Consider the following 57,671-nt stretch of genomic DNA (forward strand, 5'->3'; position numbering starts at 1 on the left):
CGACGCGCTTTAGCGCTCTGTCGCGAGGTGGCGTATATTACGCTTTCCTCTTTCAGAGTCAACCCTGAATTTCAGGATTTCTCTCTTTAATCAACCGGCTGTTTGTGTGAAGTGATTCACATCCGCCGTGTCGATGGAGGCGCATTATAGGGGGTCGTCTCAGGAAGACAAGCGGAAAAATGCATTTTTATCTCAACCGCTCATCTTTTAATCATAACGCTTATTTTTGCTGCTTTCTTATCGCCGATGGCAGGTCAGCAAGGCTATTTAACACCCAATCTGCCGCATTTTCTGCTTCAGGCGTAACGGGCTTGCCGGTGCGTACCAATACTTTCGTACCAACATTTGCCGCTGCCGCCGCCTGCATATCTTCTATTTTGTCACCCACCATATAAGACGCGGCCATATCAATGTGCAGAAAATCACGCGCAGAGATAAGCATCCCCGAATGCGGTTTACGACAATCACACGCCTGACGGAACTCTTCTACGCTGCCCTGCGGATGATGCGGACAATAATAGATGCCATCCAGATCGACATCGCGGTCTGCCAGCGACCAGTCCATCCATTCGGTCAGCGTCTCGAACTGCGCTTCCGTAAATTTACCGCGCGCAATACCAGACTGGTTGGTAACAACGACAAGCGCAAAGCCCATCTTTTTCAGTTCACGCATCGCGTCAATGACGCCTTCAATAAACTCGAACTCATCGATTTCATGTACGTAACCATGATCCACATTAATAGTGCCATCACGGTCGAGGAAAATTGCGGGTACGGACTTTGCCACCTTTTATAGCTCCTGAATAAGGCATGTGCCGTTAGTATCGCATGTTTCAGCGAGCAAGAAAGTGCTCATCATCGAAAGCCTGATTGATTTAGACGTCTGGATGCCTTAACATCCATTTTGTTGACGGCTTCGACCGTATCAGGCAGAAGAAAATGCCACGGCTAACTTAATTACGATAATAAATAATCAATGATTAAACTTTCGAATATCACCAAAGTGTTCCAACAGGGGACTCGCACCATTCAGGCGCTGAACAACGTCAGCCTGCATGTCCCTGCCGGACAAATTTATGGCGTTATTGGCGCCTCCGGCGCCGGTAAAAGCACACTCATTCGCTGTGTGAATCTGCTGGAACGTCCCACGGAAGGGAGCGTATTGGTTGGCGGCCAGGAGCTGACCACCCTTTCTGAATCTGAGTTGACGAAAGCCCGTCGCCAGATTGGCATGATTTTCCAGCATTTTAACCTGTTAGCTTCACGTACCGTTTTTGGCAACGTGGCGTTGCCGCTGGAACTGGACAATACGCCGAAAGACGAGATTAAACGCCGCGTCACAGAGCTGTTGGATCTGGTAGGGCTCGGCGATAAGCACGACAGCTACCCGGCCAACCTTTCCGGCGGCCAGAAACAGCGTGTAGCGATTGCTCGCGCATTAGCCAGCAATCCCAAAGTCCTGCTGTGCGACGAGGCCACCAGCGCCCTCGATCCGGCTACGACCCGTTCGATTCTGGAACTGCTGAAAGATATTAACCGTCGCCTTGGCCTGACCATTCTTCTTATTACTCATGAGATGGATGTGGTTAAGCGCATTTGCGATTGTGTCGCAGTTATCAGTAACGGAGAGCTGATTGAGCAGGATACGGTCAGCGAAGTGTTCTCCCATCCAAAGACGCCGCTGGCGCAGAAGTTTATCCAGTCCACGTTGCATCTGGATATCCCGGAAGATTATCTGGAACGTTTAAAAGCAGAGCCGTATGCGGACAGCGTCCCCATGCTGCGTATGGAATTTACCGGACAATCCGTAGACGCCCCGCTGCTGTCTGAGACGGCCCGCCGCTTCAATGTGAACAACAACATTATTAGCGCGCAGATGGATTACGCAGGCGGCGTGAAGTTCGGCATCATGCTGACGGAAATGCACGGCACGCAAGAAGAGACGCAAGCCGCAATTGCCTGGTTGCAGGAACACCATGTGAAAGTAGAGGTACTGGGTTATGTCTGAGGCGATGATGTGGTTACTGGCGCGCGGCGTCTGGGAAACGCTGGCAATGACTTTTGTATCCGGCTTTTTTGGTTTTGTTATTGGTCTGCCGGTTGGCGTACTGCTGTACGTTACGCGTCCAGGGCAAATTATTGAAAACGCGAAGCTCTACCGCACACTCTCTGCGGTCGTCAATATCTTCCGTTCAATCCCGTTCATTATCTTACTGGTATGGATGATTCCGTTTACCCGTGTGATTGTCGGCACCTCCATCGGTTTGCAGGCGGCGATTGTGCCGTTAACCGTCGGCGCCGCGCCGTTTATCGCCCGCATGGTGGAAAACGCATTGCTGGAAATCCCAACCGGATTGATCGAAGCCTCCCGTGCGATGGGGGCCACGCCGCTGCAAATCGTGCGTAAGGTGCTGCTGCCGGAAGCATTACCGGGTCTGGTCAATGCCGCAACCATTACCCTGATCACTCTGGTGGGCTACTCTGCTATGGGCGGCGCCGTTGGCGCTGGCGGACTCGGTCAGATTGGCTATCAGTATGGTTACATTGGCTACAATGCTACCGTGATGAATACGGTGCTGGTATTACTGGTCGTTCTGGTTTATTTAATTCAGTTATCCGGCGATCGCATCGTTCGGGCAGTGACGCACAAGTAACATTAAACACAACACAAATGACTCATTAAGGAAATAAGCATGGCGTTCAAATTTAAAACCTTTGCGGCAGTGGGAGCCCTGATTGGTTCTCTGGCACTTGTGGGTTGCGGCCAGGATGAAAAAGATCCGAACCACATCAAAGTGGGCGTGATTGTCGGCGCTGAACAGCAGGTTGCGGAAGTCGCGCAAAAAGTAGCGAAAGAAAAATACGGTCTGGATGTTGAGCTGGTGACGTTCAACGACTACGTATTACCGAACGAAGCGTTAAGCAAAGGCGATATCGACGCGAACGCTTTCCAGCACAAGCCGTACCTGGATCAGCAGATCAAAGATCGCGGTTATAAGCTGGTTGCCGTTGGCAATACCTTTGTTTATCCGATTGCCGGTTATTCCAAAAAAATCAAATCACTTGATGAGCTACAGGATGGTTCTCAGGTAGCCGTACCAAACGATCCGACTAACCTTGGTCGTTCACTGCTGCTGTTGCAGAAAGTAGGATTAATCAAACTGAAAGATGGCGTTGGCCTGCTGCCGACCGTTCTGGACGTGACCGAAAACCCGAAGAACCTGAAAATTGTTGAGCTGGAAGCACCGCAACTGCCGCGCTCTCTGGACGATGCGCAAATTGCTCTGGCCGTGATTAACACCACTTACGCCAGCCAGATTGACCTGACGCCGGCAAAAGACGGTATCTTCGTGGAAGATAAAGATTCCCCGTACGTTAACCTGATCGTAACGCGTGAAGACAATAAAGACGCAGAGAACGTGAAGAAATTCGTTCAGGCTTATCAGTCTGACGAAGTCTACGAAGCCGCGAATAAAGTCTTCAACGGCGGTGCTGTTAAAGGCTGGTAATTTTTAGGCGGTTTCCACAATCTGTAATATCATTCAGGACGGGCGCTTGCCCGTCTTGTCATTTATGCAAGCTCCTGATTCAATATCTGACGATTAGATCATTCATTGAGGAAATATTATGCGTGCTTTACCGATCTGTTTATTGGCACTCATGCTGGGCGGTTGTTCCATGCTAAGCAGATCCCCTGTTGAACCCGTTCAAAGCACCGCAACCCCGCCAAAAGCGGAGTCGGAAAAACCGAAAGCGCCGCGTGCCGCACCGGTCCGAATTTACACCAACGCCGAAGAGTTAGTGGGTAAACCGTTCCGCGATCTTGGCGAAGTCAGCGGTGACTCCTGCCAGGCATCTAATCAGGATTCCCCGCCGAGCATCCCGACGGCACGTAAACGCATGCAGATTAACGCCTCTAAAATGAAGGCGAATGCTGTACTGCTGCACAGCTGCGAAGTCACCAGTGGAACGCCAGGCTGCTACCGTCAGGCTGTTTGCATCGGTTCCGCCCTTAACATCTCGGCTAAATGAGCAGTTTTCAGTTCGAGCAAATAGGCGTTATTCGCTCCCCCTATAAAGAAAAGTTCGCCGTCCCGCGCCAGCCAGGTCTGGTAAAAAGCGCCGACGGCGAACTGCATCTTGTTGCGCCCTATAATCAGGCCGATGCCGTTCGCGGTCTGGAAGCATTCAGCCATTTGTGGGTGATCTTCGTCTTTCATCAGACGATGGCTGGCGGATGGCGCCCGACGGTTCGCCCTCCCCGTCTCGGCGGCAATGCCCGGATGGGCGTCTTCGCGACCCGTTCCACCTTTCGCCCTAACCCTGTCGGCATGTCGCTGGTTGAATTGAAAGAGATTGTCTGTCAGAAAGAGAAAGTCATCCTGAAGCTGGGCAGTCTGGATCTGGTTGATGGCACGCCGGTTATTGATATCAAACCCTACCTGCCGTTTGCCGAGTCATTACCGGACGCAACGGCCAGCTACGCGCAACAGGCGCCTGTGGCAGAGATGCACGTCAGCTTCACGGCCGACATTGACCAACAGCTTTCACGGCTTGAACAACGTTACCCGCAACTGAAAACATTTATCGGCGAAGTGCTGGCGCAAGATCCGCGTCCCGCCTATCGTAAAGGTGAAGAGACAGGTAAAACGTACGCCGTCTGGCTGCACGATTTCAACGTGCGCTGGCGCGTCACCGAAGAGGGTTTTGAAGTCTTTGCGCTGGAACCCCGCTAATTTCACGCCCTTCTCTTTTGACATCCCTTTCTCGCTGGTAAACTAAATCACTTTTTTTGTGTCAGGCTCGCGTTGAGCCTGTTCGATCGTCCAACTGGAACCGTAACAACATGCGTACTAGCCAATATCTGCTCTCCACTCTGAAGGAGACACCTGCCGACGCCGAGGTTATCAGCCATCAGCTGATGCTGCGCGCCGGGATGATCCGCAAGCTCGCCTCCGGGTTATATACCTGGCTGCCGACTGGCCTGCGCGTCCTGAAAAAAGTCGAAAACATCGTGCGTGAAGAGATGAATAACGCCGGTGCCATCGAGGTGTCAATGCCAGTGGTTCAGCCTGCCGACCTGTGGCAAGAGAGTGGTCGTTGGGAACAGTACGGCCCGGAACTGCTGCGTTTTGTTGACCGTGGCGAGCGTCCGTTCGTACTCGGCCCGACTCACGAAGAAGTTATCACCGACCTGATTCGTAACGAACTCAGCTCTTACAAACAGCTGCCGCTGAACTTCTTCCAGATCCAGACCAAATTCCGTGACGAAGTACGTCCGCGTTTCGGCGTAATGCGTTCCCGCGAGTTCCTGATGAAAGACGCCTACTCTTTCCATACCTCTCAGGAATCGCTACAGGAAACTTACGACGCGATGTATGCCGCTTACAGCAAAATCTTCAGCCGTATGGGCCTGGATTTCCGCGCGGTACAGGCAGACACGGGGTCTATCGGCGGTAACGCATCCCACGAGTTCCAGGTACTGGCGCAAAGCGGTGAAGATGATGTGATCTTCTCTGATTCTTCTGACTACGCGGCTAACATTGAGTTCGCCGAAGCCGTTGCGCCGAAAGCGCCGCGCGCGGCAGCCAGCCAGGAGATGACGCTGGTTGATACGCCAAACGCGAAAACCATCGCGGAGCTGGTTGAGCAGTTCAATCTGCCGATTGAGAAAACCGTCAAAACGCTGCTGGTGAAAGCGGTCGAAGGAAGCAGCTACCCGCTGGTTGCTCTGCTGGTACGTGGCGATCACGAACTGAACGAAGTGAAAGCGGAAAAACTGCCGCAGGTTGCCAGCCCGCTGACCTTCGCCACAGAAGAAGAGATTCGTGCGCTGGTGAAAGCCGGCCCGGGTTCTCTCGGCCCGGTAAATATGCCGGTTCCGGTGGTGATCGACCGTACCGTTGCAGTAATGAGCGATTTCGCGGCAGGCGCCAACATCGACGGTAAGCACTACTTCGGCATCAACTGGGATCGCGATGTCGCGACGCCAGAAGTCGCTGATATCCGTAACGTCGTGGCAGGCGATCCAAGCCCGGACGGCCAGGGCACGCTGCTGATTAAACGCGGCATCGAAGTGGGTCATATCTTCCAGCTGGGCACCAAGTATTCCGAAGCGCTGAAAGCCTCCGTACAGGGTGAAGATGGTCGTAACCAGATCCTGACGATGGGTTGCTACGGTATCGGGGTAACGCGCGTGGTGGCGGCGGCGATTGAGCAGAACTACGACGAACGCGGTATTGTATGGCCTGACGCCATCGCGCCATTCCAGGTTGCCATTCTGCCGATGAATATGCACAAGTCCTTCCGGGTGCAGGAACTGGCAGAAAAACTGTACGGTGAACTGCGCACACAAGGCATCGAAGTGCTGATGGATGACCGTAAAGAGCGTCCGGGCGTCATGTTCGCGGATATGGAACTGATCGGCATCCCGCACACTATCGTGCTGGGCGACCGTAACCTGGACAACGACGATATTGAATACAAATACCGTCGTAACGGCGAGAAGCAGTTGATTAAAACTGGCGAGATCGTCGATTTCCTGGTGAAAGCCATCAAAGGCTAAACACAAAAAACCCCGCTGATGCGGGGTTTTTTAATGTCCAGACGGGGTCGATCCCGCAATTACTTGCTGGAACAATCCTGTCCAGGAACGAATTTAATCTCTTTATCGGCCACCAGCGTTTTTACCTGCGCGCCCGTATCCGGGTTGGCTTCCTGCGTAAAGTGACCTTCCACCGTTAATAATACCGGTTTTTCCGCAGCGCCTCGTGCCGCCAGATAATCACGTTCCAGCTGAGCATTGTTCGCCACCGGCATGCGTTTCCCGGTAGCGCAATCGGTAAAGGTCGCCGCATCCGCCATATAGAAATACATGCCGCGCACCGGCATTGGCGTTACGGGCAAACTGGCAGACACCGACTCAAGCGTGTAATTAAACTGCGATTCAATCGGATTACCTTCACGATCAAGCATTTCCAGAGCGTCGCCTTTCGCACGATAGTAAGACTTCTCGCCTTTGCTGTCGGTCAATACCAGTTTATCGGCTGTACGCGCCCAGGTGCCATACGAGGCAAACGAAGAGGGTTCTTCACGAACGCCCTGATAACGTTCATTCATCACCCATGTTCCATCTTTTTCCAGGAACAAAGAGGTTTCGATCCCTTCACAGTCTGCGCAAGGCAATACGCCACGCCAGCTTTGCTGCATCGGTTTTAATTCTGCCGTCTGCGTCGGCTGTAATGCCTCCACTTCAGTACGATTATTACATCCGATCAAGGCAAAGAGCGTGCATGCTGCCGCTACTGACAATATCGCTGTTTTCACCATAAATTCCTTATGAAATGTTATCCCCGCTCGTCACTCCTGAGGACGACGAACTCTACCGCGAAGCGCCTTCACTGTGGATTTTTGTGCCTTCGATGACAACCTGCGTTCTTTCGACGCGCGCGTAGGGCGGGTTGCCCGTCGGCTTTTTTGCACTGCGGTTAATTCTTTGATGACTGCCACCAGCCGGGCGATAGCCGCCTCCCGGTTGAGCTCCTGGCTGCGATACTCCTGCGCCTTAATAATAATGACGCCATCGCTGCTAATAAGGTGATGGCTGGCAGCCAACAAACGTTCCTTATAATACTCTGGCAGGCCAGAGGCCCGAATGTCAAAGCGCAAATGGATAGCCGTTGAGGTCTTATTAACGTGCTGTCCACCCGCTCCCTGCGCACGAATGGCTGTGATTTCCAGCTCATTGTCGGGAATCGAGACATTTCGGGAGATGACAATCATGAAGGCTGTTGCCATGCAGTCAGATGAATTTCCAGATTATTCTGAGAATCCGACAGCCAGATGGCGCCATCCTGAATCGTTGCCTGCAACGTCATGGTTCGGCCGGCAAAATCACTCAGTTTCGCCAGTTGCTCATCATCCAGATACCACACGGACAGGTTAGCGTACTGCGCGCATTTACTCTGGTTCTGCTGCCACCAGATTTGCGCGGCACGACTATTATAGGCAAACAGCGCAACCTCCGCAGCCTGGGTACAGGCTTTCTTAATGCGGCGCTCATCCGGCAGCCCCAGCTCAACCCATAAATCAATCCCCAGATGGTCGTTACGCAGCCATGCCTCAGGCTCATCTTCTGCGCTCAGACCACGCGTGAACTGTAGGCGCTCATCGGCATATTTAATCCAGGCCAGCAGGCGCAGCATCATGCGCTCCTGCGTTTCAGAAGGGTGACGCGCCAGCGTCAATGCCGCGTCAAGAAACTGGTTGCGGTCAAGATCCGCCACATTGACTACGGCTTTATAAATCGTCGCTTTAAGCGCCATGAGAGAACTCCTTTCGAATCAGGGACACATTGTAGCGAAATCTGCGTCAAAAGGCTGTTAACGGATGTCGTATACCTGCGCCGTCAACCTGCTGATATTGCCTGGATGGGTATGTTATAGTCACCTTGCTAAACAGAGTTTATCTTCGTAGGCTTAGACTTGCATCCACGGTTAAGTCAGAGTGCTGACAGGAGGGCATGTGGAAAAATATTGTGAGTTAATACGCAAGCGGTATGCGGAAATCGCCAGCGGAGACTTAGGGTATGTCCCGGATGCGCTGGGTTGTGTATTGAAAGTGCTTAATGAAGTGGCAACAGACGATGCCCTTTCAGAGTCGGTCAGGGAAAAGGCGGCATATGCTGCCGCGAACTTACTGGTGAGCGATTATGTCAATGAATGAAACGTATCAACCCATCAACTGCGATGATTACGACAATCTTGAGCTCGCCTGCCAGCATCATCTGTTACTGACGCTGGAACTTAAGGATGGAGAAGTTTTACAGGCGAAAGCCAACGATCTGGTGTCGCGCAAAAACGTGGAATATCTGATCGCGGATGTCGCCGGTGAAACACGCGAGCTGCGTCTGGACAAAATTACCAGCTTCAGTCATCCAAAAATCGGTACTGTAATCGTCAGCGAATCCTGATTCTTTTGTTGCCGGATGGCGGTGCAAGCACCTTATCCGGCCTACTTTCCATACTATACGTAGGCCTGATAAGCGCAGCGCCATCAGGCATTACGTGATGACGACGTCTCTTCCTTCCATTCCAGCCTGACGCCTGCTCCCTCCTCCGCCAGACCATCACAGGTAACAAAAATACCTGCGGCAGCAATCAACGTCTCGCCATAAAACAGCAGCGGCGTGGTATCCCGCCGCCAGGGCGGTACGCCCAGCTCCTGCCAGATTTTCTTTAGCTTACGCCCGCCATTGCGCCCGATAATATGCAGTAACCCAGATGCCTTAAAGCGTATGCTAACTGGCTCGTCGGCACGCGGCATGCGCAGGTCGCCTCCTGGAACGAGCCGCACCGTCCCAAGTCCAACGGGCAGCGATAACGGTGTTTGCCACGATGACCACGGGATCACCGTCGCGCTTTGGCCGGTAACGGATTTTATCCACCATAGCTGTGACTGATAACGGCGAATGTCGTACTCGCCAAAGCGCAAACAGGGAGCGGCGTCCTCACGCGCCAGCGCCACCTCCTGCCAGATACGTTCCAGCCCGTCGCGGGAAGGCATCGGCGCATGCTTCGCGGCCAGCCAGCGGCGCAATAGCGCAGCACGTCGCGGGGCGCTCATCGCCATTAACGGCGCTAACTGCAATGCTCCATCAGCGGTGATACAGCCCGCTAAATCCTCTGCCAGAAGCTCATCCAGCAGGCGCTCCTGTTCTGCGCAAAGCGCGGCGCTACGGGCAGTCGCTTCAGCAAAATGTGGCCAGCGTTGTTGCAGCAGCGGCAGCACCCTAAGGCGCAGGAAATTACGATCGTAGGCATCATCCTGATTGCTTTCATCCTCAATCCAGCGCAGCGCATAGCGTTTTGCCCACTGCTCCAGCGCCGCACGGGTTTCCCCAAGTAGCGGGCGGATCAGCTGCGTTCCGGCAAACGACGAGCGTTCCCCCATAGCGGACAATCCCGCCGGGCCGCTGCCGCGCTTCAACGCCAGCAGAAACGTTTCACATTGATCGTCAAGATGCTGGGCCGTGACCAGGACTTCACCGGGATGCAGCACCTGCGCAAAGGCCGCGTATCGCGCCTGGCGCGCCTGAGCCTCAATACCCAGCCCCTCATCCTGAAGCTGCACTCGTCGGACAACCAGCGGCACCTGCCACTGCTGGCACACTGTCTCGCAATGCGTCACCCAGCTATCGGCATGGGAGCTTAACCCATGATGAATATGGATGGCGCGCAGCGTGACATCAGGCTGCTGTTCTCGCCATTGCACCAGTTGATGCAGCAGTACGGTAGAATCCAGCCCACCGCTAAAGGCCACCAGAATCTGGCGGTATGGCAGGAGTGAGGCGTTCAGGGTGAGTGTTGTCATGATCATTGCTTAACTGTGGCACTGCCCGGCACGTTACCGGGCAGAAACCGTGATGACAAGCTTTACTGCTCATACAGTTCGAGCGGCAGTCCGTCTGGATCGTTGAAAAAGGTAAAACGTTTATTCGTAAACGGGTCAACGCGAACCGGCTCGCATTTAACGTTGTTCGCCTCCAGATGCGCTACCGCTTTGTCTACGTCTTCCACGCTGAACGCCAGATGCCGCAGACCGCAGGCCTCCGGTCGGCTCGGTCGCGTAGGCGGGAAGGGAAAAGAAAAAAGCTCAATCACATATTGCCCGTTTAACGCCAGGTCGCCTTTCCAGGAATCACGTTCTTCCCGGTACGCTTCACTCAACAGCGTGAAGCCCAGTACGTCACAATAAAACGTTTTGCTCGCCGCATAATCCGTCGCGATAATCGCAATATGGTGAACCTGTTTTAATCCCAGCATAGCGTCTCCTTAATGTGTTATCAGCACGTTACCCGCCTTGCCGTCGCGAGGGCAAGCCATCATGCCGTTTTTAAGACTCTCACTCGGTAAACACCATCCTCATCCTGTTTTGCGCCATGAATATCGGTCTCAAAGCCAGGGTAATGGTGGCCGATGGAACACAGCATCAGCAGAAAATCGAGTACCGCACGGCTCGCTTCGGTGATCATCTCCCCCGGCATCAGCAACGGCACGCCAGGCGGATACGGCAGCACCATACTGGCGGAAATACGCCCCACCAGTTGATCAATCGCGATGGTCTCCACTTCGCCTTTTATCTGCCTCTGCCAGGCCTGATGCGGCGTCATTTTCATTTCGGGCAATGTGTCGAACGCCCGTAACATCAACCCGGAAAGATCGTGCTGGCGGATCAGTTTATGGATACCCTGTGCCAGATCCTGAATCCGCATATTACGATAAAAATCGGGATCTTCGGCGTACAGATCCGGCAGCATATTTTTAACGCGCAGATTAAGATCGTAAGCGCGTTTAAACTCCGTCAGGCCGCGCAGCAATCCCATCGCCCGGGTTTTATCAATACCAATACTGAACAGGAACAGCAGGTTATAAGGCCCGGTTTTTTCTACCACCACGCCGCGCTCATCAAGGAACTTCGCCACCAGCGCGGCGGGGATCCCCTCCTCGCTCATGTTGCCCTGCTCATCCATACCGGGCGTCAAAATGGTGACTTTCACCGGATCGAGAAACATATGGTCGGCATCCGCATCGGTAAAACCGTGCCACTCCTCGCCGGGCGCAACGGGCCAGCATTCCGCTTCATCCACCTCTTCCGGTTGCCAGATATCAAAGAACCAGCCTTCTGACTCTTCGCGCAGCCGCTGTACCTCTTTGCGAAAATGAAGCGCCCGCTCCACGGAGCGATTGATCAATCGTTTACCCGGATTGCCACGCAGCATTGCCGCAGCCGTCTCAATCGACGCCACAATGGGATAGCTTGGCGATGTTGAGGTGTGCATCATAAACGCTTCATTAAAGGTATCTTCATCGTAATCCCCTTTAATGTGAATAAGCGATGCCTGAGACAGCGCCGCCAGCATTTTATGCGTCGACTGCGTTTCGAAGATGACTTTTCCCGGCACCCGCTCGCCGCTCATCCCGCTTTTCCCCTGATAAATCGGGTGAAAATGGGTATAGGGCACCCAGGCCGAGTCGAAATGGATCGAAGGGACATCCAGCGTTTGTTTAATCCAGTTGGTGTTGTACAGCAGGCCGTCATAGGTCGAGTTGGTGATAACCGCATGTACCGGCCACTGCGCCTGCGCCGTCTCCGAAACCTTATGTTCAATACTCTCACGCGTAAATTCACGCTTAGGAATGCCCCCCAGAATACCGAGTGCGTTGCGCGTGGGTTTCAGCCAGAGGGGCACCACATCGCTCATCATCAACAGGTGCGCGAGAGATTTATGGCAGTTGCGGTCAATCAGCAGCGTGCTGCCCGACGGCGCCGCGTACATGCCGACAATTTTGTTCGATGTGGAGGTGCCGTTGGTCACCATATAACTCTGCTCGGCGCCGAAGGTGCGGGCAATATACTCTTCCGCCTCCAGGTGCGGCCCGGTATGGTCCAGCAGCGACCCCAGTTCGGTCACGGAAATAGACACATCCGCTTTTAGCGTATTCCCCCCGAAGAAGTCATAAAACAGGCAGCCAATCGGGCTTTTCTGGTAAGCCGTTCCCGCCATATGCCCCGGCGTACAGAAGGTATACTTCCCTTCCTTCACATAGGTAAACAGCGCCCGGGTGAACGGCGGCGTGATGTTATCAAGGTATTCATTCGTATACTGGCGGATGCGGGTTGCAATATCTTCTGACTGGCCGAGCGCGTATTCAAAAAACCACAGTGCCATACGCATATCATGCACGCTGACATCCATCGTCGAATGCGTATTGATAAACGCATACAACGGCAGGTATTCATTTAGCTGGTTGATATCGCTACACAAATCGAGGCTGTACTCATCCCAGTCAAAAATGACGCCACAGATTCGCGGATTGTGTTCAATGAATTTCAGCAGATCGACGCTATTTTGCGGCCAGATAATCTGAAACCCCTGCGACTGTAGGGCAAGCTCAAGTTCCTTGATGGGTTCGTCTTTATAAAAAACGCCATGCGGCCCCATGATGGCAATGATATTCATGCGTTCCTCCTGGAAAAACCTTAGCTAATCATAGCCTGGTCAAACCGCAGGTAAAAAAAAGGGCCACAAAATGTGACCCTTTTTACTCCATGTCCGATAAGCGCAAGCGCCATCGGGCATTGATGATGTTTACGCGTAGCCGTAGCTCATCAGGCGCTGATAACGACGGTTTTTCAAATCGTCTTTGCTCAACACATCGAGATCGGCCAGGTCGGCCAGCAGTTGCGCTTTCAGAGAAGCCGCCATCGCTTCCGGGTTACGGTGCGCGCCACCCAGCGGTTCCTGAATGATGGAATCAATCAGCTTCAGCTCTTTCAGGCGCGGCGCGATAATACCCATCGCTTCTGCGGCCAGCGGCGCTTTGTCCGCGCTTTTCCACAGAATGGACGCACAGCCTTCCGGGGAGATAACGGAATAGGTGCTGTACTGCAACATATTCACTTTATCGCCCACGCCAATCGCCAGCGCGCCGCCGGAACCCCCTTCGCCGATAACGGTACAAATCACCGGTACGCTCAGGCGTGACATTTCACGCAGGTTACGTGCGATCGCTTCAGACTGACCGCGTTCTTCCGCGCCCACGCCAGGGTAAGCGCCAGGGGTGTCGATAAAGGTAATGATCGGCATGTTGAAACGCTCAGCCATTTCCATCAGACGCAGCGCTTTGCGGTACCCTTCAGGTGCCGGCATGCCGAAGTTACGACGGATTTTCTCTTTCGTTTCACGGCCTTTCTGATGACCAATAATCATCACTGGACGACCATCCAGACGCGCGATGCCGCCGACGATAGCTTTATCATCCGCATAGGCGCGATCGCCCGCCAGTTCGTCAAATTCATCAAACGCCAGGCGAACATAATCCAGGGTGTATGGACGTTGCGGATGGCGCGCCAGTTGAGCAACCTGCCATGCGCCAAGATCGGCAAAGATTTTGCGCGTCAGTTCTACGCTTTTTTCACGCAGACGATGCACTTCTTCATCGATATTAATATCCAGTTTCTCGTCCTGGCGGCTTACCGCTGTCAGAGAATCGATTTTCGCTTCCAGCTCTGCAATCGGCTGTTCAAAATCAAGGAAATTCAGACTCATAGTATTCCTGTATTAGTCAAACTCCAGTTCCACCTGCTCCGAACCAATGAGGCCACGGAGATCGTTTAGCAAACGATCGCTCGGAGAGACACGCCACGTCGCGCCAAAACGCAACCGCGCGCGTGCATCCGCCCTCTGATAGTAGAGATGTACTGGAATTGTCCCCGAGCGGTGGGGTTCCAGAGACTGACGGAGTCGGTTTAAAAGCTGGTCATCAATTTGCCTGTCCGTCAGCGAGATAGCAAGCCCGCGAGCATATTTTTCCCGGGCTTCGTCAATATCCATGACTTCACGGGCCATCATTTTAAGCCCGCCGCTGAAGTCATCAAAGCTGACCTGTCCGCTGACGATAAGTATGCGGTCTTTTTCCAGCAATTGCTGATATTTATCCAGAGCGTCGGTAAACAGCATAACTTCCAGACGTCCAGAGCGGTCATCCAGCGTACAGATGCCGATACGATTGCCGCGCTTGGTGACCATAACCCTTGCAGCAATCACGAGCCCCGCAGCCGTGGTGACTTTACCACGTTCTGTCGGATGCATGTCTTTCAGCCGGTAGCCTCCGACATAGCGCTCAATTTCTTTTAAATACTGATTGATAGGGTGTCCCGTCAGGTAAAGCCCCAACGTTTCACGTTCCCCGTCCAGCACCACCTGTTCCGGCCACGGCTGGCAGCTGGCATAGGATTGTTCAATTTGTTCCGGCTCTTCCGCCAGTACGCCAAACATATCCGCCTGCCCGATCGCTTCCGCTTTGGCATGCTGATCGGCGGCTTTCAGCGCGTCGCCCAGCGAGTTCATCAGCGCGGCACGGTGCGGCCCAAGGCGGTCAAACGCCCCGGACATAATCAGTTTTTCCAGTACCCGGCGGTTGAGCTTTTTCGTGTCCGTGCGGGCGCATAAATCAAACAGCTCGCGGAAGTAACCGTCTTTATTGCGCGCCTCGATGATAGCTTCAATCGGGCCTTCACCCACGCCTTTGATCGCGCCGATGCCGTAAACAATTTCGCCGTCGTCGTTAACGTGGAAGTGATACAGTCCTGAGTTGATATCCGGCGGCAGGATTTTAAGCCCCATGCGCCAGCATTCATCCACCAGACCGACCACTTTTTCGGTGTTGTCCATATCGGCGGTCATTACCGCCGCCATAAACTCTGCCGGGTAGTGCGCTTTCAGCCACAGCGTCTGGTAAGACACCAGCGCATAGGCGGCAGAGTGCGATTTGTTAAACCCGTACCCGGCGAACTTTTCCACCAGGTCGAAGATTTTTATCGCCAGCTCGCCGTCGATGCCGTTCTTTCTGGCGCCCTCTTCAAAGACGGAACGCTGTTTCGCCATCTCTTCCGGCTTTTTCTTACCCATCGCACGACGCAGCATATCCGCGCCGCCAAGGGTGTAACCGGAAAGCACCTGGGCAATCTGCATAACCTGTTCCTGGTACAGGATGATGCCGTAGGTCGGCTCCAGTACGGGTTTCAGGCTTTCATGCTGCCATTGCACGTCTGGATAGGAAATCTCTTCACGGCCATGCTTACGGTCGATGAAGTTATCCACCATACCCGACTGCAACGGGCCGGGGCGGAACAACGCCACCAGCGCGATCATATCTTCGAAGCAGTCAGGTTGCAGACGCTTAATCAGATCTTTCATGCCGCGGGATTCAAGCTGGAAGACCGCCGTGGTTTCCGAGCGTTGCAGCATGTCGAAACTTTTCTTGTCATCCAGCGGGATCGCCGCGATATCCAACGGCGGTTCGCCATTCTTCTCGCGGCGGGCGTTGATCATCTCCAGCGCCCAGTTAATGATGGTGAGCGTGCGCAGCCCCAGGAAGTCGAATTTGACCAGCCCGGCGTATTCCACGTCGTTTTTATCAAACTGCGTTACCGGGTGCTGACCGGCCTCATCACAGTACAGCGGCGCAAAATCGGTGATTTTGGTCGGCGCGATAACCACGCCACCGGCGTGCTTACCGGCGTTACGCGTGACGCCTTCCAGCTTGCGCGCCATATCGATCAGCGCTTTAACTTCCTCATCCGCCTCGTAAATTTCCGGCAGTTGCGGTTCCGCCTCAAACGCTTTCGCCAGCGTCATGCCTGGGTCAGGCGGCACCAGCTTCGAGATACGATCCACGAAACCATATGGGTGCCCCAGCACGCGCCCCACATCGCGGATAACCGCTTTCGCCGCCATCGTACCGAAGGTAATAATCTGAGATACCGCATCACGGCCGTACATATCCGCTACGTGTTCGATAACCTGGTCGCGTTTCTCCATACAGAAGTCAACGTCGAAGTCAGGCATGGAGACACGTTCCGGGTTAAGGAAACGTTCGAACAGCAGGTCGAATTCCAGCGGATCAAGGTCGGTAATTTTCAGCGCATAGGCCACCAGCGACCCCGCACCGGAACCGCGCCCCGGCCCTACCGGTACGCCGTTATCTTTCGACCACTGGATAAACTCCATCACGATGAGGAAGTAGCCTGGGAACCCCATCTGGTTAATAACCTGAAGTTCAATGTCCAGACGTTCGTCATAGGGGGGACGCTTCTCTTTACGCACCGCTTCGTCAGGGAACAGGAATTCGAGACGTTCTTCCAGACCCTCTTTCGATTTCTTGACCAGGAAGTCTTCGGTGGTCATGTCGCCCGTCGGAAACTGCGGCAGGAAGTATTCGCCCAGACGGACGGTCACGTTACAGCGTTTGGCTATCTCAACGCTGTTTTCCAGCGCTTCCGGGATGTCGGAGAACAGCTCGCACATCTCGTCTTCGCTACGCATATATTGCTGCGGCGAGTAGTTACGCGGGCGTTTAGGATCGTCGAGCGTAAAACCATCGTGAATAGCCACGCGGATTTCGTGCGCGTCAAAGTCCTCGCTGTTAATAAAGCGGACATCATTCGTTGCGACAACCGGCAAGCCACGCGTTTCCGCCAGTTCAACCGCCGCATGCAGATACGTTTCCTCATCCTGCCGACCCGTGCGGATCAGCTCCAGATAGTAGCGGTCGGAGAAATGTTCTTCATAGAAGGCGACGCATTCGTCCACCAGCGCACTGTTGCCGCGCAACAAACTGCGGCCCACATCGCCCATCCGGCCACCGGAAAGCAAAATCAGACCGTCTTTTAATTCAGTCAGCCATTCCCTGTCGATCACCGGCCCTTCTGCGCCGTAGCCACGCTGATAGGCTTTTGAGATCAACAGAGTAAGATTCTGATAGCCCGTATTATTTGCCGCCAGCACGGTCAACTGGCAAAGTTCATCTCCCAGCGGAGTGCCGCGAACATGGAAATCAGCGCCGACAATGGGCTTAATCCCTGCGCCGTGGCCCGTTCCGTAGAACTTCACCAGACCGCAAAGGTTGGTAAAATCGGTGATCGCCAGCGCAGGCATGCCTAACGCGGCCGCCTTTTTTACCAGCGGCCCGGTTTTCGCCAGCCCATCGATCATGGAGTAGTCGCTGTGCACCCGCAGGTGGACGAAACGTGGTTCAGACATCTTCAGATTCCCGTTTACTTAATCTCGACACAAGAATCAGGACGCAAGTCCCAGGGCGCGTTTGACAGGAGCAAAACTACGTCGATGATGCTCCGTCGCACCATGTTCAGCAAGCGCCGCCAGATGAAAAGCGGTCGGATACCCTTTGTGCTGGGCAAAACCATACTGTGGGAAAATACCGTCCAGCGCCGCCATTTCGGCATCGCGCGTCACTTTCGCAATAATAGATGCCGCGCTGATCTCCGCCACACGGCTGTCGCCTTTCACCACCGCCATAGAGGGCACGGGCAGTGCCGGACAGCGGTTGCCGTCAATCAGCACATATTCCGGCGCAATATGCAAACCGGCAACGGCGCGCTGCATCGCCAGCATCGTGGCGTGCAAAATATTCAGCTCATCAATTTCATGAGGTTCCGCGCGTCCCAGACTCCAGCTTAACGCTTTTTCTTTGATTTCATCATACAGCGCCAGACGGCGCTTTTCTGAGAGCTTCTTGGAATCATTGAGACCCACGATTGGGCGAGCCGGATCGAGGATCACAGCGGCCGTCACCACCGCGCCGACCAGCGGGCCGCGTCCAACCTCATCCACACCCGCGACCAACTGCGTATGCGGATAAACAAATTCGATCATTGTGCTAACTCCAGGACAGCGTCCGCCGCTTGCTCATCGGCATTGCAACGGATTTGCTGGTGCAACTCGCGGAAGGTGTCATGCATCGCATGGCTGGTTTTGCCATTCGCCAGCAGCGGCAGCAAGGCCTCTGCAAGCGCATGCGGCTCACACTCTTCCTGCAACAGCTCTTTGACTAATTCTCTTCCCGCCAGCAGATTAGGCAGCGAAACATAATCGGTCTTTACCAGGCGCTTCGCCAGCCAGAAGGTAAAGGGTTTCATCCGATACCCCACCACCATCGGGCATTTCGCCAGCATACACTCCAGCGCCGCCGTACCAGACGCCAGCAATGCGGCGTCGCTGGCCACCATCGCTTCACGTCCCATTCCGTCGAGCAGATGCACGGAAAGCTCCGGCGCAACCTCAGCTTTAATGCGCTCGAACTGCTCGCGGCGTTTGGCGTTCACCAGCGGTACGACAACTTCAAGGTCAGGATAGGTCTGACGCAGCAGCTGCGCGGTTTTCAGGAAATCCGCGCTGAGCATCTCCACTTCCGCGCCACGGCTACCGGGCAGTAGCGCCAGGCAGTGTGCATCATGCGAGATTCCCAGCACATCACGCGCGGCGTTTTTATCCGGGTCCAGCGGCATAGCGTCCGCCATCGTATGCCCGATAAAACGGCATGGCACGTTAAACTTGTCGTAAAACGCTTTTTCGAAAGGCAGAAAAGCCAGCACCATATTGGTGGATCTGCCTATTTTGAAAACACGTTTCTGTCGCCACGCCCAGACGGACGGACTGACATAATGGATGGTTTTTATGCCCTGCTTTTTCAGGTTGCCTTCAAGGGTGATATTGAAGTCCGGCGCATCAATGCCGACAAAAACATCCGGCTGAAGCTCGGTAAAGCGGCGGGTCAAATCGGCACGAATATGCAATAAGCGACGCAGGCGACCAAGCACTTCAACAATGCCCATTACCGCCAGCTCTTCCATCTCATACCAGGCTTCGCAGCCCTCAGCCTGCATACGCGGCCCCGCCACGCCGACGAAACGCGCGTTGGGCACGCGCGCCTTCAGCGCGCGAATTAAGCCTGCACCAAGAATATCGCCGGAGGTTTCTCCGGCGACCAGGGCTATCGTTAAGGGACGCTGTTCCGCCATTAACGAATCAGACCGCGCGTTGAGCGGGCAAAGAAATCGCTAAAGAGTTGCACTTCCGGGTACTGCTTCGCCAGCTCGGCAATTTCCGGTTTAGCTTCATCCAGCGTTTTGCCGCTGCGGTACAACGCTTTATAGGCGTTGCGGATCGCGGTGATCGCTTCGCGGGTGAAACCGCGACGCTTCAGCCCTTCGATGTTGACGCCAAACGGCGTCGCGTGATTGCCCTGAGCAATAACGTACGGCGGAACGTCCTGAGCAACGCCAGAACAGCCGCCAACCATCACATGCGCGCCAATGGTGCAGAACTGGTGCACTGCGGTCATGCCGCCGATGATGACAAAATCATCCAGCGAAACGTGGCCCGCAAGCGTAGCGTTATTGGCCAGAATACAGCGGTTGCCTACTGTACAATCGTGCGCCACATGGGCATTGATCATCAGTAAGTTATCGCTGCCCACCTTCGTCAACCCACCACCCTGCACTGTGCCACGATGAATGGTGACGCTTTCGCGAATGCGGTTACGATCGCCAATTTCCACACGGGTCGGTTCGCCAGCATATTTCAGATCCTGGTTTACTTCACCGATGGAGGCGAACTGATAAATCTCGTTATCGCGACCAATTTTTGTATGGCCATTCACGACAACGTGAGACTTCAGTACGGTACCCTCACCAATTTCGACATGGGGTCCAACAATACAAAAAGGACCAATATGAACATTAGCGCCAATACAGGCGCCGTCTTCCACAATGGCGGTTGGATGAATAAAGGCGGATTTATCAATCACGTATCAGGCCTCCCGGCTACGAGCACACATCATGGTTGCTTCGCACACGACTTTGCCATCGACCAGAGCAACCCCTTTAAAGCGGGTCAGGCCACGGCGCGTTTTCTCGAAAGTCACTTCCATGATCATCTGATCGCCAGGCACGACAGGACGCTTAAAGCGCGCTTCGTCAATACCCGCGAAGTAATACAGTTCACCCGGCTCCAGTTTTCCAACGCTTTTAAACGCCAGAATCCCTGTTGCCTGCGCCATCGCTTCCAGAATCAGCACACCCGGAAAAATCGGTTTACCCGGGAAATGGCCCTGGAAGAAAGGCTCATTTACGGAGACATTCTTCACTGCGCGCAGAAAACGACCTTCTTCAAAGTCCAGCACACGGTCAACCAGCAAAAACGGAAAACGGTGCGGCAGAAGTTCTAAAATCTCTTCAATATGCAGAGTATGAGTGTTAGTAGTCAAAATACTCTTCCTGTCCAAATATACTAAAAGGCAATAATAACACGGCCTGCCGCAATCATATGAATGTGACAGGCCGTAAAAGGATGGCACTACAGGTGGAACGCTAGTCTTGTTGATTAACCTTGCGCTCAATCGCTTTGAGACGCTTGCTCATATCATCAATGTTCATCACCAGTGCAGCGGTTTTACGCCATACTTTGTTAGGCTGCAACGGAATGCCTGAAGAATAGACGCCAGGCTCAGTGATAGGACGCATGACCATCCCCATACCCGTCACCGTGACTTTATCGCATATTTCCATATGCCCGTTAATCACGCTGGCCCCGCCAATCATGCAGTAACGGCCAATCTTCAGGCTGCCCGCCATAATGACGCCACCGGCAACCGCCGTATTGTCGCCAATCACAACGTTATGTGCAATCTGGCACTGGTTATCAATGATAACGCCGTTGCCGATCACTGTGTCATCCAGCGCGCCACGGTCAATCGTCGTACAGGCGCCGATCTCAACACGATCGCCAATAATGACGCGGCCAAGCTGCGGGATCTTCACCCAGTTACCCCGATCGTTAGCGTAACCAAAACCGTCTGCGCCGACGACAGTGCTCGACTGGATCAGACAATTCTCACCGATCTGAATGTCGTGGTAAATCGTTACATTCGCCCACAGACGCGAACCTGCACCGATTTTTGTGTTTTTCCCGACGAAGCAACCTGCGCCGATAATCACGTTATCGCCCAGTTCTACGCCAGACTCAATGACCGCATTCGCGCCAACTGAAACATTGTTACCCAGCGTCGCTGTCGCATCGATCGCTGCACTCGGTGCAATATTCTGCGCAGGCTGCGGCGTGGTATCTAAAATTTGCGCCATTCGCGCATACGTCAGGTAGGGGTTCTTCACTACCAGCGCAGCACTCTTAGCAAAAGGAAGATCGTCCTGCGTCATGACAACGGCAGAAGCCTGGCATACGCCTAAGTGTTCACGGTATTTAGGATTCACCATGAACGTGATGTGGCCTGTTTGCGCAGATTGCATGGACGCAACGCCGGTGATGACGATATCGCCATCACCGTGTAATTCTGCATCCAACTGCTCTGCTAAATCAGCCAGTCGAATTGAAGGCATTACTTATTTAACCTGTTTCAGTACGTCAGCAGTGATGTCTTTCACGTCGCTGCTGTTATAAGCAACGGTGTTGGCATCAACGACCAGATCGATGCTCTGGCTGTTAGCAACGGATTTCACAGCAGTCTGGATACGGGTAACCAGTTTGCCACGTTCTTCGTTGGAACGACGCGCGCGATCCTGTTCAAAAGCCTGGGCTTTCTGAGAGAAAGTCTGGCGTTGAGCCATCACGTCTTTTTCCAGCTTAGTACGTTCGCTACCTGCTTTCATGGACTGCAAACGCTGCATTTTAGATTGCAGATCGGTTTCCATACGCTGCAATTCGCTGGCACGGCCTTTGAACTCGTTTTCCAGCGTGTTAGAAACACCCGTCTTCTGTGCGACCTGTTGGAACAGGCTACCCATATTAACGATCGCAATTTTGTCAGCAGCCTGTGCGGACGTTACCATCGCTAAACCGAGACCTGCAGCTAATAACCACTTTTTCACAATAAACTCCTTACCATCCCATTTGTGCCCGCAGGCACAGTTCTTTGCGTGGCCAGGCGATCTCAGACGAGATCGCCAAAAGTCATCGCTACACTACCATTACATTCCTTTGCACAGAACAATTACCAGGTCTTACCAATGTTAAACTGGAACTGTTCCGATTTGTCTCCATCGTACTTTTTGAACGGCTGGGCGTAGGAGAAGACCAACGGCCCCAATGGGGACATCCATTGTAATGCGATACCAGCAGACATACGGATATTACTCGGATCGCTGTAGTCCGGGTAACCGGCATACGCGTTCGAATCCCAGTTCGTATCCCAGACAGTACCTACGTCCCAGAAGAAGGAGGTACGAACCGAGTTAGCGTACTTGTCGCTAATAAACGGCGTCGGGGTGATGAATTCGAGGCTGGCGACAGCCATAGCGTTACCGCCTACTGCGTCATCAGACTTACATGGCGCAGTTTCAGTGCTCTTACAATCGTTATCGTAGTCGTCATCACCGTCATGACGGCTGCTCGCCGGGTAGTACACCGCTTTTGGACCGATAGTATTGGACTGGAAGCCACGCACGGTGCTTGAGCCACCGGCATAGAAGTTCTCATAGAACGGCATCTCTTTGCCGCCAATACCGTCACCATAACCCCAACGAGTACGACCCAGAACCACCCATTTGTGATCGTCATCGATCGGCACATAGGTCGCGGTATCCAGCGTCGCTTTGTAGTATTCGTTATCAGAGCCCGGGATGGTCACTTTACCATTCAGGTTGACACGCGTACCTTCCGTCGGGAAGAAGCCACGGTCCAGCTTGTTATAAGTCCAACCGTAGTTGAAGGTGAAGTCGTTAGCACTGAATGAGTTGCGGTCATTCGTATTGGACGGATATTCACCCATCGAGTTCAGGTAACGCCACATGGCAACCTGCGGCTGCATGTTGGACAGGGAGTTATGTACATAACCTAAACCTGCACGCAGCGTGTTGTACTCGTTAATCGGGAAGCCCAGCGTAACGTCCGTACCATAACTTTTGTTGGTATAGTCGGACAGGTCCGCATCATCTGCCTGGAAGTCATTATAGAAGATACGGCCGCCGAGGCTGACGCCATCAACGGTGAAGTATGGGTTAGTGACAGACAGTTCAGTATAGGTCTGGTAGTCGTTTTTGGTCCCGTTAATACCCACGGAATAACCCGTACCTAACCAGTTGTCCTGCTGAACGCCCGCCTGGAAGCTCACGCCGCTTTCTGTGCCGTAACCAATACCGAAGTTAAAGCTACCGGTGTTACGCTCTTTCACTTTATAGACGACGTCAACCTGGTCCGGGCTGCCCGGAACGCGCTGCGTGTCGGTATCGACGGTTTCAAAGTAACCCAGACGGTTCAGACGCTCTTTACCCTGATCGACCAGATCGCTGCCTAACCATGCCCCTTCCATCTGGCGCATTTCGCGGCGCAGGACGGAATCTTTCGAGGTGTCGTTGCCTTCAAAACGGATCTTACGCACGTAGAAACGGTTACCCGCATCAACGTTCACACGTAATTTAACGGTTTTGTCGGCATCGTTGATTTCAGGCTGCGACTGCACGCGCGGGTAGGCATAGCCATAACGACCAAGAAGTTTCTTGATGTCGTCTTCCATTTTGGTCACTTTGGTGCCGTTATAGAGTTCACCTGGTTCGATCTTCGTCAGGTTCTCAATCTCGGCGGAGTGTCCAGCCAGGTTACCGCTCACCTGCACACCGGAAAGCTTGTACTGATCGCCTTCGGTGATATTAACGGTGATGTAGATGCCTTTCTTATCCGGCGTCAGGCTGACCTGCGTCGAATCGATGTTGAAACGGGCATAACCGCGATCCAGATAGTAGCTGCGCAGCGTCTCAAGGTCGCCAGCCAGTTTCTGTTTCTGGTATTTACGATCGCCCACGACGTTCCACCACGGCACTTCGTCGCGCAGTTGGAAGTGAGAAATGAGTTCGTCAGTGCTGAAGGCATGGTTGCCGACGATATTGATCTGTTGGATCTTCGCCGATACACCCTCCTGGAACACCAGTTTGAGGTCCACACGGTTACGCGGCAACGGCGTGACGACCGCTTTTACGCTGGCGCTGTATTTACCAACGCTGTAGTAGAAGTCTTCCAGTCCTTTTTCGATATCAGAGAGCGTGGTGCGATCCAGTGATTCGCCAACACGCACGCCAGACGCCTCAAGGTTCTGCTTCAGCATGTCATCTTTCACCGATTTGTTACCGGAGAAAGTGATGCTGGCAATCGTCGGACGTTCTTTTACCTGAACCAGAAGCGTATCACCATCGCGCAGGACGCGGACATCCTCGAAGTTGCCAGTGGCGAACAGAGCACGAATGGTATTACTGATATCTTCATCATTAACCGTGTCGCCTGTGCGCACCGGCATACTGAGGAGGGCCGCACCAACGGCGACTCGCTGTAGGCCTTCGAAATGAATGTCCTTCACCACGAACCCTTCAGCACCGTATACGGTGGCGCTGCTAAACAGCAGCGACGCTATGAGCAACTTTTTCATCGCCATCGTTATTATGCGTTCTTCCTAACTAACTCTCTTACAACCGAGAGAAATCATTGAAAAGTGCAAGCCCCATTAACAACACCAGCAAAATCGCGCCAATGCGGTAACTAAAGTCTTGAACCCGCTCGGATACCGGCCCGCCCTTCAGCTTTTCAATCGCCAGGAACAGCAGATGCCCCCCGTCAAGAACGGGCAGCGGAAACAGGTTGATTATCCCTAAGTTCACGCTGATAAGCGCAAGAAACATCAGGTAATAAATGCCCCCAAATTCCGCTGACATCCCAGCCCCCTGAGCGATAGAAATCGGCCCACTGAGGTTGTTCAGTTTCACATCACCGGTTATCAATTTTCCCAGCATACTGACCGTCAGCTTCATCAACTGCCACGTCTTGTCCGTGGCTTCGAGGATGGCGCTGAATGGCCCATACTGGCGTACAGTCTTGTACTCATCCGGCAGAGGAATAATTTTAGGCACAACACCCGCAAAACCTTCTGCCTTTCCGTTAACCGGCTTTGTATCCGGGATTAACGTCAAAGACAAGGAACTCCCCTGCCTTTCAATTTCCAGCGCTAACGGCTTATCTGGATTGTTGCGCACAAGCGTCACAAACGTCATCCATTGCGTTAACGACTGACCATCGACTTTAACGATCCTGTCGCCTGCTTGCAAACCCGCCTTACTTGCAGCGGAGTTCGCCTGCACTTCTGACAGCACCGGTTCGATCTGTGGACCACGCGGCCGAATCCCTAAAGAAGATACAGGATCTTCTTTGTCTGGCTCAAATGCCCAGTGGCGCAAATCTAACGTTTTATCCTGGCGCTGATTACTGCCGAACGGCGCCACGCTGATTGTCGTACGCTCATCGCCGATTTTGGACACCAGCTGTAAGCGCACCGCATCCCAATCAGGGGTTTCGATGCCATCAATGGCTTTAAGTTCCGTACCAGGAAGAATTTGCGCCTGGGCGGCAATCGAGTTGGGTGTTATTTCACCAACCACCGGACGAACGCCAGGGACGCCGATGATAAAAACCAGCCAGTAGGCAAAAATAGCGAAAAGAAAATTTGCAATCGGACCTGCGGCGATAATCGCCGCCCGCTGTCCCACGGTTTTATTGTTGAAAGCGTGGTGGCGCAGTTCCGGCACAACCGGCTCAGCGCGCTCATCCAGCATTTTGACGTAACCGCCGAGGGGAATCATGGCGATCACATATTCCGTACCGTATCGATCGGTACGCCGCCAAAGCGCTTTCCCAAAACCGATAGAAAAGCGCTCGACACGAACACCGCAGCGCCGGGCAACCCAGAAATGACCAAATTCATGCACGGTGATAAGCACACCCAGTGCGACGATGAATGCAGCCAGATTCCAGAGAATACTCAGCATAAAACCTTCCGTTAGAGTGTCCTGAATACCAGTAACAACAGGCAAGCAAAGACCGGTACTGCCGCCGTCAGGCTATCAATACGATCCAGAATACCACCATGCCCTGGGATCAAGTGACCACTATCCTTAATTCCTGCTTCACGCTTAAACATGCTCTCAGTCAGATCGCCCAGCACTGACGCCAGGGCCGCGATGACAGAACAAATCAGTAAGGTTGAAGGCGCAACATCCAGATTCGCCCACATGCCGTAACCCCATGAAATCACGGCGGCAGTCGCGAGTCCGCCAATAAAGCCCTGCCAGGTTTTACCAGGAGAAACCTTTGGCGCAAGTTTATGTTTGCCGAACAGTTTGCCAAACATATATGCCCCGGAGTCTGCCCCCCAGACGAGGATCATGACATAGAGCAGCCATATGGCGCCACTGTAATGATTCTCATCATAGTGCCAGGCGCGCAGCGCCAGCATTCCCCAAAAAAAAGGAATGATGGTTAACACCCCGAAAATTACGCGTAATGTCTTTGAATTACGCCAGATCGCCGCCGAACCGGGATAAAATAACACCAGTAATAATGCAACGACCCACCAGCCCAACGACGCCCAAAGCGAAACCTCAACAAGCGGTTGATGAATGTTGCGGTGATATTCAGGCAGCAAAAACAGCATCAGCGCCAGCAATAACCCGCACAGCACCGCCAGCCAGACCCGCTGAGTACGCGTGGTAAAACCGCTTAACTGTCCCCATTCCCAGGCGGCCAGCATACAAACGACCAGCGTGACAATGGCGAACCCCACCGGCGGGAGTAAAAAAAGCGCCGCGATGACAACGGGTATTAAAACAAAAGCAGAAATCAGGCGATACTTCAGCAAAAGCGACCCCCATCAGGCTTTTTCATCACCGGGCTCGGTGCCGCCGAAACGACGCTCTCGATTAGCAAAGGCATGCAGCGCCCCTTCAAAGTCTTGTTCATCGAAATCGGGCCAAAGAACATCAGTAAAGTAAAGTTCGGCATAGGCAATTTGCCAAAGCAAAAAGTTACTAATGCGATGCTCTCCCCCAGTCCTAATTACTAAATCTACAGGAGCCAGTTCATGCATACAGATTTTCTGGTTTAGCATCTCTTCGTCAATCTGATCAGGGCGCAGCAGTCCTTCCTGCACCTGTTCTGCCAGTTGCCTGACTCCCTGGACAATATCCCAACGTCCGCCATAATTCGCCGCGATATTCAGCGTCAGCCCGGTATTCTGGGCGGTAAGCGCTTCAGACTTGCGAATACGGTCTTGCAAACGCGAGTTAAATCGACTGGTGTCGCCAATAATGCGCAGGCGAACGTTATGGCGATGCAGGCTTTTTACTTCGCTATCCAGCGCCCACACGAACAGCTCCATTAACGCACTCACTTCCTGCGCTGGTCGGTTCCAGTTCTCACTGCTAAAGGCATACAGCGTTAACGCATCAATACCGTTGTTGGCAGCGAAAGATACGGCCCGACGGACGGATTTTGCTCCGGCCTTATGCCCAAAGGCGCGAATCTTCCCTTGCTTTTTCGCCCAGCGGCCATTGCCATCCATAATGATTGCTACATGGCGACAGCCATGCGCTGGCAAATTTTCGCTTAATGGTTGAGTTGCAGACAACATAACGCGTTTTTAGTCCCTGAAAGGATTTAACGGTACTCAGGAATACTGAAGCCTTTTGCGCTTCATCCTTCAGGCTGCCTCTTCGTTGGCTATGAATGATGCAACCTGAATGATTTTGTGCATCCACAAAAAAGCCGTGTCAAACCACGGCTTACCTGACCGCATAAAGCCAAATATCTGCGATCGGGTGGCGCAGACTATATCACTGAAGCCCAACGCTAACAAATAGCACGATCCTGTGTAGAAGGATTCTCATCAGCTTGCGAGCCGCATCACCTGTTTTCTGGCGACGTCACGCGCGACGGCATCAACCCTGAGAACGTCGTCAACGCTTCCCGGTTCCTGCAAATCCATTTTCTCCAGCACAGATAAATTGAGCTCAGCAATATCTGTAAAGCGAATCTCTTCAGCCAGAAATGCGGCGACGGTGATTTCATTCGCCGCATTCAGCGCGGTTGTCGCGGCCTGACCTTGCTCAAACGCGTCCATCGCCAGTTTCAGGCACGGATAGCGCTGATAATCCGGCGCAGAAAACGTCAACGCACTGAGCGTGCAAAAATCGAGCGGCTTCACGCCAGAGTTCACGCGATTCGGCCACGCCATCGTATGCGCGATTGGCGTACGCATATCCGGCTCCCCCAGTTGCGCCAGAACGCTGCCGTCCTGATAACGCACCATTGAGTGAATAACCGACTGCGGGTGAATCAACACGTCCATCTGGCTTGCGCTGGCGTTAAACAACCAACGCGCTTCAATGTATTCCAGACCTTTATTCATCATGGTGGCGGAATCGACGGAAATTTTTCGTCCCATAGACCAGTTCGGATGACGACATGCCTGATCGGGCGTCATGGCCGCCAGATCGCACAATGGCGTTTCACGAAAAGGGCCACCAGACCCGGTAAGCAAAATCGACATCACGCCATTTTGCTCCAGCTCAGCGTATCCCAGATCGTTTTGAATAGGTTGGGGCATACTCTGAAAAATCGCGTTATGTTCGCTATCTACCGGTAAAAGCCGGGCTTTACTGCGTTTCACCTCGTCCATAAACAGACGCCCGCAGGTAATCAGCGACTCTTTATTGGCAAGCAGGATGGTTTTACCGGCGCGAATCGCCGCAAGCGTAGGCAGCAGACCTGCCGCGCCCACGATAGCCGCCATCACCTGATCGACCTCATCCAGCGCAGCCATATCGCAGGCGGCCTGTTGTCCGCTCAGGACGTCAGTGCGGCTTCCATGTTCCAGAAGCGCAGTTTTCAGCCGTTGAGCGCTCTGTTCATCGTCCATCACCGCATAACGCGGCGAAAACTCCAGGCACTGCTCTACCATACGGGTGACATTTTTACCCGCAACCAGCGCGACAACACGGAAGCTTTCAGGATTATGGCGCACCACATCCAGCGTGCTGCAACCAATAGAGCCGGTCGAGCCCAGAATGGTTAGTTGCTTCATGAAACGTCCAGAAGAATTGAGACAGGATAGAAAGCAAAACGCCGCCCGGAAGACCCGTCAGGGTCAACCAGCGGCGTTTTAGTCGTACAGGAAAATCAGAACTGCATCAGTTCCGCTTCTTTTTCCGTCAGCGCCGCATCAACTTTCTTGATGGCAGCGTCAGTCAGTTTCTGTACTTCGTCCTGAGAACGGCGATCGTCATCTTCGCTGATCTCTTTATCTTTCAGCAGCGCTTTTACTTTGTCGTTCGCATCACGGCGTACGTTACGCACGGCAACACGCGCCTGCTCTGCTTCGCCACGAACGATTTTGGTCAGGTCTTTACGACGTTCTTCAGTCAGCGGCGGCAGCGGAACACGGATATCGCTACCCGCAGAACTCGGGTTCAGGCCGAGGTCAGAAGCCATAATCGCTTTCTCAACCGCCGGGCTCATGGAGCGATCGAACACGTTGATTTTCAGCGTGCGGGAGTCTTCTACCGTTACGCTCGCCAGCTGACGCAGCGGAGTCGGCGTGCCGTAATATTCCACGACAATGCCATCCAGCAGGCTGGGAGAAGCACGACCCGTGCGAATTTTGCTGATTTGGTTTTTAAACGCTTCAACGCATTTTTCCATGCGTACTTCAGCATCTTTTCTGATATCGCTAATCACGTTACGAATCCTTGAAAACTAGTCTCAGTCGACCAGACAATCACACAATACACTTCATCCTTCAGGCTGCCTCTGCGTTGGCTGCGAACGTTCTTCCCTGCCACGTACCAGTGTACGCGCCTCGGGATTCACGCTCTTGCCGCCGTGATGCAGCATGAATGATTTCGTGTATACAGAGTATGCTCAGTATAGTCTCGTTTAATTCATGCCACAGGATATATAAATCCTGCCGGGTAAAGGCGAATCTTACCCGGAATTGGCCATCACGGGAATTATTCCGTGATTAAAGTCCCTTCTTTTTCGCCCATCACGACGCGACGCAGCGCGCCCGGCTTGTTCATATTGAAGACACGAATTGGCAATTTGTGGTCACGAGCCAGCGTGAACGCGGCCAGATCCATCACTTTCAGCTCTTTATCCAGCACTTCGCCGTAGGTGAGTTGCTCATACATCGTGGCGGACGGATCTTTGGCCGGGTCCGCAGTAAATACGCCATCGACTTTCGTAGCTTTCAGCACCACATCCGCTTCAATTTCGATACCGCGCAGGCAAGCCGCAGAGTCGGTGGTGAAGAAGGGGTTGCCGGTGCCCGCAGACAGGATAACCACACGGTTATTACGCAGCAGACTAATGGCTTCTGCCCAGCTGTAGTTGTCACACACGCCATTCAGCGGAATAGCGGACATCAGGCGGGCGTTCACATAGGCGCGGTGGAGCGCATCGCGCATCGCCAGACCGTTCATCACGGTGGCCAGCATGCCCATGTGGTCGCCCACAACGCGGTTCATACCCGCTTTCGCCAGACCAGCACCACGGAACAGGTTACCGCCACCAATCACCACACCAACCTGAATGCCCAGTTCCACCAGTTCTTTGATTTCCTGAGCCATACGATCCAGTATGCTTGCATCAATACCGAAGCCTTCCGAACCCTGCAGAGCTTCGCCACTCAATTTAAGCAGAATACGTTTATAGACGGGTTTTGCATTGGTAGCCATGTTTCTTTCCTGAGACTGTCAACGATTGAGATGGGTTAATTCCGGCGACATTGTATGTCGCTTTTCAGCGCAGCCACTATAGGGGTTGGCTGAATTTACAAGATGGACGCAAAAAGAAGCCGCCCTCAGGCGGCTCCTTTTCGACAATTAAGACTGCTTGGACATCGCAGCAACTTCTGCTGCAAAGTCAGTCTCAACTTTCTCGATGCCTTCGCCCACTTCAAAGCGGATGAAGCCAGTTACGTCGGCGTTGTGCTCTTTCAGCAGCTGACCAACAGATTTGCTCGGTTCCATAACGAAAGGCTGACCGGTCAGAGAAACTTCGCCGGTGAATTTCTTCATGCGGCCTTCAACCATTTTCTCTGCGATTTCTTTCGGCTTACCAGACTGCATCGCGATATCCAGCTGTACCTGGTATTCTTTCTCTACCACTTCAGCAGACACGTCTTCCGGCTTAACGAACTCAGGCTTGCTTGCAGCAACGTGCATTGCCAGCTGTTTAACCAGCTCTTCGTCAGCGCCTTTAGCCGCAACCAGAACACCGATGCGCGCACCGTGCTGGTAAGAACCCAGAACGTCGCCTTCCAGGGAAGCAACACGGCGAATGTTGATGTTTTCACCGATTTTTGCCACCAGAGCAACGCGCTCTTCTTCGAACTGTGCTTTCAGCACGTCAACGTCAGTGATTTTGCCAGCAACAGCGGCGTCCAGCACTTTGTCAGCAAATGCCTGGAAACCAGCATCTTTAGCAACGAAGTCAGTCTGGCAGTTAACTTCCAGAATGATGCCGTAGTTGCCGTCGATTTTGGTTTTGATCACGCCGTCAGCAGCAACGTTGCCTGCTTTTTTCGCTGCTTTGATCGCACCGGATTTACGCATGTTTTCGATTGCCAGCTCGATGTCGCCATTCGCTTCAGTCAGTGCTTTTTTGCAATCCATCATGCCTGCGCCAGTACGCTCACGCAGCTCTTTTACCAGGGATGCGGTAATTTCAGCCATTCTAAAATCCTCGGAAGATTTGATCTGCCCGGCATCAAACCGCACAGATTTAAAAGTGAAAAAGGGGCCTAAAGGGCCCCTAACCAAACGTGATACTACCTGGTTTATAAGGGGGCTCGAACGAGCGTGCCTTATTATTCAGCTTCTACGAAGCTTTCTTCCGCCTGAGAAGCCAGATCCTGAGAACGGCCTTCACGAACGGTTGCAGCTACAGCGCCCAGGTACAGGCTAACAGCACGGATTGCGTCGTCGTTACCCGGGATAACGAAGTCAACACCGTCCGGATCAGAGTTGGTATCAACGATAGCAAATACCGGGATACCCAGGTTGTTTGCTTCTTTGATAGCAATGTGCTCGTGGTCAGCATCGATAACGAACAGTGCGTCCGGCAGGCCGCCCATGTCTTTGATACCGCCCAGGCTGTTTTCCAGTTTCTCAAGCTCACGAGTGCGCATCAGCGCTTCTTTTTTGGTCAGCTTTTCGAAAGTACCGTCCTGAGACTGAGTTTCCAGGTCTTTCAGACGTTTGATGGACTGACGAACGGTTTTCCAGTTAGTCAGCATACCGCCCAGCCAGCGATGGTTCACGAAGAACTGGTCGCAGCTGTTAGCAGCGTCTTTCACCGCTTCGCTTGCAGCACGTTTAGTACCAACGAAAAGGATTTTACCTTTGCGAGAAGCAATCTTGTTCAGTTCAGCCAGCGCTTCGTTGAACATCGGTACCGTTTTCTCAAGGTTGATGATGTGAACTTTGTTACGCGCACCGAAGATGAACGGCTTCATTTTCGGGTTCCAGTAACGGGTCTGGTGACCGAAGTGAACACCAGCCTTGAGCATGTCGCGCATGGAAACAGTTGCCATGATTAAAACCTCTATATATAAAAGTTGGGGTTATGCCTCCACGTATCCCATATTACCGACCCCAAAGGGCACCCCGGAATATGTGCCGATACGTGTGTGTTGTTACACAAAGTGAGATTTGTCGCTTCAGTCCATCTTGTGTAGTCTTCGAATGGAACGGAAGTCCGGCGCGCTTTATACCACAAATACGCCGCAGACACCAATAATTGTTGGCTCGATGTGCTGTTAATGATTCTCAATTTGGCAGGCTACGCTTTGGACTGATACCATTGACAGCACTTACACAATTATTGTCGAAATAATCGACACCGATGGACAGAATTCATGGCTATCTCAATCAAGACCCCTGAAGAAATCGAAAAAATGCGCGTCGCTGGCCGCCTGGCCGCAGAAGTGCTGGAGATGATCGAACCGTATATCAAACCGGGCGTCAGCACCGGGGAACTGGATCGCATCTGCAACGACTACATCGTCAATGAACAACACGCGATCTCCGCTTGCCTCGGCTACCACGGTTATCCGAAATCCGTTTGTATCTCCATTAATGAAGTGGTGTGCCACGGTATCCCGGACGACGGCAAATTGCTGAAAGACGGCGATATCGTCAATATCGACGTAACCGTAATTAAAGATGAATACCACGGCGATACGTCGAAAATGTTTATCGTCGGCAAACCGACGATTCTGGGCGAGCGCCTGTGCCGTGTAACCCAGGAAAGCCTGTATCTGGCGCTGCGAATGGTCAAGCCGGGCATCCGTCTGCGCACGCTGGGCGCGGCCATTCAGAAATACGCGGAAGGCGAAGGTTTCTCTGTCGTTCGCGAATATTGCGGTCACGGGATTGGTCGCGGCTTCCATGAAGAACCGCAGGTTCTGCACTACGATGCGGACGACGGCGGCGTGGTTCTGCAACCGGGAATGACGTTCACCGTTGAACCGATGCTGAACGCCGGTGATTACCGCATCCGCACCATGAAAGACGGCTGGACGGTAAAAACCAAAGACAGAAGCTTGTCTGCGCAGTACGAGCATACTATTGTGGTAACCGAAAACGGCTGTGAAATTCTGACGTTACGCAAGGATGACACCATCCCGGCGATTATCACGCACGACGCATAAACTTTTGCCTGATGGCGCTACCGCTTATCAGGCCTACAATCAGCGTTTACCCGTAGGCCGGATAAGGCGTTAACGCCGCATCCGGCTTTTTAATGGGTGGCGCATAATGAATACTCTTCCTGAACAGCACGCGAATACGGCTCTCCCCACCCTACCCGGCCAACCGCAAAATCCGGGAGCCTGGTCGCGTGACGAGCTTACCGTCAGCGGAATTAAAGCCCACATTGATATTTTCCAGCAGTGGCTGGGAGACGCTTTTGACAGCGGGATTTCCGCAGAGCAATTGATTGAAGCCCGCACCGAATTTATCGACCAGTTGCTGCAACGACTGTGGATCGACGCCGGATTCGGGCAAATTGCCGATCTGGCCCTGGTGGCCGTCGGCGGCTATGGCCGGGGCGAGCTGCATCCGCTTTCCGACATTGACCTGCTCATCCTGAGCCGTAAAAAGCTGCCCGACGCTCAGGCGCAAAAAGTCGGGGAACTGCTGACCTTGCTGTGGGATGTGAAGCTGGAAGTCGGGCATAGCGTGCGCACACTGGAAGAGTGTCTGCTGGAAGGGCTGTCGGACTTAACCGTCGCCACCAATCTGATTGAAACACGTCTGCTGATCGGCGATGTGGCGCTTTTTCTGGAGCTGCAAAAGCATATTTTCAGTGAAGGTTTCTGGCCGTCGGAGAAATTTTTCGCCGCCAAAGTCGAAGAGCAAAACCAGCGCCACCAGCGCTATCACGGCACCAGCTATAACCTTGAACCCGATATTAAAAGCAGCCCCGGCGGCCTGCGTGATATCCACACCCTGCAATGGGTGGCCCGCCGTCACTTCGGCGCAACGTCTCTCAATGAGATGGTCGGCTTCGGCTTCTTAACCCAGGCAGAACGCGCCGAGCTAAACGAGTGTCTGCATATTTTGTGGCGCATTCGCTTCGCGCTGCACCTGGTGGTCAGCCGTTACGACAACCGCCTGCTGTTCGACAGGCAGCTCAGCGTTGCCCAGCGGCTCAACTACACTGGCGAAGGCAACGAGCCGGTTGAACACATGATGAAAGACTATTTCCGGGTCACACGTCGGGTGAGCGAACTGAACCAGATGCTATTGCAACTGTTTGATGAAGCAATCCTCGCCCTGCCCGCCGATGAAAAACCGCGCCCGATAGATGACGATTTTCAACTGCGCGGCACGCTGATCGACCTGCGCGATGACGATCTGTTTATCCGTTCGCCGGAAGCGATCCTGCGGATGTTTTATACGATGGTGCGCAATAGCACCATCACTGGCATCTATTCCACCACGCTGCGCCATCTGCGCCATGCCCGCCGCCACCTGACCCAGCCGCTGTGCTACATCCCGGAAGCGCGCTCTCTGTTTCTCAGTATGCTGCGTCATCCGGGCGCCGTCAGCCGCGGTTTGCTGCCAATGCATCGCCACAGCGTGCTTTGGGCTTACATGCCGCAATGGTCGCATATCGTCGGCCAAATGCAGTTCGACCTGTTCCATGCCTACACGGTGGATGAGCACACCATTCGCGTGATGCTGAAGCTGGAAAGTTTCGCCAAAGAAGAGACCCGCCAGCGCCATCCGCTGTGCGTCGATCTCTGGCCGCGCCTGCGGCAACCGGAACTGATCCTGATCGCGGCGCTGTTCCATGATATCGCCAAAGGGCGCGGCGGCGACCACTCGGTACTGGGCGCGCAGGACGTGCTCAAATTTGCCGAACTGCACGGTCTGAACTCACGCGAAACGCAACTGGTCGCCTGGCTGGTACGCCAGCACCTGCTGATGTCGGTTACCGCCCAGCGGCGCGATATCCAGGACCCTGAGGTCATCAAACAGTTCGCCGAAGAGGTGCAAACGGAACACCGTCTGCGCTTCCTGGTATGCCTGACGGTCGCTGACATTTGCGCCACTAACGAAACGCTGTGGAACAGCTGGAAGCAAAGCCTGTTGCGCGAACTGTACTTCGCCACCGAAAAACAGCTACGTCGCGGCATGCAAAACACGCCGGATATGCGCGAACGCGTGCGCCATCATCAGCTTCAGGCGCTGGCGCTGCTGCGAATGGACAATATAAACGAAGAGGCGCTGCATCAAATCTGGACACGCTGCCGCGCTAACTATTTCGTGCGCCATAGTCCGAATCAGCTGGCCTGGCATGCGCGTCATCTGTTACAGCACGATCTGACCCGGCCGCTGATTCTGGTCAGCCCACAGGCCACGCGCGGCGGAACGGAGATCTTCATCTGGAGTCCTGACCGCCCTTATCTGTTTGCCGCCGTTTGCGCAGAGCTGGACAGGCGCAATCTGAGCGTTCATGACGCGCAAATCTTCACCACCCGCGACGGCATGGCGATGGATACCTTTATTGTGCTGGAGCCGGACGGCAGCCCTCTCTCCGCCGACCGTCACGAAGCCATCCGTTTTGGACTGGAGCAGGCGATTACCCAGAGCAGCTGGCAGCCTCCGCAGCCGCGTCGCCAGCCGGCCAAACTGCGCCACTTTACCGTCGATACCGAGGTCACTTTTCTGCCTACTCACACCGACAGAAAATCGTTCCTTGAACTTATCGCTCTCGATCAGCCGGGCCTGCTGGCGCGGGTCGGGCAAATTTTTGCCGATCTGGGAATTTCGCTTCATGGCGCCCGAATTACAACCATTGGCGAGCGAGTAGAAGATTTATTCATAATCGCGACAGCCGACCGGCGTGCCCTTAATAATGAGCTACAGCAGGAAGTGCATCAACGGTTGACAGCGGCCCTCAATCCAAACGATAAAGGGTAGTGTGTTTATTCATATGGAAAGAGTTTAACAATGCAGCAGTTACAGAACGTTATTGAGTCCGCTTTCGAGCGCCGTGCCGACATCACTCCGGCGAATGTAGATACCGTGACCCGCGAAGCGGTTAACCAGGTCATTTCTCTGCTGGATTCCGGTGTGCTGCGTGTAGCAGAAAAGATTGATGGTCAGTGGGTGACTCACCAGTGGCTGAAGAAAGCGGTTCTGCTCTCTTTCCGTATTAACGATAACCAGGTTATCGACGGTGCGGAAAGCCGCTACTTCGATAAAGTACCGATGAAATTCGCCGACTATGACGAAGCGCGCTTCCAGAAAGAAGGCTTCCGCGTAGTGCCGCCTGCCGCTGTGCGTCAGGGCGCATTTATCGCACGCAACACCGTGCTGATGCCATCCTACGTAAACATCGGCGCATTCGTTGATGAAGGCACGATGGTAGATACCTGGGCGACCGTAGGTTCCTGCGCGCAGATTGGTAAAAACGTACACCTGTCCGGCGGCGTCGGCATCGGCGGCGTACTGGAACCGCTACAGGCGAACCCGACAATCATCGAAGATAACTGCTTCATCGGCGCGCGTTCTGAAGTGGTTGAAGGGGTGATCGTTGAGGAAGGTTCCGTCATCTCTATGGGCGTGTACATCGGTCAAAGCACCCGTATTTACGATCGCGAAACGGGCGAAATCCATTATGGCCGCGTACCGGCAGGCTCCGTTGTGGTTTCCGGCAACCTGCCGTCGAAAGACGGCAAATACAGCCTGTACTGTGCGGTCATCGTGAAAAAAGTTGACGCGAAGACGCGCGGAAAAGTCGGGATCAACGAGCTGTTACGTACCATCGACTAACAATGATTTGAAAAAGCGGGCTGAGCCCGCTTTTTTTACATCTGTGGCTGGCGGAAAGAGAACTTTTCGTTAATTATTCATAGGTTATGTTGAGATGAAGGGTACCGCTATGTATGACAATCTGAAAAGTCTGGGCATTACCAATCCTGAAGAAATCGATCGTTACAGCCTGCGGCAAGAAGCTAACAACGATATCCTGAAAATCTATTTCCAGAAGGATAGAGGCGAGTTCTTTGCCAAAAGCGTAAAGTTCAAATATCCCCGCCAGCGTAAAACCGTCGTCGCCGATGGTATCGGACAAGGTTACAAAGAGGTGCAGGAGATCAGCCCTAACCTGCGCTATGTGATCGATGAGCTGGATCAGATCTGCCAGCGCGATCGCACGGAAGTCGATCTCAAACGTAAGATCCTGGATGATTTACGTCATCTGGAAAGCGTGGTCGCCAACAAGATCAACGAAATCGAAGCGGATCTGGAAAAACTAACGCGTAAGTAAGCTGTGTGTTGCCGGATGGCGGCGTGTTACGCCTTATCCGGCCTACAGGTAACTCCCGGTAGGCCTGATAAGCGTCGCGCCATCAGGCAATCAATGCTGCTCGTCCAGTTGCAACGCGACATACAGCAACAGCCGATCGTCAAAATTGCCCAAATCCAGCCCCGTCAACTCAGAGATGCGGTTCAGACGGTATTCCAGCGTATTACGGTGAATAAAGAGCGCCTTCGACGTTGCCAGCGGCTGCACGTTATGGCGAAACCACGCGGCCAGCGTCCGGCGTAACAGCCCGTTATTATCCATCGCCTTCAGCTTTGAGAGCGGGCGCGCCAGCTCATTGGCCTGCCAGCCACCACGCAGGCTGTCCAGCAGCACTGGCAGCATCAAATCCTGGTAAAAGTAGCTGCGTTGCTCCGGCATACGCTGCTTGCCCACCATCATGGTGGTACGCGCAGTGCGCCAGGAGCGGGCGATACTGCCCGGGCCGGTAAAATAGTTCCCCAGTGCGACCCGAAAGCGCAATTGCCCGTTCTCTTTCATCCGGGCAATCAACTGCTCAATACGCTTGCGATGATCGTCCGCATCCCAGCGCCCAAACTGATTCAGCGCCGGTTTCAGCACAACCATTTCCGTCAAAGAAACGATAGCAATCAAATTGTTGCGTTCAGGCGTCGTTAACGCATTTTGCAGCTGCTGCAACTCCTCCATCGCGCTGTCAACGCCAAGCTGCCCGCTGTCCACTTCGACCACGGCAGCCACACGCGGTTGGTTCAGGTCGATACCCAGCCGCTGCGCCCACTCCGTCAACGCTGGCGTATTTTCCTCGGCCTGAATCAGGTTCATCACCAGTTCTTCACGCAGACGGCTGTCCTGGGCCAGCAGATGCATCAGCCGCGACTGCTCCAGCATCATTTCGGCCGTCATACAGACCAGCTCACCGTATTTTCGCAGGTGTTGCGGCTCACCGGTTAAACCAATAACGCCGACGATCTCCCCTTCCAGGCGCAACGGCAGGTTGATCCCCTGGCGCACGCCGTGGAGATGCCGCGCCACCGCATCATCAATATCGACCACGCGCCCCTGCGACAGCACCAACAGCGCGCCTTCGTGCAATTCACCAATGCGCTCCCGATCGCCGCTACCGATAATACGCCCACGGGCATCCATTACGTTGATATTGGTATCGATGATGCGCATTGTGCGCGCCACAATATCCTGTGCCATTTTGGTATCAAGATGCCAGCCAGCCATAATCCCCTCCTGTGAGCAGAGCTCAAGCATAGGGAAGATGCTAACCTGCATCATTGTGCATCTGCACAAACTAAAGCAGAGAAGTATGGAGTTGTGGGGGGCCTCACAGAATGTGAGAAATGCCCTTTTCCCGGACAGGAAAAGGGCAAGAGAGGAAATTACTGCATCAGCAGATAGATGGTGCTATCGCCACGCTGAATATTCAGCGCCAGAACAGAAGGTTTGCTGTCGAGGATTTTACGCAGCTCAGCGATGTTCTTAATCGCCTGCTGGTTGGCTCCCACAATCACATCCCCTTTCTTCAGGCCAATCTGCGCAGCCGGCGTATTCGGCTTCACGTTGCTGACAACAACGCCTTTATCCTGGCCTTTGTTGCTCATTTCCGCGCCTTCAATACCATTGAAGATGGAGCTGGAATCAACCTGATTCTGGCTGCTCTGTTGCAGTTCCAGGTTGACAGTCACCGGCTTGCCATCACGCAGCAGACCAAGGCTGATTTTGCTGCCTACCGGCATCGTACCCACCTGGGCGCGCAGCGCGGCAAAGCTGCTGATCGGCTTACCGTTCAGGGACGTGATCACATCCCCGGCTTTAATACCGGCTTTCGCCGCAGAAGAGTTCGCCATCACCTGGCTGACAAACGCGCCGCGCTGGGCATCAACTTTCATCGCCTTCGCCAGTTCAGAGTTTAGCTCCGTCCCCATGATACCCAACTCACCGCGTTTAACCTGGCCATACTCCACCATCTGGGAGGTCAGGTTTTTCACCATGTTGCTGGGGATAGCAAAACCAATACCGATGTTGCCGCCGTCCGGCGCAAGAATCGCGGTGTTAATCCCGATCAGTTCACCGTTCAGGTTCACCAGCGCGCCACCGGAGTTACCACGGTTGATGGCGGCATCCGTCTGGATAAAGTTTTCGTAGTTTTCCGCGTTCAGACCGCTACGGCCCAGTGCGGAGACGATACCGGAAGTCACCGTTTCGCCCAGACCAAACGGGTTGCCGATAGCGACGGTATAATCCCCCACGCGCAGCGCGTCGGAATCCGCCAGCTTAATGGCCGTCAGATTTTTCGGGTCCTGAATTTGAACCAGCGCGATATCAGAGCGCGGATCTTTACCGACGACCTTGGCGTCAAATTTACGGCCATCGCTCAGTTGAACTTTGATGACCGTCGCGTTATCCACCACATGGTTGTTGGTGACGACATAACCTTTTGCGGCATCAATAATGACGCCGGAGCCCAGCGCCATAAATTTCTGTTGCTGACCGCCGCCCTGACCCCCGCCCTGGCAGAACGGAGAACTCTGGAACGGCGAACCGTCCTGGCAGAATGGCGAATCATCGCCAAAGAACTGCTGGAAATTACGCGGCATACGCGGCGTGTTAACGGTTGTGCTACCTTCCACGTTGATACTCACCACCGATGGCATCACTTTTTCGAGCATCGGTGCCAGACTTGGCATCTGCTGGGCAGTCGTTGCCGAAGACGCCGTCTCAGCCGCCGTTGCAGACAGGGGGGACAGCGCCAAACCTAAACTCAGAGCCAGTGCACTCATTGCTAATGTGGTTTTTTTCATGTGTTTCAATCTCGATTAACAGATAACGCAAAATTGCTGTGTACGTCAGATTCGTTTTATAGCGCGAAGTTCCAGAATAAAGTTTCTGGAAAAAGTAAAAATTTATTGTTCATCTTTACAAAAGCGTATTTATTATTCAACCGCCATCAGACGCCGGTATTCATCCCAGGCGTACAGATCCGTCATCCCGCTGATATAATCCTGGATCAAACGGCAGCGATAATAATATTCCAGCATGGGGTACTCCGGCGCCTCCGACGATAATTTACTGACGGCCTCCACGTAAGCCAGGCGATGGCGCGTAGAGAGCTTCTGGAATAAACGAGATTCTATTGGAAAGCGCTTCACCCGCTCTTTTTCAACCAGTTCCCTGAAATCGACCAGGGACATACGTAATAACGGTTGGTAAATTTCTAATAACCCGCTGATGACGCGGTAGCCCTGTAATTCCAGTTGTTCAACATCCGGGTGGCTAAACACATGTTTTATCGCCACATTTTTATATAACTCAAGCAACTGGCTGAAGCTGCTGGCGTCTTCCAGCAGCGCATGATTGAAACTGCCGTCAAAGATTTGCGGCAAGTTATCAATAAAACGCTGAGCCGCGTAGGGCACCAGTTTATTTAGCGTATTCACGCGTAAATACATAAAGAACTGATCTTCCGTACTGCGACTTAGCGAATTTGAGCGAGACTTTTCCCAGGCATTCTCAACAACCTGAGTAAACAGCGACCCTTTTTCATGGTGGCCCCATGCTTCGTAAAGATGGTGATATAACTGCTCAACGCTGAAGATTCTTTTCTCGACGGCATCTTCCAGATCGGCCACGCAATAAGAGATATCATCGGCGGCCTCCATAATCCATGTTAATGGGAAGCGGCTGTAAGGCGCTAACGCAAGTTCTTTACGTAACCTCTCAATATACGGCGCTTCAGAGAGATAATACCCCGGCTTCTTCATTAAATAACGGTGCGTCGCGGGCGTTTCTCCTCGCCACCATGCCGGGCGAGTGTATTTTAAAATGCCGCCCACCTGCGCCCAGGTCAGATTCATGCGCATTAATGTATGCACCAGGCGGATGCCCTGCGCGTTGCCCTCGAAATGACATAAATCCTGGCGCACCTTGCGACGAATGTCATTCAAAGACTCCTCGCCTTCACGCAGACGCAGCGCCGCCACCGCGCAGCGATCGTCGCTAAGCGGCTGGCTTTCCGCATCCGCCGGGTGCAGGCGCTGGCGAAACCAGTCATTGATCGCCGCCTCGCCGAAATGACCAAACGGCGGATTGCCAATGTCATGCATCAGGCAGGACATTTCCACAATGCTCTCAAAGGGGCCGGTCAGTTCATCCAGACCGTATTGTTCCAGCAGCTTTAACTCTTTTAACCGGCTCAGGATCTCTTTCGCGATATAACGCCCGACCTGCTGCACCTCCATAGAATGCGTCAACCGCGTCCGAACGGCGGCGTTACGTTCCAGTGGAAAGACCTGCGTTTTTTGCTGAAGCCGACGGATCGCCGGGGAATTGATGATGCGTCCACGATCGCTTTCAAAGATCCGCAGGATCTCATGTTCGGTCTTCACCCCCTGCGGTGAACGATAACGACGATGCCAGTTAATTTTATTTCGGAAATCGATCTGTGCCATGTCCTCTCCCGCCTGAGAAATGCGCTTCCCCTTAAGCGCATGATAGACTATGCCCTCAAATCTGGCTTATCGCGAGTAAATCTATGAAAATCGGCATCATTGGTGCAATGGAAGAAGAAGTTACGCTGCTGCGTGACAAAATCGAAAACCGTCAGACGATCACCCTGGGCGGTTGTGAAATTTACACCGGCCAACTGAACGGGACCGAGATTGCGCTGCTGAAATCCGGCATCGGTAAAGTCGCGGCGGCGCTGGGCGCAACGTTGCTGCTGGAACGTTGCAAGCCGGATGTCATTATTAATACCGGTTCCGCTGGCGGTCTGGCCCCGACGCTGACAGTCGGCGATATCGTCGTTTCCGATGAAGCGCGTTATCACGATGCCGACGTTACCGCGTTTGGTTATGAATTTGGTCAGCTCCCTGGCTGCCCGGCAGGTTTTAAAGCCGACGACGCGCTGATCGCGGCGGCGGAATCCTGCATCGCAAAACTCAACCTGAATGCGGTTCGCGGACTGATCGTCAGCGGCGACGCTTTTATTAACGGTTCCGTGGGCCTGGCGAAAATCCGCCACAATTTCCCGCAGGCGATTGCCGTGGAAATGGAAGCGACCGCGATCGCGCATGTCTGCCATAACTTCAACGTACCTTTCGTGGTGGTTCGCGCCATCTCTGATGTGGCCGATCAGCAATCCCACCTCAGCTTTGACGAATTCCTGGCCGTAGCCGCGAAGCAGTCCAGCCTGATGGTTGAAACGCTGGTGCAGAAACTGGCGCATGGCTAAATTATTCTCCAGGGCGCTGGCCGCCCTGCTTTTAGCCCTTCCGCTGTGGCTTTGCGCCGCACCGCGCGTCGTTTCCCTCTCCCCTTCCAACACCGAACTTGCCTTTGCCGCAGGGATCACGCCCGTTGGCGTCAGCAGTTATTCCGACTATCCCCCGCAAGCAAAAAACATCGAAGAAGTCTCCACCTGGCAAGGGATGAATCTGGAACGTATTGTGGCGCTCAAACCCGACCTGGTTATCGCCTGGCGAGGGGGCAATGCTGAACGGCAGGTTAACCAGCTGGCGTCCCTGGGCATTAAAATCATGTGGGTGGATGCCGTAACCATTGAGCAGGTCGCCGACGCACTGCGCCAGCTTGCCGCATGGAGTCCTGAGCCAGAAAAAGCCAGACGCGCAGCGCAAACGCTGCTGGACGAGTATGCCGCGCTAAAGTCGCAGTACGCTGATAAACCGAAAAAACGCGTTTTTCTCCAGTTTGGCGCGAATCCGTTATTCACCAGCGGAAAAGGCTCCATCCAGCACCAGGTTCTTGAGGTCTGCGGCGGAGAAAATATTTTTGCGGGCAGTCGCGTCCCCTGGCCGCAGGTCAGCCGCGAGCAGGTGCTGGCCCGACATCCGCAGGCGATTGTCGTTACCGGCGATGCGGGCGAAATTCCTAAAATAGAACAATACTGGCAAAATCAGCTAAAAATCCCGGTTATACCGCTGAATGGTGACTGGTTTGAACGCGCGAGCCCGCGTATCATCCTCGCCGCAAAACAACTCTGTAATGCGCTTTCACAAGTAGAATAGAACCTGCGCAGTCAGGTTCTCAGTGGGGATTCGATAATGCTCGTCTATTGGCTGGATATTGTAGGCACAGCTGTCTTTGCTATCTCTGGCGTATTGCTGGCCGGAAAGTTGCGTATGGACCCGTTTGGCGTACTGGTATTGGGCGTCGTGACCGCAGTGGGCGGCGGGACGATCCGCGATATGGCGCTGGATAACGGGCCCGTCTTTTGGGTCAAAGATCCGACCGACCTGGTGGTGGCGATGGTCACCAGCATGCTCACCATTTTGCTGGTGCGCCAGCCGAGACGATTGCCTAAATGGATGCTTCCCGTGCTGGATGCCGTCGGCCTCGCGGTGTTCGTCGGTATCGGCGTCAATAAGGCGTTCCTTGCTGAAACAGGCCCGCTGGTCGCCATCTGTATGGGCGTGATTACCGGCGTCGGCGGCGGGATTATCCGCGACGTGCTGGCGCGTGAAGTGCCGATGATCTTGCGCACGGAGATTTATGCCACGGCCTGTATTATCGGCGGCATCGTGCATGCGACGGCGTTTTATACCTTTTCCGTGCCGCTGGAAAGCGCCAGTATGATGGGGATGGTTGTGACGTTAATGATTCGTCTGGCCGCAATTCGTTGGCATTTAAAATTACCGACGTTTGCTCTGGATGAGAACGGGCGTTGATTTCACTGCCCGATGGCGCTGACGCTTATCGGGCCTACATTCAGGAACGCAGCAACACGCACCGTAGGCCGGATAAGACGCCCTGCGTCGCCATCCGGCAATACATCAGATACTAAAGGACGAACCACACCCGCAGGTGCTTTTCGCATTCGGGTTGGTGACCACAAAGCGGGAACCTTCCAGACCTTCGGTGTAATCGACAGCGCCGCCTACCAGATATTGCAGGCTCATCGGGTCAACCACCAGGCCAACACCCTGCTTCTCGATGGTCATATCACCTTCGTTCACCTGATCATCAAAGGTAAAACCGTACTGGAAACCGCTGCAACCACCGCCGGTGATATACACGCGCAGTTTCAGATTCGGGTTATCTTCGTCAGCGATCAGGCTTTTTACTTTCTTGGCTGCTGCTTCAGTAAATTGCAGTGGCAGCGCTACGTCATCACTCATTTTTTGCTCCAAACGACATTGGCAATTGGGCAAATTATAACCCAATCGTTATGGCATTATCTAATACCCTGGTATTTCATTCAAGTATTCTCACCAGCGGCCGACCGCTGGCTTTTTGCCGCCTGCTCCGCATCCTGTTTCGCCAGCGTGCGCGCAAGGATGGTGGAGTATAGCGGTTTTCCGCCCATAAATTGTGCTAATAGTGTTGCGCCAAGACAGGTAATAATCATTGGCAAAATGAGCTGATAGTTATCGGTCATCTCCAGCACTAACACGATTCCCGTTAAAGGCGCACGCACCGACGCCGCCAGCAACGCGCCCATTCCGGCAATCGCAAATGTTCCGGCCTCCAGATGGTACTGCGGAAAACACGCCGCAGCCGCCATACCAAATGCGGTGCCGAGCAACGTCCCCAGCGCCAGCATTGGCGCAAAAATTCCGCCGGGCGCACCGGATGAGAAACAAAGCAGCGTGGTAAGGACGCGGGCGATAAAAATAAACAGCAGCAGGCCTACGCTGTAATTCCCCGCCGCCGCAATGGGGATCAAATTAAATCCACCGCCCGCCGCTTCCGGCTCAATTAAGCCGAGAATGCCGCACAGGCCGCCGATCGCGCCGCCCATCAGAACCCACTTTTTGATTTCACCGCCGTGAAAACGCTGGAACATATCCTGAGTGCGCAATACCAGGTGATTGAACAGCGGCCCGACGCAGCCAAAAATCATACCGAGGATTAAATATAACCATAGCGTATTAACCGGTGCGTTTGAGAGCTTCCCGACCTCAATAATCGGCGCTTCACCGTTAAAAATACGAAACACAATGCTCGACATGATCACGCCCGTAAACACGGCTTTGATCGAAATTAAATTGTAGCGAAACTGCGGGCGCATCTCTTCGATGATAAATAAGATCCCCGCCAGCGGCGCGTTAAAGGCTGCCGATAACCCTGCGGCCGCACCGGTTGCCAGTAAGGTGTGACGCGCCTCGGCGCTACGCATACGGAAGAGGTCCAGCACCATCCGCCCGATATTGCCCCCGATTTGTACCGTCGGCCCTTCCCGCCCCAGCACCATGCCAGCGCCCAGCGTTCCCATACCGCCCACAAATTTCACCGGCAGCACGCGCCACCAGCGAACAGGACGCAACTCTTCCAGCGCGCCTTCTATTTCCGGGATGCCCGACCCACCGGCTTCTGGCGCAAACTTACGCACCAGAAAATAACCGACCATCGCCAGCAGCGCAGAGAGGATAAAGGCCAGCGGCCAGACCAGAATCGCGTAATCGGCCGTCTGAACGAGCGCGCCGATACGTAAGTTCTGCACCCAGGTCACGGCTTTCTCAAACGCAACGCCAATAAGACCCGTGACGGTGCCGACCACCGCCGCCGTTAATAAGATGGCCAGCGGCGTTTTATCCCGCTGAAGTAGTCTGCGGATCAGATCCCCGCGCCGTAAGCGCACAACTTGCTGTGCTTCGAAAGTGGGAGTGTCTGTGTTCATCAGATGATCATTAATTGGTAATACAAATACAGAAGCGGCATTGTACCCGCCTGTTTCGGGAAAATCCCCTGTAAATCGTCATGTTTCAAATGCGCAAAATGTTCATAACCTTCTGTGAATAACTTAGAATAAAGGGCATTCACTTTTTCTACGAACCAGGAACCCCATCCATGAGCAAGTCTGAAAACCTCTACAGCGCAGCGCGCGAGCTTATCCCCGGCGGCGTCAACTCCCCTGTTCGCGCCTTCACTGGCGTGGGCGGCACCCCGCTGTTTATCGAAAAAGCAGACGGCGCGTATCTGTATGATGTCGATGGCAAAGCGTACATCGATTACGTCGGCTCCTGGGGTCCGATGGTGCTGGGCCATAACCACCCCGCCATCCGTAATGCAGTGATTGAAGCCGCTGCGCGCGGGCTGAGCTTCGGCGCACCGACCGAGATGGAAGTTAAAATGGCGGAGCTGGTCACCGAACTGGTGCCGACTATGGACATGGTGCGGATGGTGAACTCCGGCACCGAAGCCACAATGAGTGCGATTCGCCTGGCGCGCGGCTTCACCGGTCGCGACAAGATCATCAAATTTGAAGGCTGCTACCACGGCCACGCCGACTGCCTGCTGGTGAAAGCGGGTTCCGGCGCACTGACGCTGGGCCAGCCGAACTCACCGGGCGTTCCGGCTGACTTCGCCAGACATACCCTGACCTGCACCTATAACGATCTGGCCTCTGTACGCGCGGCGTTCGAGCAATATCCGCAAGAGATTGCCTGTATTATCGTCGAGCCGGTGGCGGGCAATATGAACTGCATCCCTCCGCTGCCGGAATTCCTGCCGGGCCTGCGCGCCCTGTGCGACGAATTCGGCGCGCTGCTGATCATCGACGAAGTGATGACCGGTTTCCGCGTGGCGCTGGCGGGCGCACAGGATTATTACGGCGTAGTGCCGGATCTGACCTGTCTGGGCAAAATCATCGGCGGCGGTATGCCGGTAGGCGCATTTGGCGGACGCCGCGATGTGATGGACGCACTGGCGCCGACTGGCCCGGTTTACCAGGCGGGAACGCTTTCCGGCAACCCGATTGCCATGGCGGCGGGTTTCGCCTGCCTGACCGAAGTCGCCCAGCCGGGGATTCACGAGACGCTGGACGAACTGACGACCCGACTGGCAGAAGGCCTGCTGGACGCCGCGCAGGAAGCCGATATTCCACTGGTGGTGAATCACGTCGGCGGTATGTTCGGCATCTTCTTTACCGACGCGGAATCCGTAAACTGCTATCAGGATGTAATGGCATGCGACGTTGAGCGCTTCAAACGTTTCTTCCACATGATGCTGGATGAAGGCGTTTACCTGGCGCCGTCCGCCTTCGAGGCAGGTTTTATGTCCGTGGCGCACAGCATGGACGATATCAACAACACCATCGATGCCGCGCGTCGGGTATTTGCAAAACTGTAAATCGTCATTGCCGGGTGGCGCTTACGCTTACCCGGCCTACATATGGCGCCGTAGGCCGGATAAGGCACCATTACCGGCTCTGCTTACGTAACAGATAAATAAAATACGGCGCGCCGATAAACGTCGAGAGCAATCCCGCCGGGATCTGATACGGGAACAACACCATTCTGCCGCACCAGTCGGCGAAAACCAGCAGTATTCCCCCCGCCAGCGCCGACATAATCATATGCGGCATCGTGCGGCGAAAACCGAGCATCCGCGCGATATGCGGCGCCATCAGCCCGACGAAGCTCAGCGGCCCAATGGTCATCGTCGCGGTCGCCGTCAGACAGGCCGCCAGCAACAACAGCCCAACACGCGATGGCGTCAACGCGATACCCACCGCCCGCGCCGTCTCGCCGCCCAGCGGTAAAATGGTTAACCAGCGACGACACAGCGGCGTAATCGCCAGCAGAATCACCATCACAATGCCGGTGCGTACCACCTGTTCTTCCGACGCGTTGTAGGTCGAACCGGAGATCCAGGTCAGCACTCCCGCCATGCGCGGATCGCCGCTCGCCTGTAACATCATCAACAGCATCGTAAACGCCGTACTGAGCGCCATCCCCGCCAGCAGCATACGGTGCGGAGAAAAGCCCCCGCGTCCTGCCGCGACCATGATGATCAGCAACGTCGCCGCCGCGCCGATGCTCCCGGCAGGCAGCAACCAGCCAAAGGCGTTACCCGGCACCAGGAACAGCATCAGCACCACGCCGAACGCCGCGCCGGAGCTGATACCCAGCACTTCCGGGCTGGCCATCGGGTTTCCGGTCAGGCGTTGAATAATGCACCCCGCCACCGCCAGCATCACGCCCGCAATCAATGCCGCCAGAATACGCGGCCAGCGCCAGGGCATCAGTTCATCCAGCAGCGCGCCGCTCGCCCAGTTCCAGCCGTGCGCGTCACGGCCAAAAGAGAGCGCCACGAACACCGCTAACAGCAGCACGACACCGCCTGCCAGCGCAAAACTCAGCACATGCTGGCGTTCCGCCGCTACGCGGTCATTGGCGTTCATTGCCGGCGCGCTCATGCTGCGCAGACGCGGCAGCAGCCACAGCAACAGCGGCGCGCCAATCAGCGCCGTCACGGAACCCGTGGAGACCTCCATCCAGACGCGGGTCAGCCACAAAATGGTCTGATCGGAAAGCCAAAGGATCAGCGCGCCAATCAGCGGCGCCAGCATCAGGCGCGCCAGTAAGCGACGCGCCCCAAGCATTTTCGCCAGCAGCGGGGCGAACAGGCCGATAAAGCCGATAATCCCAACGGCGTTAACCAGCATCGCGCTGAGCACGATCGCCAGCGATAAAGCCGCCAGACGCGCCAGCGACAAGGCCAGCCCCAGATTGCGCGCCACGCCGTCATCCAGCCCCATCAGGGTCATCGGACGCAGCAATAGCAAGGTGAGCATCACGCCGCCCAGCAGCTGCGGCCACAGCCTCTGCACCCCGCTCCAGTCGGTTTGCGTCAGCGTTCCGGTGCTCCACAGGAACATGCTTTGCAACTGGTCGTGGTGGAAAATCACCATCAGCTGGTTAATCGCCCCGCAATACAGGCTCACCACCAGACCGGCGAGAATCAGCGTAACCGGTGACAGGCGTTTTCCCCAGGCGACGCCAAACACCAGCGCCCCCACCACGCACGCGCCTGCCAGCGCCGCAAATTGCGTGGCCATCGCGCCGGGAATCGCCCATAGCGTCGTTAGCGTAATCCCGAGCTGCGCCCCTGTCGCCACGCCGAGCGTCGTTGGCTCCGCCAGCGGGTTACGCAGCACCTGCTGGAACAATACGCCCACCAGCCCAAGCCCGGCCCCGACCAGCAAGGCGATCGCCAGACGCGGCAATAGGCTATAGTGGAAAATCATTTGCTCAATGCTGTCGATATCCGGCGACCAGAACGCTTGCTGCCACTGGCTGCGCGGCAATGCGATGGAGAAGTTAAACCAGGTCAGCCAGGCAGCAGCGATAAATAACACCGCCAGCAGCAACGCCGGAAATAGCGCAATACGTCGACTCACGCTTTACCTCCCAGCGCATTATCCAGAATGCGCACGAAACGCATGCTCGACAGCGTCGCGCCATAAAACCAGACGGCAGGCACGCGCTGAAAACGTCCGGCGCGCACAAACGGCATCGCCTGCCACAGCGGCGTCGCCATCAGCGCAGCCATATCCGGGTTATTGCCGTGATCAAAACAGAGGACGTCAGCGTCTTTATAGGCCGCCAGCCGGTCGATACCAACCGCAGTGCTGCCCCAGAAATTGGTTTCCCCCTGCCAGGCATTGCGAATGCCGAAGGCGTCCAGCGTCTCCTGGAATAAGCAGTTCGGGCCGAAAACCAGCATATGGCGCGGATCGAGCAACGTCATCAGCAGCAGGGGCCGGTCGCCACGCCGGGCAAAGCGCGGTTTCTGGCTGTCGATAAAACTATCGTATTCCGCCAGATGGCGGCTGGCCGCAGACTCAAGATTAAGCAGTTGCGCCATTTCAATTAACGACTGACGCGCTACCGCTAACGGTTTTTTGCCGTCGCTGAAGCTAAAGCCGCGCCCCGGCGCGATACGCGCCAGCTTTTCAGGCGAAGGGCCATAGCCTGCCGACCAGACCATAAATGAGGGCTTCATTTCGGTCAGCAGTTCCAGATTGGGTTCGGTACGCAGCCCAACGTCAATGACCGACTCCGGCAATGCGGGCTCGTTAACCCACAGGCGATAATTGGGAATATCCGCCACGCCGTAAGGCATGATGCCGAGCGCTAACAGCAGCTCTACCGGCAACCACTCCAGGGCGACAATACGATGAGGATCGACGGTTGCGGCCCGGGCTTGCCCCATTTGCCAGAGCAGAGGAGAAAGCGCCATCGCCGTTAACAATCGACGTCGGGTAATAGAATGTAAACCGCTCATTAATAGACAAAACTCACGGGTGCGGCACCAGCCGGATGCGGCAAAATTCCCATCGGGATGCCATAAATCAGCTCCAGCGTTTCACCACGCATCAACTCTGCTGGCGTTCCCTGGGCAATCATTTCGCCACCGCGCAGCGCCACCAGATAATCACAGTAGCGGGCCGCCATGTTGATGTCGTGCAAAACGGCAATCACCGTCAGCCCACGCTGCTGGCTTAAGCGGTGCACCAGCGCCAGCACATCAACCTGATGTGCGATATCCAGCGCGGAGGTGGGTTCGTCGAGTAGCAAACAGCGGCTATCCTGGGCCACCAGCATGGCGATCCACGCCCGCTGACGTTCCCCGCCGGAGAGGCTGTCCACCAGACGGTGCGCCAGTGGTTTTAGTCCCACCAGCGTAATCGCCTCTTCCACTTTTTCTCTGTCGGTTACGCCAAAACGACCCAGCGCGCCGTGCCACGGATAACGCCCAATCGCCACCAGTTCGCGCACCGTCATCCCTTCCGCCTGCGGAAGCTGCTGCGGCAGATAGGCGACCTTGCGGGCAAACGCTTTACTGTTCCAGCTGTTCAACGGCTGATCGTCGAGCAACACGTCGCCTTCCGACGGCGGTTGATGCCGCCCCAGCATTTTCAGTAAGGTTGATTTACCTGAACCGTTGTGACCAATAAGCCCGGTAACTTTACCCACCGGAAAGGTCAGCGAAAGAGGATGCAGAAGCGTGCGGCCAGGCACACGAAAGGAGACATTACGTAGGGCGAAAGTCGTGTCGGGACGGGTTGTGTTTTCCTGCATAGCGGCCAACTTGTAAAGCGGGCACGGCGAACCGTGCCCAAAGAGAAATTAGAAACGGAAGGTTGCGGTTGCAACGACCTGACGCTCCGCGCCCCAGAAGCAGCCATAGGTGTTAAAGCAGCTTGCGACGTACTCACGGTCAAACAAGTTGTTCACATGCAGCGCCACGTTAGACCCAGCCATACCAACGCGCGCCAGATCGTAACGTACTAACGCATCCACCAGCGTATAGCTCCCCACTTTGAAGGAGTTTGCCGGGTCGCCATAGCTGGAGCCAGTATAACGAACACCCGTACCCAACGTCAGCCCGGAAAGCGCGCCGTCATAGAGGGTGTAATCACCCCACAATGATGCCATATGTTTAGGCACCTGAGCAGGCGTGTTGCCTTTGTAGCTGGTGTCGGTAGTGTATTCCGCATCGGTATAGGTATAAGAACCAACCACGTTGACGCTTGCAGACAGCGCGGCTTTCGCTTCAATTTCCACACCACGTGAACGAATTTCACCGCCTTCGACTGACCAGGACGATCCATTCGGGTCGGGCATCAGATTGTTGGTTTTGGTGAGCTGATACACTGCACCGGTAATCACGATCGGACGATCGCTCGGCACGTATTTCACGCCAGCTTCGTACTGCTTACCTTTGGATGGAGCAAAGATATTACCGCTTTCCCCCGTCTGCGAAGCCGGTTCAAACGACTCGCTATAGCTGAAATACGGGGTTACGCCATTGTCGAACAGGTAGTTAACACCGCCACGCCAGGTGAACTGTTTGTCGTCGCGCTTATCGGTAGTACCGTAAACACGGTTGAAGGACTCCTGGTCAGCCCAGTCGTAACGACCGCCCAGAGTAACCAGCACCTTATCCCATTGCATCTGATCCTGCACGTACAAGCCAGTTTGCTTCTGCTTATTCAGCACTTTGTAAGGGCCTGAAGGGCCAGGATGTGAGCCAAAATCGAAGTCACTGCGATCAAGGTTATAGATGTCGGACGGCGTTACAGAACCAGCATAGCCAAACCAGGAGTCAATATCGTTACGCATACGCATAAAGTCAACGCCGGTCAGCAGCGTGTGATCCACATCGGCCGTTGCAAACTTGCTTTGCAGTTGGGTATCGACAGCGAAGTTCTGCAATTTCTCATTATCGATAACGTACTGACGAGTCAGCGTATGACCCCAATCTGACTGAGGAACGCTGGCGCAAGGACTATTAGCCGGATCCTTTGTATAGAGCGGATCGGAGCACATACCGTAGCCATACACGCTATTCTGCGAGACTTTATTTTGCGCGTAACGCAGATTCTGACGCACGGTAAAGGTGTCGTTAAATTCGTGGTCGAAGCTGTAGCCCACCATCTTCTCGTTACGAGAATAGGTATTGTTGTTCGCACCTTCGTTGAAATCGGTAGAGAGACGCTTACCGTTCGGTAACTTAGTCACTGTCCCTTCTTTCGGCAGCCAGCCGTAATAACCTGTTTCCGGTTCATTCTGGAAATAAGACAAGAAGGTAAAGTTGGTTTTATCATTCGGACGCCAGCTGAAAGATGGCGCAATGGCATAACGCTGTTCTTCTGCACCTTGCTGCTGGGCATTCGCAGAACGCGCAAGGCCGGTTAAGCGATAAGAGTAAACACCATCGTCATCCAGAGCATCACTAAAGTCAAAACCGGTCTGGAACAGGCTGTCGGTGCCCATCTTGAACTGAACTTCTTTCAGCGGTTCCGTGGTTGGACGCTTGCTGACCATGTTCAACAAACCACCAGGGTTGCTTTTTCCGTAGAGAACGGAAACCGGGCCGCGCATGACTTCAGCGCGCTCCAGCATATAAGGGTCAATCACCGCATCATTGTAAAAGTTACCCTGCATCTTCAGGCCATTCAGATAGTTGTTCTGACTTTGGCCGTCAGCGGCGAAACCGCGGATGATCAGGTAATCATAAGTGTTAGACGCGCCACGGGTGCCCACGGCAACACCAGGAGTGTAGCTGAGCGCCTCTTTCACAGATTTAGGCTGATGCAGCGCCATCTCCTCGGCAGTTACCACAGAAATAGACTGTGGCACCTTTTGAATGGGGGTATCCGTTTTGGTCGCTGTGGCGGATTGTCTGGCCGCGATGGTCGCCGCCGGCCCCCAGGCACTTTCCTGCTGGGCAGGTGCAGCGGTTACGGTGATAGTTTCTTCTTTCGGTTCAACCGCCGCCTGTGCATAGACAGACATGCCGCTAACCGCTGTGGCTACTACGACTGCGATTTTACGCAGCGAAGAGTTTGGCTGAGCAGTTTTAAGACGCGCCATTGGTATATCTCTAATGAAAAGTGAATGATAACGTAAACGAGAATTATTCTTATGACCGCAGCATAATATTCGAAACGTTGGCGCGATAGCAAGCAATACGCGCCCCTATCAAAACTAAGGGGTTAAGAAATAACCAGATGAAAAGGAAGGGTTAATGATTTAGGCTGGAATGTTATTCTGCGGAAATTTGCCGGATGGCGGCGCTGGCGCGCCTTATCCGGCCTACAAGATCCAATGCGTTTATTGGTTCTGTAGGCCTGATAAGCGCAGCGCCATCAGGCGCAACGGTTAGTTACTACCAAACATATCCTTGATCCACCCCGCCACGCCGTCGCTGTCTTTCTTCTCCTGCTGCGCCGGTTGCTGCTGTTGAGGCTGCTGTTGCTGTGAAGAAGACTGATCGAACGGATTCCCGGTCGGCTGCTGCTGTTGCATCATTTCGCCCTGCTGGCACAGCGCGTCCGGGTCGGTCGTCCAGACCGGCAGCGCTCGCATTCCACCGCTACAGACGAAATTACCGTCGTAATCGACGCCCATATCCACCACATCTTCCGGCGGCGTCAGCGTCAGCGGCGTTGGCGTTTGGTTCGCCAGATAACGCTGATAAATCGACATCGCGCCGCTGGCGCCGTACAGTTTCGTCGGCTGGTTATTATCGCGACCCACCCAGGTAATCGTCACCTGGCTGCCATCAATCCCTGCAAACCAGGTATCGACATTGTTGTTGGTGGTCCCGGTTTTACCCGCCAGATGCAGGCCCGGATACTTCGCGCCCAGCTGACGCCCGGTGCCGCGCTGCACAACCTGCTGCATCGTCCACAACGTCATATACGCCGCCTGCGCCGGAACCGCGCGCTCAGCCTGCGGGAAGCTCTGGTACAACACCGTACCGTCTTCCGCAATCACCGAACGCAATGCTGACAACGGCGCCCGGTTGCCGCCGCTGGCGATGGTCTGGAACGCTTGCGCCACTTCGATTGGCGTCAGGTTCAGCGCCCCCAGCAGCATGGCCGGAACCGGATGCAGCTGATCTTTCGGCACGCCCAGCTTCATCCAGGTATCGGTGACGGCAGGAAGTCCCAGCGCCATCCCCAGATTCACCGTCGGCACGTTCATGGAGCGCGTCAGCGCGTCCACCAGCATCACTTTGCCACTTTCGCTGTAACGACGGTCATCGTTCTGCGGAGACCAGACCTGCCCGTTCGGCTGACGAAGCGCGATCGGCGCGTCGGCAATCCAGGTGTTCAGGCGATACAGCTTCGGCTGGCTTAACGCCGTCAGATAGGTCGCCGGTTTTGCCAGAGAGCCGATAGAACGGCGCGCCTGCATCGCACGGTTGTACCCGGCGAACTGCGGCTCCGCCCCGCCGACCATCGCACGCACCTCGCCGCTGAAGCGGTCTACCACCACAATCGCGGTTTCCAGATCGCTCAGATTGCGCTGTTTCTTCAGCGCCGGAATGCCCTCAACGGCCGCTTTTTCAGCCGCATCCTGCGCCACGGAATCAAAAGTGGTGAAGATCTTCACGCCAGAAAGGTCTTTCACTTTGTCGCCGAGCTTCGCCTGCAACTCCTGACGCACCATCTGCATAAAGGCTGGCTGTGGCGAGATCACCCCGCCGCGCGGCTGCACGCCCAGCGGACGCGCACTCAGCATGTCGTACAGCTCCTGGTCGATCACCTGCTGTTGTTGCAGCAGACGCAGTACCAGATTACGACGCTCCAGCGCCAGTTTCGGGTTACGCCACGGGTTGTAGATTGACGCCCCTTTCACCATCCCCACCAGCAGCGCCTGCTGATCGAGGCTCAACTCTTCAACCGGGCGGCCAAAGTAGTACAGGCTCGCCAGCGGGAAGCCGCGAATCTCGTTATCGCCGCTCTGGCCGAGATAGACTTCGTTCATGTACAGCTCAAGGATCCTGTCCTTGCTGTAGCGCGCATCCATCAGCAGCGCCATGTAAGCTTCGTTCGCTTTACGCCAGTAGGAGCGTTCGCTGGTGAGGAACAGGTTTTTCACCAGCTGTTGCGTCAGCGTACTCGCCCCCTGAACCGTGCGCCCGGCGGTAAGGTTCGCCAGCACCGCACGACCGATGGAATACAGACTAACGCCATCGTGCTCATAGAAATGACGGTCTTCCGTCGCCAGCAGCGTATCCACCAGCAGATCCGGGAAACCGCTGCGCGGCACGAACAGGCGCTGTTCGCCGTTCGGCGAAGAGAGCATGGTGATCAGGCGCGGATCGAGACGGAAGAAACCAAACTGACGGTTGTTATCCATATTCACGATCGTATCCAGATGGCCGCCGTCAAAGGTCAGACGCGCACGCACCTGCCCTTCTTTGCTGTCCGGGAAGTCAAACGGACGGCGGATCATCTCGATGCTGTTCGCCTGCACGGTAAACTCGCCGGGACGCGTCATTTTCGTCACCTGACGGTACTGGGTGGCCTCCAGCAATTTCACCATTTCATTCTTGCTGACGGGCATTTCCGGCTCAAGGTTAACCATCCGGCCATATACCGCCGCAGGAAGCTGCCAGACTTTGCCATCAATACGGCTACGGATTTTTTGATCCAGATAGACGCCGTAGATCGCAATCAGCACGACAAAAACAATCGACAGTTTTAGCAGTAGCCAGAGCCAGCCACGTTTGCCACGAGGCTTACGCCCTTTGCCCTTACCGTTACGCGGCATCGGTTCTTCATCCTCATAGTCATCATCATAATCGTCGTCGTACTCTTCATCTCTGAGTCGACGACGGCTTACCTTTTGTTTCACCGGACGCGGTGGTTTCCCTTTGCGTCCAATTGGCTCGCGGTCATTCCCGGCCATGCTTTTTCTCCGCAACATACAGGCGCAAAGGCCCGATTCTCTGTTCTTCCGTCAGTCGACAGAAGAAGAAATCTCTCAATTTTCTGCCATGTTTATGCCGGATGGCGGCTTCGCCTTATCCGGCCTACATTTGAGCGAGCAGGCCTGATAAGCACAGCGCCATCCGGCAGTCATGAATACTTCTTCGTGCGCCGCGTTGGCGCGGTATTCGCCGGATCGTCCGGCCAGACATGTTTGGGATAACGCCCTTTCATCTCTTTTTGTACCTCGCGGTACGCTCCCTGCCAGAACGCGCTTAAATCGCGCGTAATCTGTAGCGGGCGTTGGGCCGGTGAGAGCAACTCCAGCACCAGCGGCACGCGCCCCTGCGCGATAGCAGGCGTATTCGCTTCGCCAAACATCTCCTGCATTCTGACCGCCAGCGCTGGCGGGTTATCTTCGTGATAACGAATGGCTATCCGGCTTCCCGTCGGCACAGTGTAATGCGCGGGCAGCTCACTATCCAGACGTTGCAGCATAGACCAGTCCAGCAGGCCGCGTAACGCCTGGGTAATATTCAGGGCTTTCAGGGCGCGCAGCGTATGAACGCCCGTCATGTGCGGCAGCAGCCAGCTTTCCAGCGTCGCCAGAAGAGAAGCGTCATCAACGGCAGGCCAGTC

The 57,671-nt window shown here is 54.5% G+C and carries 51 protein-coding genes and 1 pseudogene (1 of these 52 running past the window's edge); 16 read left to right on the forward strand and 36 right to left on the reverse strand.

All coding sequences use genetic code 11. The features are described from left to right. Positions 1 to 220: 220 nt before the first annotated feature. Positions 221 to 787 carry a D-glycero-beta-D-manno-heptose 1,7-bisphosphate 7-phosphatase gene (gmhB, locus tag OGY62_RS17975; protein WP_286460374.1) on the reverse strand — a complete coding sequence of 189 codons (567 nt, stop codon included), beginning with the start codon at positions 785 to 787 and terminating at the stop codon, positions 221 to 223. Between the two features lie 189 nt (positions 788 to 976). Here gmhB and metN point away from each other — a divergent pair, with 189 nt between their 5' ends. From metN to proS, 6 genes are all read left to right on the forward strand, one after another. Beyond that, positions 977 to 2,008: a methionine ABC transporter ATP-binding protein MetN gene (gene metN, locus OGY62_RS17980; protein ID WP_012133957.1), complete on the forward strand. Its 1,032-nt coding sequence runs from the start codon at positions 977 to 979 to the stop codon at positions 2,006 to 2,008. Next, positions 2,001 to 2,654 carry a methionine ABC transporter permease MetI gene (locus OGY62_RS17985; RefSeq protein WP_012133958.1) on the forward strand — a complete coding sequence of 218 codons (654 nt, stop codon included), beginning with the start codon at positions 2,001 to 2,003 and terminating at the stop codon, positions 2,652 to 2,654. The genes metN and OGY62_RS17985 overlap by 8 nt, the downstream gene beginning before the upstream one ends. A 39-nt stretch (positions 2,655 to 2,693) precedes the next feature. Next, on the forward strand, positions 2,694 to 3,509 hold the full coding sequence (gene metQ, locus OGY62_RS17990; protein WP_012133959.1) for a methionine ABC transporter substrate-binding lipoprotein MetQ: 816 nt from the start codon (positions 2,694 to 2,696) through the stop codon (positions 3,507 to 3,509). Between the two features lie 118 nt (positions 3,510 to 3,627). Then, positions 3,628 to 4,032, forward strand: a complete 405-nt coding sequence (gene rcsF, locus OGY62_RS17995) for an envelope stress sensor lipoprotein RcsF (protein ID WP_012133960.1) — start codon at positions 3,628 to 3,630, stop codon at positions 4,030 to 4,032. Beyond that, positions 4,029 to 4,736: a tRNA (N6-threonylcarbamoyladenosine(37)-N6)-methyltransferase TrmO gene (tsaA, locus tag OGY62_RS18000; protein WP_058668596.1), complete on the forward strand. Its 708-nt coding sequence runs from the start codon at positions 4,029 to 4,031 to the stop codon at positions 4,734 to 4,736. The genes rcsF and tsaA overlap by 4 nt, the downstream gene beginning before the upstream one ends. A 110-nt stretch (positions 4,737 to 4,846) precedes the next feature. After that, complete coding sequence (gene proS / locus OGY62_RS18005) at positions 4,847 to 6,565, forward strand: proline--tRNA ligase (RefSeq protein WP_286460375.1); 1,719 nt, start codon at positions 4,847 to 4,849, stop codon at positions 6,563 to 6,565. Between the two features lie 59 nt (positions 6,566 to 6,624). Here proS and nlpE read toward each other — a convergent pair whose 3' ends face one another. From nlpE to OGY62_RS18020, 3 genes are read right to left on the reverse strand one after another with little or no spacing between them, the layout of a single operon-like run. Further along, on the reverse strand, positions 6,625 to 7,329 hold the full coding sequence (gene nlpE, locus OGY62_RS18010) for an envelope stress response activation lipoprotein NlpE (protein ID WP_012133964.1): 705 nt from the start codon (positions 7,327 to 7,329) through the stop codon (positions 6,625 to 6,627). Positions 7,330 to 7,359: 30 nt separating this feature from the next. Next, positions 7,360 to 7,782, reverse strand: coding sequence for an alternative ribosome rescue aminoacyl-tRNA hydrolase ArfB (gene arfB / locus OGY62_RS18015; protein WP_012133965.1), 423 nt, complete (start codon positions 7,780 to 7,782; stop codon positions 7,360 to 7,362). Then, on the reverse strand, positions 7,779 to 8,324 hold the full coding sequence (locus OGY62_RS18020) for a YaeQ family protein (protein WP_047458789.1): 546 nt from the start codon (positions 8,322 to 8,324) through the stop codon (positions 7,779 to 7,781). Before OGY62_RS18020 ends, arfB begins: the two co-directional genes overlap by 4 nt. Positions 8,325 to 8,523: 199 nt before the next feature. On the opposite strand from OGY62_RS18020, the gene OGY62_RS18025 reads away from it, so the two are divergent. Further along, entirely contained in the window at positions 8,524 to 8,724 is a 201-nt protein-coding gene (locus OGY62_RS18025; protein WP_200097061.1) for a YaeP family protein, read from the forward strand. Beyond that, on the forward strand, positions 8,711 to 8,971 hold the full coding sequence (rof, locus tag OGY62_RS18030; protein ID WP_047458793.1) for a Rho-binding antiterminator: 261 nt from the start codon (positions 8,711 to 8,713) through the stop codon (positions 8,969 to 8,971). The genes OGY62_RS18025 and rof overlap by 14 nt, the downstream gene beginning before the upstream one ends. Before the next feature lie 83 nt (positions 8,972 to 9,054). On the opposite strand, the gene tilS is transcribed toward rof, so the two are convergent. The 20 genes from tilS to rpsB all read right to left on the reverse strand — a co-directional run bounded on the left by tilS (position 9,055) and on the right by rpsB (position 32,786). Further along, positions 9,055 to 10,371 carry a tRNA lysidine(34) synthetase TilS gene (gene tilS, locus OGY62_RS18035; RefSeq protein ID WP_286460376.1) on the reverse strand — a complete coding sequence of 439 codons (1,317 nt, stop codon included), beginning with the start codon at positions 10,369 to 10,371 and terminating at the stop codon, positions 9,055 to 9,057. Between the two features lie 62 nt (positions 10,372 to 10,433). Next, positions 10,434 to 10,823 (reverse strand): VOC family protein, encoded by a 390-nt coding sequence (locus OGY62_RS18040; RefSeq protein WP_286460377.1) that lies wholly within the window; start codon positions 10,821 to 10,823, stop codon positions 10,434 to 10,436. A 59-nt stretch (positions 10,824 to 10,882) separates the two neighbouring features. After that, a complete protein-coding gene (gene ldcC / locus OGY62_RS18045) occupies positions 10,883 to 13,021 on the reverse strand; it encodes a lysine decarboxylase LdcC (protein ID WP_012133971.1) in 2,139 nt (712 codons plus the stop codon). 129 nt (positions 13,022 to 13,150) lie between these two features. After that, complete coding sequence (gene accA, locus OGY62_RS18050; protein ID WP_012133972.1) at positions 13,151 to 14,110, reverse strand: acetyl-CoA carboxylase carboxyl transferase subunit alpha; 960 nt, start codon at positions 14,108 to 14,110, stop codon at positions 13,151 to 13,153. Between the two features lie 12 nt (positions 14,111 to 14,122). Then, positions 14,123 to 17,605: a DNA polymerase III subunit alpha gene (gene dnaE / locus OGY62_RS18055; protein ID WP_024130683.1), complete on the reverse strand. Its 3,483-nt coding sequence runs from the start codon at positions 17,603 to 17,605 to the stop codon at positions 14,123 to 14,125. A 36-nt stretch (positions 17,606 to 17,641) separates the two neighbouring features. Beyond that, a complete protein-coding gene (gene rnhB, locus OGY62_RS18060) occupies positions 17,642 to 18,238 on the reverse strand; it encodes a ribonuclease HII (RefSeq protein WP_012133974.1) in 597 nt (198 codons plus the stop codon). Then, positions 18,235 to 19,383, reverse strand: a complete 1,149-nt coding sequence (lpxB, locus tag OGY62_RS18065) for a lipid-A-disaccharide synthase (protein WP_012133975.1) — start codon at positions 19,381 to 19,383, stop codon at positions 18,235 to 18,237. The genes rnhB and lpxB overlap by 4 nt, the downstream gene beginning before the upstream one ends. After that, the gene (gene lpxA, locus OGY62_RS18070) at positions 19,383 to 20,171 is read right to left on the reverse strand and encodes an acyl-ACP--UDP-N-acetylglucosamine O-acyltransferase (protein ID WP_024130684.1); all 789 of its coding nucleotides are present in this window, start codon (positions 20,169 to 20,171) and stop codon (positions 19,383 to 19,385) included. Before lpxA ends, lpxB begins: the two co-directional genes overlap by 1 nt. A gap of 3 nt (positions 20,172 to 20,174) precedes the next feature. Next, entirely contained in the window at positions 20,175 to 20,630 is a 456-nt protein-coding gene (gene fabZ, locus OGY62_RS18075; protein ID WP_003018528.1) for a 3-hydroxyacyl-ACP dehydratase FabZ, read from the reverse strand. A gap of 103 nt (positions 20,631 to 20,733) precedes the next feature. Beyond that, entirely contained in the window at positions 20,734 to 21,759 is a 1,026-nt protein-coding gene (gene lpxD, locus OGY62_RS18080; protein ID WP_012133978.1) for a UDP-3-O-(3-hydroxymyristoyl)glucosamine N-acyltransferase, read from the reverse strand. 3 nt (positions 21,760 to 21,762) lie between these two features. Then, positions 21,763 to 22,248, reverse strand: coding sequence for a molecular chaperone Skp (gene skp / locus OGY62_RS18085; protein WP_024130685.1), 486 nt, complete (start codon positions 22,246 to 22,248; stop codon positions 21,763 to 21,765). Positions 22,249 to 22,370: 122 nt separating this feature from the next. Next, on the reverse strand, positions 22,371 to 24,800 hold the full coding sequence (bamA, locus tag OGY62_RS18090) for an outer membrane protein assembly factor BamA (protein WP_012133980.1): 2,430 nt from the start codon (positions 24,798 to 24,800) through the stop codon (positions 22,371 to 22,373). 31 nt (positions 24,801 to 24,831) lie between these two features. After that, complete coding sequence (rseP, locus tag OGY62_RS18095) at positions 24,832 to 26,184, reverse strand: sigma E protease regulator RseP (RefSeq protein WP_012133981.1); 1,353 nt, start codon at positions 26,182 to 26,184, stop codon at positions 24,832 to 24,834. An 11-nt stretch (positions 26,185 to 26,195) separates the two neighbouring features. Next, positions 26,196 to 27,053, reverse strand: coding sequence for a phosphatidate cytidylyltransferase (gene cdsA, locus OGY62_RS18100; protein ID WP_012133982.1), 858 nt, complete (start codon positions 27,051 to 27,053; stop codon positions 26,196 to 26,198). 12 nt (positions 27,054 to 27,065) lie between these two features. Further along, the gene (ispU, locus tag OGY62_RS18105; protein WP_024130686.1) at positions 27,066 to 27,824 is read right to left on the reverse strand and encodes a (2E,6E)-farnesyl-diphosphate-specific ditrans,polycis-undecaprenyl-diphosphate synthase; all 759 of its coding nucleotides are present in this window, start codon (positions 27,822 to 27,824) and stop codon (positions 27,066 to 27,068) included. A 255-nt stretch (positions 27,825 to 28,079) separates the two neighbouring features. Continuing rightward, on the reverse strand, positions 28,080 to 29,276 hold the full coding sequence (gene ispC, locus OGY62_RS18110; RefSeq protein ID WP_114847937.1) for a 1-deoxy-D-xylulose-5-phosphate reductoisomerase: 1,197 nt from the start codon (positions 29,274 to 29,276) through the stop codon (positions 28,080 to 28,082). A 95-nt stretch (positions 29,277 to 29,371) separates the two neighbouring features. Next, the gene (frr, locus tag OGY62_RS18115) at positions 29,372 to 29,929 is read right to left on the reverse strand and encodes a ribosome recycling factor (RefSeq protein WP_024130687.1); all 558 of its coding nucleotides are present in this window, start codon (positions 29,927 to 29,929) and stop codon (positions 29,372 to 29,374) included. 272 nt (positions 29,930 to 30,201) lie between these two features. Then, positions 30,202 to 30,927, reverse strand: a complete 726-nt coding sequence (gene pyrH / locus OGY62_RS18120; RefSeq protein ID WP_012133987.1) for a UMP kinase — start codon at positions 30,925 to 30,927, stop codon at positions 30,202 to 30,204. Between the two features lie 147 nt (positions 30,928 to 31,074). Beyond that, positions 31,075 to 31,926, reverse strand: a complete 852-nt coding sequence (gene tsf, locus OGY62_RS18125) for a translation elongation factor Ts (RefSeq protein WP_024130688.1) — start codon at positions 31,924 to 31,926, stop codon at positions 31,075 to 31,077. 134 nt (positions 31,927 to 32,060) lie between these two features. Next, positions 32,061 to 32,786: a 30S ribosomal protein S2 gene (gene rpsB / locus OGY62_RS18130; protein ID WP_012133990.1), complete on the reverse strand. Its 726-nt coding sequence runs from the start codon at positions 32,784 to 32,786 to the stop codon at positions 32,061 to 32,063. Between the two features lie 324 nt (positions 32,787 to 33,110). Here rpsB and map point away from each other — a divergent pair, with 324 nt between their 5' ends. From map to OGY62_RS18150, 4 genes are all read left to right on the forward strand, one after another. After that, positions 33,111 to 33,905, forward strand: a complete 795-nt coding sequence (map, locus tag OGY62_RS18135; protein ID WP_012133991.1) for a type I methionyl aminopeptidase — start codon at positions 33,111 to 33,113, stop codon at positions 33,903 to 33,905. A gap of 106 nt (positions 33,906 to 34,011) precedes the next feature. Continuing rightward, positions 34,012 to 36,684 (forward strand): bifunctional uridylyltransferase/uridylyl-removing protein GlnD, encoded by a 2,673-nt coding sequence (glnD, locus tag OGY62_RS18140; protein ID WP_110494659.1) that lies wholly within the window; start codon positions 34,012 to 34,014, stop codon positions 36,682 to 36,684. Between the two features lie 30 nt (positions 36,685 to 36,714). After that, a complete protein-coding gene (gene dapD / locus OGY62_RS18145) occupies positions 36,715 to 37,539 on the forward strand; it encodes a 2,3,4,5-tetrahydropyridine-2,6-dicarboxylate N-succinyltransferase (protein WP_275166259.1) in 825 nt (274 codons plus the stop codon). A gap of 109 nt (positions 37,540 to 37,648) precedes the next feature. After that, on the forward strand, positions 37,649 to 38,035 hold the full coding sequence (locus OGY62_RS18150) for a DUF3461 family protein (RefSeq protein ID WP_024130689.1): 387 nt from the start codon (positions 37,649 to 37,651) through the stop codon (positions 38,033 to 38,035). 90 nt (positions 38,036 to 38,125) lie between these two features. On the opposite strand, the gene cdaR is transcribed toward OGY62_RS18150, so the two are convergent. The 3 genes from cdaR to dgt all read right to left on the reverse strand — a co-directional run bounded on the left by cdaR (position 38,126) and on the right by dgt (position 42,510). After that, positions 38,126 to 39,283 (reverse strand): DNA-binding transcriptional regulator CdaR, encoded by a 1,158-nt coding sequence (cdaR, locus tag OGY62_RS18155; protein WP_049011619.1) that lies wholly within the window; start codon positions 39,281 to 39,283, stop codon positions 38,126 to 38,128. Positions 39,284 to 39,441: 158 nt separating this feature from the next. Then, positions 39,442 to 40,863, reverse strand: coding sequence for a serine endoprotease DegP (gene degP, locus OGY62_RS18160; RefSeq protein ID WP_012133996.1), 1,422 nt, complete (start codon positions 40,861 to 40,863; stop codon positions 39,442 to 39,444). Positions 40,864 to 40,995: 132 nt separating this feature from the next. Continuing rightward, positions 40,996 to 42,510: a dGTPase gene (dgt, locus tag OGY62_RS18165; RefSeq protein WP_286460378.1), complete on the reverse strand. Its 1,515-nt coding sequence runs from the start codon at positions 42,508 to 42,510 to the stop codon at positions 40,996 to 40,998. A gap of 83 nt (positions 42,511 to 42,593) precedes the next feature. Between dgt and mtnN the strand changes: the two genes are divergently transcribed. Genes mtnN through OGY62_RS18180 form a run of 3 tightly spaced genes read left to right on the forward strand, consistent with a single transcriptional unit; the run spans position 42,594 to position 44,745 of the window. Then, complete coding sequence (mtnN, locus tag OGY62_RS18170; protein ID WP_012133998.1) at positions 42,594 to 43,292, forward strand: 5'-methylthioadenosine/S-adenosylhomocysteine nucleosidase; 699 nt, start codon at positions 42,594 to 42,596, stop codon at positions 43,290 to 43,292. Then, the gene (gene btuF / locus OGY62_RS18175) at positions 43,285 to 44,085 is read left to right on the forward strand and encodes a vitamin B12 ABC transporter substrate-binding protein BtuF (RefSeq protein WP_012133999.1); all 801 of its coding nucleotides are present in this window, start codon (positions 43,285 to 43,287) and stop codon (positions 44,083 to 44,085) included. Before mtnN ends, btuF begins: the two co-directional genes overlap by 8 nt. A 36-nt stretch (positions 44,086 to 44,121) precedes the next feature. Continuing rightward, the gene (locus OGY62_RS18180; protein WP_012134000.1) at positions 44,122 to 44,745 is read left to right on the forward strand and encodes a TRIC cation channel family protein; all 624 of its coding nucleotides are present in this window, start codon (positions 44,122 to 44,124) and stop codon (positions 44,743 to 44,745) included. 105 nt (positions 44,746 to 44,850) lie between these two features. On the opposite strand, the gene erpA is transcribed toward OGY62_RS18180, so the two are convergent. From erpA to clcA, 3 genes and pseudogenes are all read right to left on the reverse strand, one after another. After that, positions 44,851 to 45,195 carry an iron-sulfur cluster insertion protein ErpA gene (gene erpA / locus OGY62_RS18185; RefSeq protein ID WP_012134001.1) on the reverse strand — a complete coding sequence of 115 codons (345 nt, stop codon included), beginning with the start codon at positions 45,193 to 45,195 and terminating at the stop codon, positions 44,851 to 44,853. After that, positions 45,188 to 45,247 (reverse strand): annotated as a pseudogene (yadW, locus tag OGY62_RS18190) (small protein YadW). The gene erpA and the pseudogene yadW overlap by 8 nt, the downstream one beginning before the upstream one ends. A gap of 28 nt (positions 45,248 to 45,275) precedes the next feature. Next, entirely contained in the window at positions 45,276 to 46,697 is a 1,422-nt protein-coding gene (gene clcA / locus OGY62_RS18195) for a H(+)/Cl(-) exchange transporter ClcA (RefSeq protein ID WP_047458831.1), read from the reverse strand. Positions 46,698 to 46,867: 170 nt separating this feature from the next. Here clcA and hemL point away from each other — a divergent pair, with 170 nt between their 5' ends. Then, positions 46,868 to 48,148, forward strand: a complete 1,281-nt coding sequence (gene hemL / locus OGY62_RS18200) for a glutamate-1-semialdehyde 2,1-aminomutase (protein ID WP_112001167.1) — start codon at positions 46,868 to 46,870, stop codon at positions 48,146 to 48,148. Between the two features lie 70 nt (positions 48,149 to 48,218). Here hemL and fhuB read toward each other — a convergent pair whose 3' ends face one another. The 6 genes from fhuB to hrpB all read right to left on the reverse strand — a co-directional run. Continuing rightward, positions 48,219 to 50,201: a Fe(3+)-hydroxamate ABC transporter permease FhuB gene (fhuB, locus tag OGY62_RS18205; protein WP_058668589.1), complete on the reverse strand. Its 1,983-nt coding sequence runs from the start codon at positions 50,199 to 50,201 to the stop codon at positions 48,219 to 48,221. Continuing rightward, positions 50,198 to 51,088 carry a Fe(3+)-hydroxamate ABC transporter substrate-binding protein FhuD gene (gene fhuD, locus OGY62_RS18210; protein ID WP_024130692.1) on the reverse strand — a complete coding sequence of 297 codons (891 nt, stop codon included), beginning with the start codon at positions 51,086 to 51,088 and terminating at the stop codon, positions 50,198 to 50,200. The genes fhuB and fhuD overlap by 4 nt, the downstream gene beginning before the upstream one ends. Further along, complete coding sequence (gene fhuC, locus OGY62_RS18215) at positions 51,088 to 51,885, reverse strand: Fe3+-hydroxamate ABC transporter ATP-binding protein FhuC (RefSeq protein WP_112001170.1); 798 nt, start codon at positions 51,883 to 51,885, stop codon at positions 51,088 to 51,090. Before fhuC ends, fhuD begins: the two co-directional genes overlap by 1 nt. Positions 51,886 to 51,933: 48 nt before the next feature. After that, positions 51,934 to 54,183 (reverse strand): ferrichrome porin FhuA, encoded by a 2,250-nt coding sequence (fhuA, locus tag OGY62_RS18220; protein WP_012134008.1) that lies wholly within the window; start codon positions 54,181 to 54,183, stop codon positions 51,934 to 51,936. Between the two features lie 288 nt (positions 54,184 to 54,471). Next, positions 54,472 to 57,012 carry a bifunctional glycosyl transferase/transpeptidase gene (mrcB, locus tag OGY62_RS18225; RefSeq protein WP_012134009.1) on the reverse strand — a complete coding sequence of 847 codons (2,541 nt, stop codon included), beginning with the start codon at positions 57,010 to 57,012 and terminating at the stop codon, positions 54,472 to 54,474. Between the two features lie 170 nt (positions 57,013 to 57,182). Then, positions 57,183 to 57,671 carry the end of an ATP-dependent helicase HrpB gene (gene hrpB / locus OGY62_RS18230; protein WP_219935969.1) on the reverse strand. The gene runs 1,941 nt beyond the window's last position, so the window shows 489 of its 2,430 coding nt (coding positions 1,942-2,430); its start codon lies beyond the right edge, outside the window — the gene reads right to left on this strand; it ends in the stop codon at positions 57,183 to 57,185.

The sequence above is a fragment of the Citrobacter sp. CK198 genome (assembly GCF_030333295.1).
Classification (GTDB): domain Bacteria; phylum Pseudomonadota; class Gammaproteobacteria; order Enterobacterales; family Enterobacteriaceae; genus Citrobacter_B; species Citrobacter_B koseri.

Bases quoted from the DNA above. Each gene is read 5' to 3' on its own strand.
- metN (WP_012133957.1), top strand. From the start codon at position 977: ATGATTAAACTTTCGAATATCACCAAAGTGTTCCAACAGGGGACTCGC.
- OGY62_RS17985 (WP_012133958.1), top strand. From the start codon at position 2,001: ATGTCTGAGGCGATGATGTGGTTACTGGCGCGCGGCGTCTGGGAAACG.
- metQ (WP_012133959.1), top strand. From the start codon at position 2,694: ATGGCGTTCAAATTTAAAACCTTTGCGGCAGTGGGAGCCCTGATTGGT.
- rcsF (WP_012133960.1), top strand. From the start codon at position 3,628: ATGCGTGCTTTACCGATCTGTTTATTGGCACTCATGCTGGGCGGTTGT.
- tsaA (WP_058668596.1), top strand. From the start codon at position 4,029: ATGAGCAGTTTTCAGTTCGAGCAAATAGGCGTTATTCGCTCCCCCTAT.
- proS (WP_286460375.1), top strand. From the start codon at position 4,847: ATGCGTACTAGCCAATATCTGCTCTCCACTCTGAAGGAGACACCTGCC.
- nlpE (WP_012133964.1), bottom strand. From the start codon at position 7,329: ATGGTGAAAACAGCGATATTGTCAGTAGCGGCAGCATGCACGCTCTTT.
- arfB (WP_012133965.1), bottom strand. From the start codon at position 7,782: ATGATTGTCATCTCCCGAAATGTCTCGATTCCCGACAATGAGCTGGAA.
- OGY62_RS18020 (WP_047458789.1), bottom strand. From the start codon at position 8,324: ATGGCGCTTAAAGCGACGATTTATAAAGCCGTAGTCAATGTGGCGGAT.
- rof (WP_047458793.1), top strand. From the start codon at position 8,711: ATGTCAATGAATGAAACGTATCAACCCATCAACTGCGATGATTACGAC.
- tilS (WP_286460376.1), bottom strand. From the start codon at position 10,371: ATGACAACACTCACCCTGAACGCCTCACTCCTGCCATACCGCCAGATT.
- OGY62_RS18040 (WP_286460377.1), bottom strand. From the start codon at position 10,823: ATGCTGGGATTAAAACAGGTTCACCATATTGCGATTATCGCGACGGAT.
- ldcC (WP_012133971.1), bottom strand. From the start codon at position 13,021: ATGAATATCATTGCCATCATGGGGCCGCATGGCGTTTTTTATAAAGAC.
- accA (WP_012133972.1), bottom strand. From the start codon at position 14,110: ATGAGTCTGAATTTCCTTGATTTTGAACAGCCGATTGCAGAGCTGGAA.
- dnaE (WP_024130683.1), bottom strand. From the start codon at position 17,605: ATGTCTGAACCACGTTTCGTCCACCTGCGGGTGCACAGCGACTACTCC.
- rnhB (WP_012133974.1), bottom strand. From the start codon at position 18,238: ATGATCGAATTTGTTTATCCGCATACGCAGTTGGTCGCGGGTGTGGAT.
- lpxB (WP_012133975.1), bottom strand. From the start codon at position 19,383: ATGGCGGAACAGCGTCCCTTAACGATAGCCCTGGTCGCCGGAGAAACC.
- lpxD (WP_012133978.1), bottom strand. From the start codon at position 21,759: ATGCCTTCAATTCGACTGGCTGATTTAGCAGAGCAGTTGGATGCAGAA.
- bamA (WP_012133980.1), bottom strand. From the start codon at position 24,800: ATGGCGATGAAAAAGTTGCTCATAGCGTCGCTGCTGTTTAGCAGCGCC.
- rseP (WP_012133981.1), bottom strand. From the start codon at position 26,184: ATGCTGAGTATTCTCTGGAATCTGGCTGCATTCATCGTCGCACTGGGT.
- ispU (WP_024130686.1), bottom strand. From the start codon at position 27,824: ATGTTGTCTGCAACTCAACCATTAAGCGAAAATTTGCCAGCGCATGGC.
- ispC (WP_114847937.1), bottom strand. From the start codon at position 29,276: ATGAAGCAACTAACCATTCTGGGCTCGACCGGCTCTATTGGTTGCAGC.
- pyrH (WP_012133987.1), bottom strand. From the start codon at position 30,927: ATGGCTACCAATGCAAAACCCGTCTATAAACGTATTCTGCTTAAATTG.
- tsf (WP_024130688.1), bottom strand. From the start codon at position 31,926: ATGGCTGAAATTACCGCATCCCTGGTAAAAGAGCTGCGTGAGCGTACT.
- rpsB (WP_012133990.1), bottom strand. From the start codon at position 32,786: ATGGCAACTGTTTCCATGCGCGACATGCTCAAGGCTGGTGTTCACTTC.
- map (WP_012133991.1), top strand. From the start codon at position 33,111: ATGGCTATCTCAATCAAGACCCCTGAAGAAATCGAAAAAATGCGCGTC.
- glnD (WP_110494659.1), top strand. From the start codon at position 34,012: ATGAATACTCTTCCTGAACAGCACGCGAATACGGCTCTCCCCACCCTA.
- dapD (WP_275166259.1), top strand. From the start codon at position 36,715: ATGCAGCAGTTACAGAACGTTATTGAGTCCGCTTTCGAGCGCCGTGCC.
- OGY62_RS18150 (WP_024130689.1), top strand. From the start codon at position 37,649: ATGTATGACAATCTGAAAAGTCTGGGCATTACCAATCCTGAAGAAATC.
- cdaR (WP_049011619.1), bottom strand. From the start codon at position 39,283: ATGGCTGGCTGGCATCTTGATACCAAAATGGCACAGGATATTGTGGCG.
- degP (WP_012133996.1), bottom strand. From the start codon at position 40,863: ATGAAAAAAACCACATTAGCAATGAGTGCACTGGCTCTGAGTTTAGGT.
- dgt (WP_286460378.1), bottom strand. From the start codon at position 42,510: ATGGCACAGATCGATTTCCGAAATAAAATTAACTGGCATCGTCGTTAT.
- mtnN (WP_012133998.1), top strand. From the start codon at position 42,594: ATGAAAATCGGCATCATTGGTGCAATGGAAGAAGAAGTTACGCTGCTG.
- btuF (WP_012133999.1), top strand. From the start codon at position 43,285: ATGGCTAAATTATTCTCCAGGGCGCTGGCCGCCCTGCTTTTAGCCCTT.
- OGY62_RS18180 (WP_012134000.1), top strand. From the start codon at position 44,122: ATGCTCGTCTATTGGCTGGATATTGTAGGCACAGCTGTCTTTGCTATC.
- erpA (WP_012134001.1), bottom strand. From the start codon at position 45,195: ATGAGTGATGACGTAGCGCTGCCACTGCAATTTACTGAAGCAGCAGCC.
- clcA (WP_047458831.1), bottom strand. From the start codon at position 46,697: ATGAACACAGACACTCCCACTTTCGAAGCACAGCAAGTTGTGCGCTTA.
- hemL (WP_112001167.1), top strand. From the start codon at position 46,868: ATGAGCAAGTCTGAAAACCTCTACAGCGCAGCGCGCGAGCTTATCCCC.
- fhuD (WP_024130692.1), bottom strand. From the start codon at position 51,088: ATGAGCGGTTTACATTCTATTACCCGACGTCGATTGTTAACGGCGATG.
- fhuC (WP_112001170.1), bottom strand. From the start codon at position 51,885: ATGCAGGAAAACACAACCCGTCCCGACACGACTTTCGCCCTACGTAAT.
- fhuA (WP_012134008.1), bottom strand. From the start codon at position 54,183: ATGGCGCGTCTTAAAACTGCTCAGCCAAACTCTTCGCTGCGTAAAATC.
- mrcB (WP_012134009.1), bottom strand. From the start codon at position 57,012: ATGGCCGGGAATGACCGCGAGCCAATTGGACGCAAAGGGAAACCACCG.